This window comes from Thioalkalivibrio versutus (genome assembly GCF_001999325.1).
GTDB lineage: Bacteria > Pseudomonadota > Gammaproteobacteria > Ectothiorhodospirales > Ectothiorhodospiraceae > Thioalkalivibrio > Thioalkalivibrio versutus.
In genome coordinates, this window is sequence record NZ_MVAR01000018.1 from 113749 (window position 1) to 168593 (window position 54845).

Annotated in this window: 49 protein-coding genes and 1 pseudogene; 31 read left to right on the plus strand and 19 right to left on the minus strand. The window is 67.6% G+C overall.

Annotated features, from left to right (window positions below; translation table 11 throughout):
• The first annotated feature begins 76 nt into the window (after positions 1-76).
• Positions 77-307 carry a DUF6967 family protein gene (locus B0684_RS07095; RefSeq protein ID WP_018143938.1) on the plus strand — a complete coding sequence of 77 codons (231 nt, stop codon included), beginning with the start codon at positions 77-79 and terminating at the stop codon, positions 305-307.
• A gap of 245 nt (positions 308-552) precedes the next feature.
• Here the strand turns inward: B0684_RS07095 and rpmG are convergent, their stop codons facing one another.
• The 3 genes from rpmG to B0684_RS07110 form a co-directional block, all read right to left on the minus strand.
• Positions 553-723 (minus strand): 50S ribosomal protein L33, encoded by a 171-nt coding sequence (rpmG, locus tag B0684_RS07100; RefSeq protein ID WP_017941410.1) that lies wholly within the window; start codon positions 721-723, stop codon positions 553-555.
• Between the two features lie 12 nt (positions 724-735).
• Complete coding sequence (rpmB, locus tag B0684_RS07105) at positions 736-972, minus strand: 50S ribosomal protein L28 (RefSeq protein WP_018143937.1); 237 nt, start codon at positions 970-972, stop codon at positions 736-738.
• 169 nt (positions 973-1141) lie between these two features.
• Entirely contained in the window at positions 1142-2887 is a 1746-nt protein-coding gene (locus B0684_RS07110; protein ID WP_018176060.1) for a putative bifunctional diguanylate cyclase/phosphodiesterase, read from the minus strand.
• A gap of 187 nt (positions 2888-3074) precedes the next feature.
• Between B0684_RS07110 and B0684_RS07115 the strand changes: the two genes are divergently transcribed.
• From B0684_RS07115 to B0684_RS07190, 16 genes and pseudogenes are all read left to right on the plus strand, one after another.
• Positions 3075-4007 carry a LysR family transcriptional regulator gene (locus tag B0684_RS07115; protein ID WP_018143935.1) on the plus strand — a complete coding sequence of 311 codons (933 nt, stop codon included), beginning with the start codon at positions 3075-3077 and terminating at the stop codon, positions 4005-4007.
• A gap of 6 nt (positions 4008-4013) precedes the next feature.
• A complete protein-coding gene (locus tag B0684_RS07120; RefSeq protein ID WP_018143934.1) occupies positions 4014-4760 on the plus strand; it encodes a type 1 glutamine amidotransferase in 747 nt (248 codons plus the stop codon).
• Positions 4757-5245 (plus strand): hypothetical protein, encoded by a 489-nt coding sequence (locus tag B0684_RS07125; RefSeq protein WP_018168467.1) that lies wholly within the window; start codon positions 4757-4759, stop codon positions 5243-5245. Before B0684_RS07120 ends, B0684_RS07125 begins: the two co-directional genes overlap by 4 nt.
• Positions 5242-6351 (plus strand): AI-2E family transporter, encoded by a 1110-nt coding sequence (locus B0684_RS07130; protein ID WP_018649755.1) that lies wholly within the window; start codon positions 5242-5244, stop codon positions 6349-6351. The genes B0684_RS07125 and B0684_RS07130 overlap by 4 nt, the downstream gene beginning before the upstream one ends.
• 77 nt (positions 6352-6428) lie before the next feature.
• Complete coding sequence (locus B0684_RS07135) at positions 6429-7970, plus strand: Rne/Rng family ribonuclease (RefSeq protein WP_018143931.1); 1542 nt, start codon at positions 6429-6431, stop codon at positions 7968-7970.
• A gap of 144 nt (positions 7971-8114) precedes the next feature.
• Positions 8115-12026: a YhdP family protein gene (locus tag B0684_RS07140; protein WP_077276999.1), complete on the plus strand. Its 3912-nt coding sequence runs from the start codon at positions 8115-8117 to the stop codon at positions 12024-12026.
• 64 nt (positions 12027-12090) lie between these two features.
• Positions 12091-12921, plus strand: coding sequence for a carbon-nitrogen hydrolase family protein (locus tag B0684_RS07145; RefSeq protein ID WP_018649757.1), 831 nt, complete (start codon positions 12091-12093; stop codon positions 12919-12921).
• Between the two features lie 154 nt (positions 12922-13075).
• Entirely contained in the window at positions 13076-14518 is a 1443-nt protein-coding gene (tldD, locus tag B0684_RS07150) for a metalloprotease TldD (RefSeq protein WP_026305890.1), read from the plus strand.
• Between the two features lie 35 nt (positions 14519-14553).
• The gene (locus B0684_RS07155) at positions 14554-14817 is read left to right on the plus strand and encodes a hypothetical protein (protein ID WP_018143927.1); all 264 of its coding nucleotides are present in this window, start codon (positions 14554-14556) and stop codon (positions 14815-14817) included.
• Positions 14818-14895: 78 nt separating this feature from the next.
• Complete coding sequence (gene pmbA, locus B0684_RS07160) at positions 14896-16284, plus strand: metalloprotease PmbA (protein ID WP_018176054.1); 1389 nt, start codon at positions 14896-14898, stop codon at positions 16282-16284.
• A gap of 449 nt (positions 16285-16733) precedes the next feature.
• A complete protein-coding gene (locus tag B0684_RS07165) occupies positions 16734-18632 on the plus strand; it encodes a M48 family metalloprotease (protein WP_018649758.1) in 1899 nt (632 codons plus the stop codon).
• A 406-nt stretch (positions 18633-19038) separates the two neighbouring features.
• Positions 19039-19242 carry a cold-shock protein gene (locus tag B0684_RS07170; RefSeq protein ID WP_018143924.1) on the plus strand — a complete coding sequence of 68 codons (204 nt, stop codon included), beginning with the start codon at positions 19039-19041 and terminating at the stop codon, positions 19240-19242.
• Between the two features lie 223 nt (positions 19243-19465).
• Positions 19466-19930 carry a rhodanese-like domain-containing protein gene (locus B0684_RS07175; protein ID WP_077277000.1) on the plus strand — a complete coding sequence of 155 codons (465 nt, stop codon included), beginning with the start codon at positions 19466-19468 and terminating at the stop codon, positions 19928-19930.
• Between the two features lie 67 nt (positions 19931-19997).
• On the plus strand, positions 19998-22358 hold the full coding sequence (locus B0684_RS07180; RefSeq protein WP_077277003.1) for a putative bifunctional diguanylate cyclase/phosphodiesterase: 2361 nt from the start codon (positions 19998-20000) through the stop codon (positions 22356-22358).
• Between the two features lie 50 nt (positions 22359-22408).
• Positions 22409-22866, plus strand: a pseudogene (locus B0684_RS07185) (DsrE family protein).
• A 298-nt stretch (positions 22867-23164) separates the two neighbouring features.
• Complete coding sequence (locus B0684_RS07190) at positions 23165-24154, plus strand: GGDEF domain-containing protein (RefSeq protein WP_051080697.1); 990 nt, start codon at positions 23165-23167, stop codon at positions 24152-24154.
• A gap of 30 nt (positions 24155-24184) precedes the next feature.
• On the opposite strand, the gene B0684_RS07195 is transcribed toward B0684_RS07190, so the two are convergent.
• The 4 genes from B0684_RS07195 to purM are packed head-to-tail and all read right to left on the minus strand — an operon-like array spanning position 24185 to position 28089.
• Positions 24185-25591, minus strand: coding sequence for a dihydrolipoyl dehydrogenase family protein (locus B0684_RS07195; protein ID WP_018649761.1), 1407 nt, complete (start codon positions 25589-25591; stop codon positions 24185-24187).
• 5 nt (positions 25592-25596) lie between these two features.
• Positions 25597-26346: a DUF3108 domain-containing protein gene (locus B0684_RS07200; RefSeq protein ID WP_018649762.1), complete on the minus strand. Its 750-nt coding sequence runs from the start codon at positions 26344-26346 to the stop codon at positions 25597-25599.
• Between the two features lie 7 nt (positions 26347-26353).
• The gene (gene purN / locus B0684_RS07205; protein WP_018649763.1) at positions 26354-27082 is read right to left on the minus strand and encodes a phosphoribosylglycinamide formyltransferase; all 729 of its coding nucleotides are present in this window, start codon (positions 27080-27082) and stop codon (positions 26354-26356) included.
• On the minus strand, positions 27079-28089 hold the full coding sequence (purM, locus tag B0684_RS07210) for a phosphoribosylformylglycinamidine cyclo-ligase (protein WP_077277001.1): 1011 nt from the start codon (positions 28087-28089) through the stop codon (positions 27079-27081). Before purM ends, purN begins: the two co-directional genes overlap by 4 nt.
• Positions 28090-28274: 185 nt before the next feature.
• Between purM and B0684_RS07215 the strand changes: the two genes are divergently transcribed.
• The 4 genes from B0684_RS07215 to hda are packed head-to-tail and all read left to right on the plus strand — an operon-like array spanning position 28275 to position 31782.
• Positions 28275-29306, plus strand: a complete 1032-nt coding sequence (locus B0684_RS07215; protein ID WP_026313018.1) for a DUF2066 domain-containing protein — start codon at positions 28275-28277, stop codon at positions 29304-29306.
• A gap of 36 nt (positions 29307-29342) precedes the next feature.
• Positions 29343-29933, plus strand: a complete 591-nt coding sequence (locus B0684_RS07220) for a CDP-alcohol phosphatidyltransferase family protein (protein ID WP_018168483.1) — start codon at positions 29343-29345, stop codon at positions 29931-29933.
• Positions 29930-31048, plus strand: a complete 1119-nt coding sequence (locus B0684_RS07225; RefSeq protein WP_018168484.1) for an AI-2E family transporter — start codon at positions 29930-29932, stop codon at positions 31046-31048. Before B0684_RS07220 ends, B0684_RS07225 begins: the two co-directional genes overlap by 4 nt.
• A complete protein-coding gene (gene hda / locus B0684_RS07230; RefSeq protein ID WP_018168485.1) occupies positions 31045-31782 on the plus strand; it encodes a DnaA regulatory inactivator Hda in 738 nt (245 codons plus the stop codon). Before B0684_RS07225 ends, hda begins: the two co-directional genes overlap by 4 nt.
• 343 nt (positions 31783-32125) lie before the next feature.
• On the opposite strand, the gene B0684_RS07240 is transcribed toward hda, so the two are convergent.
• Genes B0684_RS07240 through arsC form a run of 3 tightly spaced genes read right to left on the minus strand, consistent with a single transcriptional unit; the run spans position 32126 to position 33443 of the window.
• Positions 32126-32482 carry a DUF2069 domain-containing protein gene (locus tag B0684_RS07240; protein WP_018143910.1) on the minus strand — a complete coding sequence of 119 codons (357 nt, stop codon included), beginning with the start codon at positions 32480-32482 and terminating at the stop codon, positions 32126-32128.
• A complete protein-coding gene (gene wrbA / locus B0684_RS07245) occupies positions 32479-33090 on the minus strand; it encodes an NAD(P)H:quinone oxidoreductase (protein WP_018649767.1) in 612 nt (203 codons plus the stop codon). The genes B0684_RS07240 and wrbA overlap by 4 nt, the downstream gene beginning before the upstream one ends.
• Positions 33087-33443 (minus strand): arsenate reductase (glutaredoxin), encoded by a 357-nt coding sequence (arsC, locus tag B0684_RS07250; RefSeq protein ID WP_018649768.1) that lies wholly within the window; start codon positions 33441-33443, stop codon positions 33087-33089. Before arsC ends, wrbA begins: the two co-directional genes overlap by 4 nt.
• A 23-nt stretch (positions 33444-33466) precedes the next feature.
• Here arsC and B0684_RS07255 point away from each other — a divergent pair, with 23 nt between their 5' ends.
• Positions 33467-33757: an acylphosphatase gene (locus tag B0684_RS07255; RefSeq protein ID WP_018649769.1), complete on the plus strand. Its 291-nt coding sequence runs from the start codon at positions 33467-33469 to the stop codon at positions 33755-33757.
• 12 nt (positions 33758-33769) lie between these two features.
• Here B0684_RS07255 and B0684_RS07260 read toward each other — a convergent pair whose 3' ends face one another.
• From B0684_RS07260 to B0684_RS07285, 6 genes are all read right to left on the minus strand, one after another.
• Positions 33770-34384 carry a hypothetical protein gene (locus tag B0684_RS07260; RefSeq protein WP_026313019.1) on the minus strand — a complete coding sequence of 205 codons (615 nt, stop codon included), beginning with the start codon at positions 34382-34384 and terminating at the stop codon, positions 33770-33772.
• Between the two features lie 68 nt (positions 34385-34452).
• Positions 34453-36315 carry an SLC13 family permease gene (locus B0684_RS07265; RefSeq protein ID WP_018649771.1) on the minus strand — a complete coding sequence of 621 codons (1863 nt, stop codon included), beginning with the start codon at positions 36313-36315 and terminating at the stop codon, positions 34453-34455.
• 79 nt (positions 36316-36394) lie between these two features.
• The gene (locus tag B0684_RS07270; protein ID WP_018649772.1) at positions 36395-36694 is read right to left on the minus strand and encodes a HigA family addiction module antitoxin; all 300 of its coding nucleotides are present in this window, start codon (positions 36692-36694) and stop codon (positions 36395-36397) included.
• Positions 36695-36714: 20 nt separating this feature from the next.
• Positions 36715-36999 (minus strand): type II toxin-antitoxin system RelE/ParE family toxin, encoded by a 285-nt coding sequence (locus tag B0684_RS07275; protein WP_018649773.1) that lies wholly within the window; start codon positions 36997-36999, stop codon positions 36715-36717.
• A 59-nt stretch (positions 37000-37058) separates the two neighbouring features.
• A complete protein-coding gene (locus B0684_RS07280; RefSeq protein WP_018649774.1) occupies positions 37059-38771 on the minus strand; it encodes a proline--tRNA ligase in 1713 nt (570 codons plus the stop codon).
• Positions 38772-38805: 34 nt separating this feature from the next.
• Positions 38806-39147, minus strand: a complete 342-nt coding sequence (locus B0684_RS07285; RefSeq protein WP_018649775.1) for a phenylpyruvate tautomerase MIF-related protein — start codon at positions 39145-39147, stop codon at positions 38806-38808.
• Positions 39148-39433: 286 nt separating this feature from the next.
• Between B0684_RS07285 and B0684_RS07290 the strand changes: the two genes are divergently transcribed.
• The 5 genes from B0684_RS07290 (at position 39434) to B0684_RS07310 (ending at position 48172) form a co-directional block, all read left to right on the plus strand.
• Positions 39434-40459 carry an efflux RND transporter periplasmic adaptor subunit gene (locus B0684_RS07290; RefSeq protein ID WP_018168493.1) on the plus strand — a complete coding sequence of 342 codons (1026 nt, stop codon included), beginning with the start codon at positions 39434-39436 and terminating at the stop codon, positions 40457-40459.
• On the plus strand, positions 40456-43761 hold the full coding sequence (locus B0684_RS07295; RefSeq protein WP_018168494.1) for an efflux RND transporter permease subunit: 3306 nt from the start codon (positions 40456-40458) through the stop codon (positions 43759-43761). Before B0684_RS07290 ends, B0684_RS07295 begins: the two co-directional genes overlap by 4 nt.
• A gap of 123 nt (positions 43762-43884) precedes the next feature.
• Positions 43885-44103 (plus strand): hypothetical protein, encoded by a 219-nt coding sequence (locus tag B0684_RS07300; protein WP_018143900.1) that lies wholly within the window; start codon positions 43885-43887, stop codon positions 44101-44103.
• Positions 44104-44145: 42 nt separating this feature from the next.
• On the plus strand, positions 44146-44352 hold the full coding sequence (locus tag B0684_RS07305; protein ID WP_018143899.1) for a hypothetical protein: 207 nt from the start codon (positions 44146-44148) through the stop codon (positions 44350-44352).
• 28 nt (positions 44353-44380) lie between these two features.
• Entirely contained in the window at positions 44381-48172 is a 3792-nt protein-coding gene (locus tag B0684_RS07310; protein WP_018649776.1) for a PAS domain-containing protein, read from the plus strand.
• A gap of 46 nt (positions 48173-48218) precedes the next feature.
• Here the strand turns inward: B0684_RS07310 and B0684_RS07315 are convergent, their stop codons facing one another.
• Genes B0684_RS07315 through B0684_RS07325 form a run of 3 tightly spaced genes read right to left on the minus strand, consistent with a single transcriptional unit; the run spans position 48219 to position 50857 of the window.
• Positions 48219-49595: a nucleoside recognition domain-containing protein gene (locus B0684_RS07315; RefSeq protein WP_018168496.1), complete on the minus strand. Its 1377-nt coding sequence runs from the start codon at positions 49593-49595 to the stop codon at positions 48219-48221.
• A 19-nt stretch (positions 49596-49614) separates the two neighbouring features.
• Positions 49615-50469 carry an SDR family NAD(P)-dependent oxidoreductase gene (locus B0684_RS07320; RefSeq protein WP_018649777.1) on the minus strand — a complete coding sequence of 285 codons (855 nt, stop codon included), beginning with the start codon at positions 50467-50469 and terminating at the stop codon, positions 49615-49617.
• Positions 50470-50479: 10 nt separating this feature from the next.
• Complete coding sequence (locus B0684_RS07325; protein ID WP_018143893.1) at positions 50480-50857, minus strand: DsrE family protein; 378 nt, start codon at positions 50855-50857, stop codon at positions 50480-50482.
• 425 nt (positions 50858-51282) lie between these two features.
• On the opposite strand from B0684_RS07325, the gene B0684_RS07335 reads away from it, so the two are divergent.
• The 4 genes from B0684_RS07335 to B0684_RS07350 all read left to right on the plus strand — a co-directional run bounded on the left by B0684_RS07335 (position 51283) and on the right by B0684_RS07350 (position 54776).
• Positions 51283-51585 (plus strand): FmdB family zinc ribbon protein, encoded by a 303-nt coding sequence (locus tag B0684_RS07335; protein ID WP_018649779.1) that lies wholly within the window; start codon positions 51283-51285, stop codon positions 51583-51585.
• A gap of 3 nt (positions 51586-51588) precedes the next feature.
• Positions 51589-52239 (plus strand): DUF502 domain-containing protein, encoded by a 651-nt coding sequence (locus B0684_RS07340; RefSeq protein WP_018168499.1) that lies wholly within the window; start codon positions 51589-51591, stop codon positions 52237-52239.
• A gap of 101 nt (positions 52240-52340) precedes the next feature.
• Positions 52341-54125, plus strand: coding sequence for an aspartate--tRNA ligase (gene aspS / locus B0684_RS07345; RefSeq protein ID WP_018649780.1), 1785 nt, complete (start codon positions 52341-52343; stop codon positions 54123-54125).
• 21 nt (positions 54126-54146) lie between these two features.
• The gene (locus tag B0684_RS07350) at positions 54147-54776 is read left to right on the plus strand and encodes an esterase/lipase family protein (RefSeq protein ID WP_018143889.1); all 630 of its coding nucleotides are present in this window, start codon (positions 54147-54149) and stop codon (positions 54774-54776) included.
• Positions 54777-54845 lie beyond the last annotated feature (69 nt).

Below are 54845 nucleotides of genomic sequence, written 5' to 3' on the forward strand. Positions count from 1 at the left end.
GTGTTTCCCTTGGTCAAAAACGGATGGGCGGCCACGACTGCGTGCGGCAGGCCGGCTCGGGAGGGACATAAGCACCATGGATTCGATTGATGCGCCATTTGGAGAAGTCGTGGAGTTGCGCCAGATCCTGCACGACTCGGGGGTCCCGCTGCTGCGGGTTATTATCCGCGATGGCGGGCGTTATACCAAGATCGAACTGGACCCGGCGACGGCTCACCGCTGGGGCCGCGTGATGACGCGCTGGGCAGAAACCGCCGCCGAGGGGGCCGCGACGCCAGGGGATGGCGGGCAGCCGGATCCGGTCTGAGCCCGCGTCAACGGGGGATATGGCTGGATGCAGACGCGCTCGAGATGATCTCGAGCGCCGACCGGGCGCGTTGAGCGAGGCGTGGCCGAGCCCCATGAGCCGAGTGGCAAGTGGGAAACGGTGCGTTAACGCGAATGCGTTTTCCGGTACGGACCGCGCGCGCCAACACAAAAAAGGCCCGGAACCGCGTTGGCGGGCCGGGCCTTTTTTCGCCTGTTGTCAGGCAATCGAGCCGATGGGCGCGATTACTTGATCTTGGCTTCTTTGTACATCACGTGTTTGCGGACGACGGGATCAAACTTCTTGATCTCCATCTTCTCGGGCATGTTCCGCTTGTTCTTGGACGTGGTGTAGAAGTGCCCGGTGCCGGCGGAGGACACCAGGCGGATCTTGTCGCGTGCGGACTTGGCAGCCATCGTGAAGCCTCCTTAGACCTTTTCACCGCGGGCACGGCAGTCCGCCAGGACCGCGTCGATGCCGCGCTTGTCGATAATTCGCATGCCCTTGCAGCTAAGGCGCAGGCGTACGAAGCGGTTCTCGCTCTCCACCCAGAAACGGTGGAAATGCAGATTGGGCAGGAAGCGCCGCCGCGTCTTGCGGTGAGCGTGAGAAACGTTGTTACCGGTCGCCGGGCGTTTGCCGGTCACCTGACATACTCGGGCCATCGGGGGACTCCGGAATTTGGGTCTACCAGAAAGACGGCGGACTATAGCGTAGCCCCGGGGCGGGTGCAAGGGAGGCGCTGATCAATTCGGGAACATTCGCGGCGGCTTTGGAGCAGGACGCCGCGTCCCGAAAGGCCAATCGGTTCGAGTGTGAACGTGAACGATCCGGTTAGCGGTTGTTTGCTCGCTTGAGGGCCGCTCGCTCATCGGTCTCCGGGCACAGGCCGGGAACGAGGCCTCGGTCGTGGGCCCAGGCGATAATCTCCTCCAGCGGCATCGGGCGGGCGATGCCGTAGCCCTGAGCCGCGTTGCATCCGTAGTCGCGCAGCCGCGCCAGGGTGGCCGCGTCCTCGGCCCCCTCGGCGACCACCTTGAGGCCCAGATCCCGGGCCAGGCTGATGCTGGCGCGGGTAATCTGCTCGTCGACCGGGTGCTCCAGCATTTGCCGTACAAAGGCCTGATCGATCTTGAGAGTCGTCACCGGCATACGTTTGAGGTATGCCAGCGACGAATAGCCGGTGCCGAAGTCGTCGATGGCGAGTTCCAGTCCGGACTCGGTCAGGCGACGCAGGGCCCGGATCACCTCGTCCGGGTCCGCCATCAGGGCGGTCTCGGTGAACTCGAGTTCCAGGGCGCAGGGTGGAAGCCCCGAGACGCGAACCTTCTCCAGCAGGCGATCGGCAAATCCGGGGTCGAGGAAGTTGCGCGCCGAGATGTTCACGCTGACCGGCATGTCCAGGCCTTCGACGCGCAGGCGGGCGATGTCGGCCAGTGCGAGATCAAGGACCCGGTCGGTGAGGCTGTGGATCAGTCCGGTGCGCTCGGCCGGCGGGATGAACTGGTCGGGAGCGATGCGGCCGCGAACCGGGTGTTTCCAGCGTAGCAGGGCCTCCAGGCCCATCACCTGATCGCTCGCGAGATTGACCTTCGGCTGGTAGTGCAGGCTTAGCTGGCCGTCGTCCAGTGCGCTTTGCAACTCGCCCAGGAGTTCCACGGTGTACAGGCTGTGCTCGTTGCTGCGGCGGTTGTAGCTGCGATAGCGGCGCCCCGAGTGACTGGCCTCGTGCATCGCCATCCAGGCCTTGGTCAGCAGTCGGGAGGGTTCATCCTGTTCGTGAAAGGGGAAGGAGGAGACGCCCGCGTGGGCCCCGAGGTAGACCGGGATCTCGAAGACCTCGAAAGGTGTTTGCAGGCATTCGATTGCGGCGCGTGTGACGGCGAGTGTCTCTTTGCGGCTGCGGTGGGGCAGGATCAGGGCGAAGTGATCGTCGTGGATGTGGAACACGGACGCCCCGGCGGGCTCGGCCACTGCCTGCAGGCGCTCGGCAATGGACCGCAGCAGGGGGCGCTCGGCGGCGAAGCCCAGGGCGCCAATGCTGTCCGGGTAGTTGTCCATCTGCAGGCTGATGACGAACACGCGGGTGGCCGCGGCGTGCGGGGCGTCGGCCTGGGTCATCAGTTGCCGGGCATACTGCTCGAGCGACTCGCGATTGGGCAGGCCGGTCACGGGGTTGTTGTAGGCCTGTTCCAGAAGCCGTTCCGAGTGGCGGCGCAGGGTGTCGAACAGCCAGCCGGAGAATCCCCCGAGGACGATGTAGATGCCGGTGCGCGTGAGCCAGTTCAATGCGGGTTGAGCCGCCCCGGTGGCGGTATCCAGGGGCATGAACGGACCCAGGAGCAACCCCGCCAGCAGCCCGAAGGCCAGCCCGCCCCACAGCCCGAACAGGGCGGCCCCCAGCAGCACCGGGATGAGGATGAAGTTGAGGTAGGCAGTGGAGGTGCCGCCGGTCTCGTATACGATCAGCGCGACCAGCGCCATCAGGAGCGGGACGGCAGCGGCCCCGGCGAGTCGCCAGCCTCCGGGGATCCCCTGTGAGCGGGCATGTGACCAGGTGGAAAACGGGGTCGGCGCCATTCCGGTTCCTTCGGTTTGTGCCATTCGGGTGCCGCCACGGTTATCGACGTAGTGGGCCGGTTTGCGTGCAGGGTCGGGAATCGCCGCGTCGCGAGAAGTGGTCGCTGTTGCCGGTCGCGGGGGCTTGGTAGCATTCCTCGACCAGGGTTTCCCTGATTGTCTGGAACCTTCTACTTGGCGGAGCGGCATGGCCGATCGGCGTTTGCAGGTCTTTCTTACGGTGGCACGGTTGCTGTCCTTCACCCGCGCCGCCGAGGTGCTGCATATGACGCAGCCCGCGGTCACCTTTCAGGTGCGCCAGTTGGAGGAACAGCTGGATACCCGACTGTTCGACCGCAACCACAATCGAGTCACCCTGACTGATGCCGGACGGCTGGTACAACGATATGCCGAACGCATCTTTGACACCTATGGCGAGATGGAGGCCGCGCTACGCGAGTTGAAGGGCGCGGACGGCGGGGCGTTGGTGATCGGCGCCAGTACCACGGTGGCGGAATACATGCTGCCGGCGCTGCTGGGTGCATTCCGCCGCGAGCATCCGGATATCGGCATTCGCCTGCGGGTGGGCAATACCGAGAATGTCGTGGTGATGGTCGAGGAGGGCAGTGTCGATCTCGGCATCGTCGAGGCCCCGGTGACCCACCGTAGCTTGCAGGTCCAGCCCTGTCTGGTGGACCAGCTGCGGCTGATCGTGCCGCCGGAACACGAGCTGGCCCGGCGCGACACGGTGACCGTCGCCGACTTCATCGAACGCCCATTCATATGCCGCGAGGAGGGTTCCGGGACCCGCGAGGTCATCATGGAGTACCTTGGGCGCGCCGGATACGACCGCAGCAGTCTGCGCGGCTGCATGGAACTGGGCAGCCCGGAGGCGATCAAGGGCGCGGTGGTGGCCGGCATGGGGGTCTCGGTGCTGTCCGAGGCGGTGGTGGCGAAGGAGCTGGCCCTTGGCGAGCTGGTGGCGTTGCCGCTGTCGCCGCCGCTGGAACGGCCGATCTCGCTGGTGCACGCGCGGCAGAAGTTCCGCGTACCCACGCTGGAGGTGCTGATGCAGTTCCTGCGCGGGTACTGCACCGGTCAGCGTCCGCTCGCCCCCGCATCAGAACTCAAACAGGATTGACGTGACATGAAGAACTACTGCGTGGTGCAGCATACCTATTCCGAGTTTCTCGGCCTGATCGAGTCGCAGCTGGAGAAGCGCGACATCGGCTTCTCCTACTACCGACCGTTCGTGGGTCAGGACCTGCCGGGCTCCGCGGCCCAGTTCGACGGGCTGTGGCTGCTGGGCGGCGCCTGGCCGACGGCGGATCACGAGGAGAATCCGCAGGTCCCGGACGAGCTGTCGCTGATCGATATCTTCCGCCGCTCGAAGCGTCCGGTGGTGGGCGTCGGTATGGGCGGGCTGCTGGTGGCCGAGCAGGCCGGTGGCACGGCGCACGAGGACCCGATGTACCGCGCCCGTTTCGTGACCGCGCACAAGACCGCGGCCGGGGAAGGCGACGCACTGGCCGAGGCACTGGATGGCCGGCGGGTGCTGCAGCTGGTCAACGGCCGCGTCGACCTGCCGGAGGACGTGCAGCCGATCCTGGTGGACGACGACGGCGACTGGCTGGCGATCCGGCCGGACGAGCTGACCTATGGCATGCTGTTCCGACCCGAGGTGAAGCCCGGGATGCTCGAGGACATCATCATGGAGGCGCGGCACAATCCGCCGCCGAACATGGGCGAGCTCCTGGGCGAGGCGCGCATGGAATGGGGCGAGATGCAGAAGGTGACCGAGGACGTGCTGGTGGCCCTGGTAAAGACGCTGGGGCTGATGCAGGAACGCCGCAAGATGCCGGTGTTCAGCCTGAAGATCGAGGACGAGGGATGATCCCACCCCTGGGCATGGGCAACGAGGGGGGCCTGTCCGGGGGCGATCTCGGGTCGGTGCGCGGCGGTGCGCGCAAGAAGGGCCGGGAGGACCCGGCCAAGGCGATCGCCGAGATCGCCGCGCGGCTGTCGACCGAGGATCAGGCCAGCCTGCTGAAATTTGCCCGTTTTCTGGAGCAGGAGTCGCCGGCCCCCGCGCCGGAACCGGTTCCCGAGCCGGAGCCGATCCCGCGTCCGGAGAGCGAGTCCGTCATCAAGGCGATGCGCCGGCTTTCCGCGACCTATCCCATGCTGGATCGCTCCAAGCTGCTGAACGAGACCTCGGCCCTGATGGGCCAGCACGTGATGCAGGGGCGCCCGGCGGTGGAGGTGATCGACGAGCTGGAGGTGGTCTTTCGGACTCACTACGAGAAGGCCGTCGTCCAGGATCCGACCCGACAGACGGATGCCGACCATGACGAGGCGCCGGGAGGGGCCTCGCAATGATCGATATCCTGCGCCAGTGGTACCAGCGTCATTTCACCGACCCGCAGGTGGTGATCCTGGCGTTTCTGCTGCTCGCGGGATTCCTGATCATCGTTTTTGCCGGGCGCATCCTGGCGCCGCTGCTGGCCTCGCTGATCATTGCCTACCTGCTGGAGGGGGCGGTGCGCAAGCTGGTCTTTTTGCACATCCCGCGCATCCTCGCGGTCACCATTGTGCTGCTGGCCTTCCTGGCGCTGACGGTGGCGGCGCTGTTCAGCGTGGTGCCGCTGATGTCGGCCCAGGTGACCCAGCTGGTGCGCGAGCTGCCGGGGATGATCTCCGAGGGCCAGAACCTGCTGCTGCAGTTGCCCGAGCGTTACCCGCAACTGATCAGTGACGATCAGGTGTTCGAGCTGATGGGGGCCATTCGCGCCGAGGCGACCCTGCTGGGGCAACGTGTGGTGTCGTTCTCGCTGTCCTCGGCACGGCACCTGGTGGACGTGGTGATCTACCTGATCGTGGTCCCGCTGATGGTGTTCTTCATGTTGAAGGACCGCGATCTGATCCTGAACTGGATCCGCGGCTTTATGCCCCAGGACACCCACCTGGCCAGCGAGGTCTGGACCGAGGTGAACCTGAAGATCGCCAGCTACGTGCGCGGCAAATTCATCGAGATCGTGATCGTCTGGGCGGTCACCTTCCTTACCTTCAACTGGTTCGGGCTGGAATACGCCGTGCTGTTGTCGTTCATGGTGGGCATCTCGGTGATCATTCCGTACATCGGCGCGGCCGTGGTGACCATCCCGGTGGCGGCGGTCGCATACTTCCAGTTCGGCCTGAGCTCCGAGTTCGCCTGGGTACTGATTGCCTACGGGGTGATCCAGTTTATCGACGGCAACGTGCTGGTGCCGCTGCTGTTTTCGGAGGTCGTCAACCTGCACCCGGTGGCGATCATCGCCGCGGTGTTCGTGTTCGGCGGCATCTGGGGGCTTTGGGGGGTATTCTTTGCCATCCCGCTGGCGACGCTGGTACATGCGGTGATCAAGTCCTGGCCGCGCGCCCAGCGGCTGCCGCCGGAGTCCTCTGGAGAGCCGGCGGCCGCCGCGGCCGAAGCCGCCACCAAGTAGCCCGACATCCCTGATCGCCGGCCCGCCCGTGTGCGGGTTCGGCGGTCTGCCCGTGACATCAAGAACAAGAAGAACGCATGACCGGAACCGAGATCCTGATGAACGTGACGCCCCAGGAGAGCCGAGTGGCCCTGGTGGAAAATGGCGTCCTGACCGAGCTGCACCTGGAGCGCGCCCGCCGCCGCGGGATCGTGGGGAACATCTACAAGGGCCGGGTGGTGCGGGTACTGCCGGGCATGGATGCAGCCTTCGTCGATATCGGGCTGGAGCGCACGGCCTTTCTGCATGCCTCCGACGTGGCCCCGGTGGAGCGCGAGGAGCTCAATGGCAACGGCCCGTCTGCCAGCGACGCCCCTGCGGCGCCCGTGGCCGGCGGCAATGGCACCGGCACGCCGGCCCCGGTGGTGCGCGAGGGTATCCGCGAGCTGCTGCGCGAGGGGCAGGAGGTCCTGGTGCAGGCAGTCAAGGACCCACTGGGCTCCAAGGGCGCGCGGCTTACCACCTATATCACCCTGCCGTCGCGCAATCTGGTGCTGATGCCGAACCAGTCCAATGTCGGTGTGAGTACGCGCATCGAGGACGAGGGCGTGCGCGCACGGCTGCGTGCATCCATTGAGCAGTTGCGTGACGAGTTGGCGCCGCAGCACGGCTTTATCGTGCGCACGGCCGCGGAGCTGGCCGACCACGAGGCCATGTATAACGACACGGCGTTCCTGAAGAAGGTCTGGGATACCCTGCAGGAGCAGGCTGTCGGGGCCCCGCCGGGGACCGAGGTCTACGCCGACCTGCCGCTGGTGGAGCGCATCCTGCGCGACATGGTGGGGGGCGATATCGAGCGTATCCGCATCGATTCGCGCGAGACCTATCAGAAGGTCTGCGGCTTCGTCGAGCGCTACCTGCCGGAGCTGATCGGCCGGATCGAACACTATCCGGGCGAGCGCCCGATCTTCGACCTGTTCAACGTCGAGGAGGAGATCCACCGTGCCCTGGAGCGCAAGGTGGAACTGAAATCCGGTGGCTACCTGATCTTCGACCAGACCGAGGCGATGACCACGGTGGACATCAACACCGGCGGTTTCGTCGGCCATCGCAAGCTCGAAGAGACCATCTTCAAGACCAATCTGGAGGCCGCGCAGGCGATCGGTCGCCAGCTGCGCCTGCGCAATCTCGGCGGGATCATCATTATCGATTTCATCGACATGCAGGACGACGAGCACAAGCGCCAGGTGATCCGCGCGCTGGAAAAGGCCCTGGAACGCGATCATGTGAAGACCCAGACCTGCGACGTGTCGCCGCTGGGCCTGGTGGAGATGACCCGCAAGCGCACCCGCGAGAGCCTGGAGCACCAGATGTGCGAGCCCTGCCAGGTGTGCAGCGGGCGTGGCTATCTGAAGTCGGCCGAGACGGTGTGCTACGAGCTGTTCCGCGAGATCCTGCGCGAGGTGCGCCAGTACGACGCGCGCGAGCTGCGCGTGCTGGCCTCGCAGAACGTGATCGACCTGCTGCTGGACGAGGAATCCGCCAGCCTGGCCGAGCTGCAGAGCTTTGTCGGCATCCCGATCCGCTTCCAGGTGGAGACGCTGTACACCCAGGAACAGTTCGACGTGGTCTTCGTCTGATCTACAAGTAGTATGTAGACAGGCACCCGGTCCCCGTCTCCGTCAGGGAGGAAGAGGCGCGAAGATGAATCGCCAGTGCGGACCCAGCACGGATACGGGTCCCGGTCGGCCGGGCGGGTCGGATTGCGCCTCCCCGGTGGAGAAATGAGACGCCGGTCACAAATCCTGAGGGTGGCGCTGGGCGCCTTCCTGGCGCTGGTCATCGTGATCGTGCTGCTGCGCCTGGCGCTTCCGCACTGGGATGGTCTGCACGCCTGGGTCGAGACCACCGCCAGCGAGCAGCTCGAGCGCGAGGTCACGGCCGCAGGGATCGAGCTCGGCTGGACCGGCTGGTCGCCGGCGCTGGTGGCGCGCGATGTCCGCGTGGCGATGCCGGATGGTGAGCCGGTCGCCATCGACCACCTCGGGGTCGCGCTGAGCGTTGGGGCCAGTCTGCGTAGTCGCCATCCATCCTTCGCAGTGCGTGTTCGGGGCGTCGAGCTGCGCTTGGTACGCCACGCCGACGGACGCTTTTCCCTGCACGGTCGCGAGCTTGGCATGGGCGAGGGCCGCTTGTTCACGCTCCCCGTGGAGCAGTGGCCGGATGTCGAGGCCGAGGCCATCCGGTTGGTCTGGGACGATCGCAGCGCCGGCCTGGAGTCCGATGCGTGGCTGGACCGGGCCGCCCTGCGCACGGCGCATGACGGGTCGCTGCGGATGCACCTCGAAGGGGTGCTGGATGGCGAGGCCGCGGGCGGGCACTTCGAATTGGGGCTGAAGGCCCCCGCAGCGGATTTGCGTGATGCGCGCTTCTTCCTGCGGGCCGATGCGGTCGACCTGACCGCCTGGCAGCCGTGGCTGGCCTACCTCGGCTGGCCCGCGCCCGAGGGCACGGCCGCGCTGCGTCTGTGGGGCGCGCTCGACGAGGGGCGCATGGCCTGGCTGCGTGGGGAGCACGAAACCACCCTCAATCTGGCCGGGGAACCGGTCGGCCCGGCCATCGGACATCGTTTCGACTGGCGGGTGCAGGAGGATCGCCACCGCTCGTCCTGGAGCGGGACCCAGCCCGGGTCCGGCGATCTGCGCCTTGCCTACCGCCTGGAGGGCAAGCCGGAGGGGCTGGTGGTGGACGCGGTGGAAATGGCCGCGCGCGATCTCGAAGTGGAACCTTACGCGCCGCTGCTCACGCTGCTTCAGGATGCGGCGCCCGAGTTGGCGGAGCGGATCGCGGACCTGCATCCGCGCGGCACCCTGGACTTCGCCCGGCTGGAGGCCCGCCGCGCGGATGGCCGTCTGCAGCCTGTCTGGGCGGAGGCCGATGTGCACGACCTTGGCTGGCGCGCGGGGGATCACGGGCTTGGGGTGCAGGGTGCCTCGGGGTATATGCAATGGCGCCGTGGCGGTGTGGAATTGCTGCTGGACAGCCGCGACCTGCAGATCGACCTGCCGCGTGTGCTGGCCGATCCGGTGCCGCTGGATACGGTGCGTGGACGGCTGCGTGCCGAGCGCGATGATGCCGGACACTGGCGCCTGGCGGGCGAGGGCCTGAATGCCGCCAATGCCCATGCCGCGGTTCGCGGCCGCCTGCGGGTACTGCTGGATGGTCACGCGGCCGGACCCCGGGTCGATATTGCGATGGACATTCTGCGTGCCGACGGTGATCACACCGCGCGCTACCTGCCGCTTTACCACCTGCCGGACAACACCTACCAGTGGCTGGTGGACAGCATCGTTACGGGCACGTCCTCCGGCGGCGGCATGGCCTATCGCGGGCGCGGGAAAGACTTCCCGTTCGCCGGCGACGAGGGTGTGTTTGATCTCTGGGCGGATGTCGAGGCGGGCATCCTCGACTATCAGGAGGGCTGGCCGCGGGCCGAGGACCTCAGTGGCCGGCTCCTGTTCCACAACGCGAGCTTCCGCGCCGAGGGTGCGCGCGGGCGCATTCTGGACACCGAGGTGCGCGACACCCGGATCGGGATCGAGGACATGGAGCATGCGGTCCTCGAACTGGAAGGCACGGCAGAGGGCGATGCGGCGGATCTTCTGGCCTACCTGCGCCAGGCCGAGTTGCTGGAGGAGGCGGCCGAACTCCGTGACCAGGCGCGGCTGGACGGGCCGACCCGGCTGGGTCTGTCCCTGAACCTCCCGCTGCAGGCGGGCCGAATGGCCGCGACCCGCGTCGCCGGTGAGCTGGACCTGCGGGGTATCCGCGCCGAGGTCTCGGGCTGGCCGACCATTCTCGAGGCCGTGGAGGGACGGGTCCAGTTCGATACCGGGGATCGCGTGACGGCCGATGGGGTCACCGCGCGGGTCCACGGCGAGACGGTGACGCTGGGGGCGGACTGGCCGCTGGATGGCGAGACGGCGCGGTTGACGGCGCGCGGTCCGCAACCCCTGGCCCCGTGGCTGGAGGATTTCCCGGAGCTTGCGCCCTATCTCGACGGGGCGGCGCACTGGGATGCCCAGCTGCGCTTGGGGCCGGCGGTGGACGGGGTTCGTCTGGAGTTGCGCTCGGACCTGGTCGGGGTCGCGATCGACTGGCCGGAGCCGATCGGCAAGTCCGCGGCGGCGGCCCGCGAGCTGGAGCTGGTGCTGCCGCTCGGGCATGACGGCGCCGGTATCGGCCACCTGACGCTGGGGCAGGTCCTGCGCGCACACCTGCGCCTGTCACCGGCGGCCGCGCCGGAGGACCCGGCCGCACGGGGTGCCGAGCCGCGTACGGCCGCGCGCGGGATCGGGTTGCAGGCCATGGCGCTGGAGATCGGTGCGCCCCGCGCCAGTGCCCTGGCCTTGCCGGGGGCGGGGGTCTCGGTGCGGGCGCGTCTGCCGGAGTTGACGGTCGACCCTTGGCTCAAGGCCCTGAGCGAGGCCCCCTGGGGTGGTGATGTGGATCTGGGCGCGGCCAGCGAGGGCGCCGGGGAAGCCGCGGGAGCGGTCGCGTTGACCCGCCTGGAACTGGATATCCGCGACCGCATCCGCTGGGGCGAGCAGGACCTGCCCGGTGCGCGCTTCCTTGGCCGACGCGGGGATGCGGGCTGGGATCTGGAGGCCACTTCCGACTGGCTGGCGGGCGAGGCCCGCTGGCGCCCGATGGGAGCGGGCGGGCGCGACCGCTGGGAGGCGCATGTGCGCCACCTGGTCCTGGAGGAGCTTGAGTGGGGCGGAGAAGCGGACCCCGATCCCGGGGTGAACCCTGTCGCAGTCGGGGGCTTCGAAGACCCGCGCGTATGGCCGGCCGTGGACTTGACCCTCGACAGCCTGGCGCTGGGGGATTACCGTTTCGCGGACATCGAGCTGGGGCTGGAGCCGCAGCCGAACGGACTGGTCGTCCGGGACCTGGAGCTGCGGACCCCGGAAGGTGACCTGCACGCAGACGCCGTCGGGGCCTGGCGGGTGACCACCGGTGGTCTGCCGGAGACACGCCTGGACGTGAGCCTCTCCGGCGGTGATTGGGGCCGGGCGCTCGAGTCGGCGGGGTTGTCGCGTGCGATGGTCGGGGGGAGCGGTGACGGTTCGCTGTCGCTGACCTGGCCGGGGCCGCTGTATGCCCCGCGCCTCGCGCAGCTGGCGGGCTCCATGGAACTCTCCCTGGAGGACGGGCGTCTGGCGGATGTCGAGCCGGGCGCCGGCCGCCTGCTCGGCCTGGTGAGCCTGGACGTGTTGCCGCGGCGGCTGCGGCTGGATTTCCGCGACGTGTTCACCGAAGGCCTGACCTTCAGCGAACTGACCGCGGAGGCGACACTGCGCGATGGTGATCTCTACGTGCCGGCTCTGCGCATGGAGGGTCCCTCGGCGCGCGTGCGCCTGAGTGGCCGCACCGGGCTGGTGGCGCGCGACTACGATCACGAGATCGTGGTCGTGCCCAGCCTGCGTACCGCGCTGCCGATTGTCGGGGCGCTGGTGGGCGGACCGGTGACCGGGGTCGTGGTGCTGCTTGCGGAACGCGTGCTGGGGATTGGGGATCAGATAGAAGAGGCGGCCCGTGTCGAATATTCGGTGACGGGCCCCTGGGACGACCCGCAGGTGCGCGTGCTGGTGCAACCGGCCGCAGGTGCCGAAGGGACTGATAACGACTAACGCCGGCAGGGATCGGCGTTACGGGCGCCATAACCGGCCCCGGTAACCAGATGATCGGAGCGACATGACTCAGGTAGCGGCCATCCAGATGGCCTCCGGACCCCAGCCCCAGGCGAACCTTCTGGAGGCGAAACGACTGCTGCAGGAGGCCGCCGACAAGGGCGCCCGCCTGGCCGTCCTGCCGGAGAACTTTGCCTTCATGGGCATGCAGGAGACGGACATCCTCGGGATCGCGGAGGTCGCCGATGGCGCGGGCCCGCTGCAGGCCTTTCTCGCGGAGCAGGCCCGGCGCCTGGGGTTGTGGATTGTTGGCGGGACCATCCCGCTGCAGACCCCGGACTCCGAGCGGGTGCGTTCGGCTTGCCTGGTGTTCGACGACCGCGGGCAGCAGGTGGCGCGCTACGACAAGATCCACCTGTTCGACGTGTGCCTGCCGGACAGCACCGAGGCCTATACCGAGTCCAAGGTCTTCGATCGGGGCGATCAGGTGGTGGTCGTCGATACGCCGGTCGGCCGCATGGGCCTGGCGATTTGCTACGATCTGCGCTTCCCCGAACTGTTCCGGGCCCTGCTGGACAAGAATGCGGAATGGGTCGCCCTGCCGGCGGCCTTCACCGCGCAGACTGGGCAGGCGCACTGGGACGTGTTGCTGCGGGCGCGCGCAATCGAGAACCAGTACTACATGCTCTCGGCGGCCCAGGGCGGCTTCCACGTGAACGGCCGCGAAACCTACGGCCATAGCGCGCTGGTGGACCCCTGGGGTCGGGTGGTCGGTCAGTTGCAGCGCAACCCCGGGGTACTGCTGGCGAATCTGGACCCGACCCAGGCCGCGCGCATCCGGAGCAGCTTCCCGGCAGTGGACCACCGCCGCCTGCCGTGCCCCAAAACCACCTGACCCCGCACCCTGGCCTGGGTCAGGGTGGCGATATACCCGCAACGGCCGCGCGCTTGAAAGCGAACGGCGTGCCCCAAGCTCCATACTGAAGGCCGACAGCTGCTCCCCCATGATGGACACGGAACAGCGGATTTACGGAACCCGAGAGGACTTCATGATCGACCGCCTTGCGCAACAGACCCTGCTCGACCCCGCCGGCCTTGGCGAAAGCGAGCTGAGCGCCCTTCTGGGCACCACCTTCGGTCACGGTATCGATGGCGGTGACTGCTACTTCCAGTTCTCCAGCCAGGAGGGCTGGTCGCTGGAGGACGGCATCGTGAAATCCGCCAGCTTCAACATCGAACGCGGCGTTGGCATCCGTGTGGTGCGCGGCGAGCAGACCGGGTTCGCCTACTCCGACGACATCGCGATGCCGGCCATGCTGGAGGCCGCGAAGACCGCGCGCAGCATTGCCAGTGCCGGGCAGAGCGGGCGCATTGCGGTTGCCTCGCGCGCGTCCTCGCGGCCGGCGCTGTACGCCCCCGACAATCCGCTCGATTCGCTGGGCGAGCAGGCCAAGATCGACCTCCTGAAGGAGGTGGATGCCGTCGCCCGCGCCGAGGATTCCCGCGTGACCCAGGTGATGTGTTCGCTGGCCGGGGTGCACGAGGTGGTGCTGGTACTGAATGCCCGCGGCGAGATGACTACTGACGTGCGCCCGCTGGTGCGCCTGAACGTCCAGGTGATCGTCGAGCAGGGCGGGCGCCGCGAATCCGGCACCTCCGGAGGCGGCGGTCGTCACGGCTACCAGTACTTCCGCGAGGATGGCCGCGCCGCCGGTTATGCCCGCGAGGCGGTGCGCCAGGCCCTGGTGAATCTCGATGCGCGCGACGCGCCGGCCGGCAGCATGAAGGTGGTGCTCGGGCCCGGTTGGCCGGGCATCCTGTTGCACGAGGCGATCGGCCATGGGTTGGAGGGCGACTTCAACCGCAAGGGGACCTCGGCCTTCTCCGGACGCATCGGCGAGCAGGTGGCGGCCAAGGGCATCACCATCGTCGACGACGGCACCCTGGAGGGCCGCCGCGGCTCGTTGAACGTGGACGACGAAGGCAATCCGACTCAGCAGACCGTGCTGATCGAGGATGGCGTGCTGCGCGGCTACATGCAGGACGAGATGAATGCCCGCCTGATGGGTACGCAGTCCACCGGCAATGGCCGCCGCGAGTCCTACGCCCGGCTGCCGATGCCGCGCATGACCAATACCTACATGCTCGGTGGCGACGCCGATCCGGAAGAGATCCTGGCCTCGGTGGACGACGGCCTGTATGCGGTCAACTTCGGTGGCGGGCAGGTGGATATCACCTCCGGCAAGTTCGTGTTCTCCGCCTCGGAGGCCTACCGGGTGGAGAAGGGCAAGGTGACGTACCCGGTCAAGGGTGCGACCCTGATCGGCAATGGCCCGGATGTCCTGACCCGGGTGTCGATGATCGGGAACGACATGAAGCTCGATTCCGGCGTCGGCACCTGCGGCAAGGAGGGCCAGGGCGTGCCGGTCGGCGTGGGACAGCCCACGCTGCGTATTGACGGCATGACCGTGGGCGGTACCCAGGCAGCCTGAGGGCTGCGGGGCCCGATGCAACCAAGGAGGCACAGATGAATCTCGATTTTCTCGAACAGGAACGTTCCCTGCCGGAAGGGCATGGCCACGACAAGATCGTCCAGTGGCATGTCTTTCGCGCGCGCGACAAGGCCGAGCAGTTCGCCCACCACGTGGAGCTGAGCGAAGGGCAGGACCTGGTGGGCGGCTGGACGCGTGACAGCGTCGGCATGCTCTACTGGGTCGGTGTGCACGTCGACGACCTGGAGCGCTGGGGTAACGCCGGCGCGGTCCACAAGCACGGCGCCCGGGTCGACTAGTCATCCCTTCCCCGGGCCATCCGGCCCGGGGTGTCCTTGTATCGCCCCCAGATCAGTCATCGAGTAGCGGAACCCTGCATGAGTACATCTCCCGAACGCGCCATCCCGGAACCCGTGTCCCAGGAAGACGGGGTCCAGGCCCTTTCTCATTCGCCGGACTCCCTGCAGACGAGAGTTCAGCGCACGCTGGAGGCCGCGCGCGCGCGCGGTGCCTCGGACGTCCAGGCCGTGGTCAGTCACAGCGTCGGGCTGGAGTTGGGGGTGCGCAAGGGCGAGATCGAAACCCTGGAGCACGAGCGTGACCAGAGTCTTTCGCTGATCGTCTATTTCGGCCAGTCCAAGGGGGCCGCCTCTACCACCGATTTCAGTGACCAGGCCCTGATCGACACCGTCGAGGCGGCCTGCCGCATCGCCCGCTACACCGAGCCGGACCCGTACGCCGGGATGCCCGATCCCGCGTTCAAGGCGAGCGAGTGGGACGACCTTGACCTGGATCACCCCTGGGGCTGCAGCGCCGCCGAGGCGACCGAGCTGGCCCGTACCATCGAGGCCGCCGGCTTCGCGGCGGATGAACGGATCGAGAACTCCGAGGGTGCCAGCGTCAGCACGCGGCGGGCCATTGCGTTTCTCGGCGACAGCCAGGGGTTCATGGGCGGCTATCGCAGCACCCGGCATTCCCTGTCCTGCGCGCTGGTCGCGCGCGACGCAGCAGGCATGCAGCGCGACTACGCCTATTCCGTCGCACGCCACGCGGGGGACCTGACCGCCGCCGAGCAGGTCGGGCGCGAGGCCGCCGAGCGCACCGTGCGCCGGCTAGGCGGGCGCAAGCTGTCGACCCGCAACTGCCCGGTGCTGTTTGCCCCGGAGATGGCGCGCACCCTGATCGGCAGTTTCACCCGTGCGATCGCCGGCCCGTCCCAGTACCGCGAGAGCTCGTTCCTGCTGAATGCCATCGGCGAGAACGTGTTCCCCGGGTGGATGCAGATCGAGGAACGCCCGCAGACCCCGCGCGCGCTGGGTAGCGCCCCGTTCGACGGGGAGGGCGTGCGCACCCGCAATCGCCCGTTGATTGCCGACGGCGTGCTGCAGAGCTATACCCTCGACAGCTACGCCGCGCGACGTCTGGGCCTCGAGGCCACTGGCAACGCCGGGGGTGCACGCAACGTGACCGTGGCCCCGGGCGACAAGGACTTCGCCGCCCTGCTGGCCGAGATGGGGACCGGTTTCCTGGTCACCGAGCTGATCGGCCAGGGGGTGAACCCGGTGACCGGCGACTATTCCCGCGGGGCCGCCGGCTTCTGGGTGGAAAACGGCGAGCTGCAGTATCCGGTGGAGGAGATCACCATCGCCGGTAACCTGAAGGACATGTTCCAGCGGATGGCGGCCGTGGGCACCGATGTCGACCGCCGCGGCAACATCCACACCGGTTCCATCCTGGTTGAATCCATGATGGTGGCCGGCGACTGAACGGCTCTTTCCGGTCTGTCTGTGCGGGCATGACCGGCCGTTTCCCCGCATCACCCACCCTGCTACTCTCGCCTAGGGAGACGCTGATTTAATCGCGCGCTCGCGTTGGTGCCCCCTGTTTTCCGAGACAAGGCGCGTCGTGCAGCGGGTAGTGGTTCTACCCGCAAGCGGCGCAACGCAGGATCGGCGAACAGGGGGCACCAACCCGACAAGTGATTGAAAGAGCGGGCTCGGCCGCTTTTGCGCGCGAACAGCGTTGCGGTTCCTTTGTGCAGAGTGACTGCACGGCAGTCACCGCGCCTTGTTCGCACGCAAAAGCGACTCGAGCGCGAGCGCGCGATTAAACGAGCGCGCGATTACATCAGCGTCTCCCTAGGGCTGCATGGCCCCGTGACGCGCGACCGTCCGCCCTCCGCAATACGGTCGTATCCCGGTGGCGAGGAGCGGCCATGAACTTCTTCGAGCAGCAAGAGCAGGCACAGCGCAGGACGCGCTGGCTACTGGCCCTGTTCGGCCTGGCCGTGCTGGTGATCGTCGGGGCCCTGGGCCTGATTGTCTGGGCCATGGGGGGCGGCACCGAGGCCATCGCCTGGACCATGGGGATCACCGCGGGCCTGATCGTCCTTGCGAGTCTGTACCGGGGCTGGCGGCTGCGCGCCGGCGGCGGTGGGCTGATCGCGCAGGAGATGGGCGGCATCCGGGTGGATGGCAATCCGGCGGATCCGCAGCGGCGGCAGCTGCGCAACGTGGTCGAGGAGATGGCAATTGCTTCCGGGGTGCCGGTGCCCGATATCTACGTGCTGGAGCAGGACCTCGGTATTAACGCCTTCGCCGCCGGCTTTGCGTCGAACGATGCGGTGATCGCCGTGACCCGCGGTGCGCTGGACAGCCTGGAGCGCGCCGAGCTGAAGGGTGTGGTCGCGCACGAGTTCGGACATATCCTCAATGGAGACATGCGCCTCAACATGCGCCTGATCGGCATCCTCTACGGGATCGAGATTCTGGCGCTGTTGGGGCAGGGCGGGCTGGCGCGACGCCGGCGTCGACACAAGGGCGATATGGCCGATACCGGGGTGGGCGTGCTCAGCGTCACCCTGATCGCGGTGGGCTATGCCGGGCTGGCCCTGGCGCGCTGGATCCGGGCCGGCATCTCGCGTCAGCGCGAATACCTCGCGGATGCCCATGCCGTGCAGTTCACCCGCGAGCCGGACGGCCTGGCCGGTGCGCTGAAGAAGGTCGCGGCCCGCTATGCCGGGCTGAATGGCAATACCGAGGAGATCACTCACATGCTGTTTGCCAGCGACGCGATCGGCCAGATCTTCGAGACCCATCCACCCCTGCTGGATCGCATCCGCACCTTGCAGCCGCATTTCGAGCCCCGGGATCTGCAGCGCCTGCGCGACCAGCTCAATGCCCGGGTGCGGCAGCGGGCGCACGAGCGCGCGGTGGACGGCATGCAGCGCGAACGCGAGGGGCGCGTGCCGGGCGCCGAGGCCGTGGGGGATGCCCTCGGCGGCCACCCGGCACTGACCCATATTCTCGGTGCCGGCATGTTGCTTGCTGCGATTCCGGGGCCGCTGGCCTGGGCCGCGCGCTCGGATGCGCGGGCGATCGAGGTGGTCTTGTATCTCCTGTTGCATGCGGACCCGGATGTGCGCGAGCGACAGCTGATGATGATTGCCGAGGCGTTGGGGGAGGCGCGCGGAGAGGCCGTACGTCGTCTGCAGACAGCGGAACCTGCGCTGCGCGAGGACCTGCGCCTGCCGCTTCTGGAGCTGGGCTTCCCGATGCTGCGGCGGCTTTCAGCCGAGGAGCGCGCGCGCCTGCAGGGGCTGGTGGAGCGGCTGATTCATGCCGATGGCCGGGTGGCGGTATTCGAGTATGCCCTTGGGCGCATGCTGAGCTGCCAGTTGCGGGATGTGCAGGATCCTGCCGCGGCGTCCCGCCCCAGGACTGCCACGCTGGACGCCCACAGGCAGAGCGCGCATTACCTGCTGGCGGTGCTGGCCCACCATGGCCATCCGGACGACCCGGCGGCGGCGCGGGCCGCGCTGACCGCCGGGATTGGCAGCCTGGACGGGGCGCTGCCGCTGGCGGTGGAGATCCCCGAGGCCCTGACCGGGGCGGCCGGTGCGCGCGCATGGGCGAATGTGCTGGACCGCGTCCTGGAACAGCTGGATGCCCTGCGCATGCGCGACAAGGACCCGCTGATTCGGGCGATGGTGACCACCGTCAGCCATGGCGGGCAGGTGGTGCCGGCCGAGGTCGAGCTGCTGCGAGTGATGGCGGCGTCGCTGCACGTCCCGTTGCCGCTGGCAACGGAGGGGTTGTTTGATGGTTTGGGGTAGCGGGCGGCGTGCGCATGAGGGTGCGGCCGATGCCCCTCAAGGCGTGTCGGTTCCGGTCGGTAACGCCTTGAAACCGCTTCCATGTGGGAAATAAGCACCTGAATCCAAATTAAATTCCCATTCAAGCGACGGATAACAAACGATTTTCCGGGCGTACATCAAGAAAATCCGAAAAAACACTTTCAATTGAGAGCGGTTTGGGAGGACAATAGCTGCGAGGTAACGGTAACAGGCTCCATGCAGCACCAGGCGACACCCCGAAAGGGGCGTTAAGATTCGCAGTTCCGGTCCCAGTTAGTTTGGGGCCGCGTAGAATCACGATCAAGTTCCATCGTCGTTCGGTTGCCCTCCAGTCTCTCCTCCCCTCGAAAACCCAATCTATTATGAACAAGCAGAGGTAACCGAAATGGCTACAGGTACAGTGAAGTGGTTTAGCGACGAAAAAGGCTTTGGCTTTATTACCCCGTCTGATGGCTCCAAGGACGTCTTCGTCCATCACAGCGCCATCCAGGGTAGCGGCTTCAAGTCGCTGGCAGAAGGCCAGAGCGTCTCGTTTGACGTCGAGCAGGGCCAGAAGGGCCCGGCCGCCGCGAACGTCGAAGCTCAGTAAGACAACCCCGGCGCGCAAGCGCCAGGTTGAGAGAGCCCCGCCTAGTGCGGGGCTTTTTTTGTGCACGATTCTGGCTGCAATTCGGGGCGGGCGTTGCCGGATGGACTTGGCGAGGCAGAACCACGATAGAACGTGTCCAGGGAAGACTTTTTTGTGTGGCGCAACCCGAGCGACGTGCTACGGTTCCCGCATGATCGCTGGATATCGTCAAACCCGCGCCCGGGTGCGCCGCGCCGGGCGAGCATTGCCTCGCTGGATAGCGGTGTTCGGGGTGCTGGTGGCGCTGGTCGTTGGGAATGTGGCTGCGGCCCAGGGCCCCTATCGCGCGCCTGCAGCGATCCCGGGTACCCAGACCATCGAGGCATCCGAGGCCTGGGCGCTGTTCCGCGAGGGCGTCCCTTTCGTGGACACGCGGTTGCGCGCGGACTTCGAGGCGGGGCGTGTGCCAGAGGCCCGCAACCTGACCATCATGCGCGACCTCGATGACGAGCGGAATCGTTTCACCCGGGAGAGCCTGCTGGAGTTCATCGGCGAGCTGGACGCCCCGGTGGTGATGTACTGCAACGAACGGGACTGCTGGCGCACCGAGGCGGCCACGCGCCGCGCCCTCGGATGGGGCTTCACCAATCTCTACTACTTTCCCGGCGGCTTTCCCGAGTGGATCCGCTCCGGCTATCCCTTCGAATAGCGGCGTGGGCGCCGCAGACGCGCATTCCGGCAAGGGCATACGGCTCCAGACGGTCCTGACCGCAGTCATGTTCGCCGGGCTCCTCGTGCTTGCCGGGACCCTTGCGATGGGCACGCACCTTGCGGTCGGTCAGGCGGAGCAGCGCCTCGACCGGCTCGGCGTGGAGGGCCAGTCGGCCGCCTGGCGCCAGACCCTGGCGAACGAGTGGCAGCGCATGCGCGCCGAGGCGACCGCGGTGACACGCAACGAGGCGCTGATTGGCGCCATGCGTGCTGACGCGGGCATCAGCACCTACGCGGACCCGCTGTACAACCGCCTGCGCGCCGGCGGGATCGCGGACCGGGTCGTGGTCCTCGATGCGCAGGGCACGGTGCGTTATGACTCCGACGGCAACCGTGGCGAGCGCGTGCCGCTGGCGGAGGCGGCGCTGGCGGACGGGCGCTTCCACGAGGGGCTGCATCATGTGCCCGGCGAGCGAATCTATGCCGGTCTGGCCATCCCGGTCTATCGTGGCGGGAATCCCATCGGCAGTGTCGTGCAACTGCGCGATCTGTCGACCTCGGCGCTCGAGTCCATGGCGGAGGCGATCGGCGGTCGTGCCGCGCTGCTGGACGGTCGCGGGCCACTGGCCCTCACCGCGCCATTCTCGATGTCCCTTTCGCTGAGTGGGCGACTGCAGGAGCAGGCGGCCGCCGGGCGCGTGGATCTGGATGGTCGGCATTCGCAGGTGGTCTATTTGCCCCTAACGCCATACGCGGCCGAGCGTCCGACCGCCAACGTGGTCCTGTCGCGTGACCTGACCGAATCGGTCGCCACCCAGAACCTCATCAATGCGCTGACCTATGCGGCCGCCTTCCTGGTGCTCGTGCTGATCGCGGGCGGGTTGTACCTCTGGCTGGGGCGCACCCTGCGGCCGATGCAGCAGGCCATGAAGACCCTCGACCGGATCGGCCATGGAGAATTCCACGCCGATCTGCGCGCTGACTCCCGGGTGACCGAGATCGCCCGCTTGCAGCAGGTGACGCAGACCATGGCGCAGCGCCTCGGCCGCATCCTGGAGGTCGAAGAGGAGAACGCCCGCCTGGCGTTTCGCGATGCGCTGACCGACCTGCCCAACCGGCGACTCTTGCTGGAGCATCTGGAACACGCCATCCACACGGTCAACCGGACTCGCCGGCATGCCGCATTGCTGCTGATCGACCTGGACAACTTCAAGACCCTGAACGACACCTGCGGCCATTCCGCCGGGGATCGCCTGCTGCAGGCCCTGGCCCAGCGCTTCACCGCGCGACTGCGCGACCAGGACATCGTGGCGCGCCTGGGCGGCGACGAGTTCGTTGCCCTGCTGGAGGAGCTGAGCCCCGATCGTTCACAGGCGGGGGTCGACGCCCAGCGCATCGCCGGCGAGCTGCTGAAGGCGATGCGCGAGCCGGTCCGGATCGATGACATCGAGCATGTGATGTCCGGCAGCATCGGGATCACCCTGTTCCCGCGTGGCTACGATACGCCGGAGGAGTTGCTCAAGCAGGCCGATTTCGCCATGTACCAGGCCAAGCACCAGGGCCGTAACGCGGTGCGCTTCTACGACCCGGCGATGCAGCGGACCCTGCTGCGCGAGGCGGAGCTAGAACGCAAACTGCGCCAGGCGCTGGGGCGCGAGGAACTGGTGATCCACCTGCAACCCCAGGTGGACCCGGAGGGACGCATCCTGGGTGCCGAGGCATTGATGCGCTGGCCGCAGCCGGACGGAACCTGGATCTCCCCGGGCGAGTTCATCCCGGTGGCGGAGCACACCGGGCAGATCCTCGAGATAGGCCGCCTGGCGCTGCTCCAGGCCTGCCAGACATTGCGTGCCTGGCAGGGCCGGCCAGGTCTGGAGGATCTGCCGATCTCGGTCAACCTGTCGCCGCATCACTTGCGCCAGGCGCGCCTGATGGACGAGGTAACGGGCATCCTGGAGGAGACCGGGGCCGCTGCCCAGCGGCTGCACATCGAGGTGACCGAGAGCGTGATGGCGGATGCCTCGCCGCAGCTGACTGCCAATCTGGAGGCCCTGCGCGCGCGAGGGGTGGCGCTGGCGCTGGACGACTTCGGGACCGGGTATTCCTCGCTTGGCTATCTCAAGCGTCTCCCGCTGGATGTGCTCAAGATCGACCGCTCCTTCGTCCAGGACATCGAGCACGACGCGGACGACGCCAATATCGTCGCGACGATCGCGGCCATCGCCCACAACATGGGCCTGAGCCTGATTGCCGAAGGTGTGGAGAACGAGGCCCAGCGTGATTTCCTGGTCCGTCATGGCTGCCAGCGCTTTCAGGGCTACCTGTATCACCACGCCATGCCGGTCGCCGATTTCGAGGCCCTGGTGGCCGATGGGCCCGGTGGGGCGAACCAGGCGGACCGCGAACCGAGAGGACAGACGGAATGACAGCAAACACCCAGCGCCGGTGGCGGGCACTCCTGCTCGCCGGATGGATGATGGGGTTCGCGACCGGGCCCGTCGTCATGGCTCAGGCAGGGGAGACTCCAGCCCCCTGGGGCGCGGCTGCACCGGTGGAACAGGGCTACCAGGGTCTGCGGGCCGTGTACGACGTGACCGCCGGGACACCCGAGGGCCTGCAGAACGTGCTCGACCACGCGGCCTACCTGAGCCGGATGGTCGAGGACGACCCCTTCGACAGCCACATCGTCCTGGTGGTCCATGGCGGAGCGCTGGAGCTGTTCGCGCGCGAGCATTTCCCCGCGCACGAACAGCTGATGACGCGTGCCCGCGGGCTGACCCTGAATGGCGTGATCGAATATCGCATCTGCCAGGCCGGCGCGGCTCGTCGCGGCTACGCCCCGGGGGACTTCCACGGCTTCGCGAGCGTCGTCCCGATGGCCGATGCCGAAATCGTCCGTCTGCAACAGCAGGAGGGCTAGGGTACATGCGTTAGGGCGACGCTGGCCCTTGTCCACGCTCGCGTCGGCGCTCCATGTGTGGCGCAGGGTGGACGCGGTTCTACCGGCCCGTTGCCACCCATGGTACGTAACTCCGGGTCGAGGAACGCGGGGCATCAACGCCGCAAGTCATTGAATGCCAGGCTTCGGCCAATGTTCCCACTGACGGCGTTGCGGTTCGCGACGAAAGCTCGGCTACACTGAGCTCACCACGCCTTGTCAGCACGACAGATCGATTCGAGGGCGACCGCGTATGTGGGGCCGCGTGTCCCCGGCGTACCAGAAGGGTATTCGATGACGGACGATAGAACGGCGAGGGAAGGATTTCTGCACGAATTGGCGCAGACCAGCGTGCTCGCGGAGATCTGGCAGCACTTCCCGGAGAACATGTTCCTGATTCGGGTCGAAGGCCCGGATTTCGTGGTCGAGGCATCCAACGCGAAGATGGAACAGCTGTTCGCGCAGGATTGTACCGGCCGGCGCTTGCACGACATCCTGCCGTGGCCGGTCGCGGAGCAGGTGGTCGCACATTACCGCGACTGCCTGCGCCAGGATGCGCCCCTGCGCTACGAGGAACATGCGGCCTTTCGCGACGGCGATGGAGTCGAAAAGGAAGGGCACTGGCTCACCCTGCTGTTGCCCGTGCATGACACGCAGGGCGCGATCACGCACTTGTTCGGAATTTCCCAGGATGTCACCGAGTTGCGCCTGGCGCGTGAGGATCTGGAGCGCTACAGCCACAACCTGGAGGCCGTGGTCGAGGAGCGCACGCAGGCCCTGAACCAGGCCAACCGCGAGTTCGAGGAGGCCAATCGGCGGCTGGAAAAGCTCGCGTCCTGCGACCCCCTCACCGGGGTTGGCAATCGCCGGCACTTTCAGGCACGGGCCGAGAGCGAGATGGAGCGCGCCCGCCGCCACGGCAGCCCCCTTTCGCTGTTGATGTTCGATCTCGACGGCTTCAAGCGGATCAACGACGAAGTGGGACACGCGGCCGGCGACGCCATGCTGAAGCGGGTCACCGCGACCGCGCAGGCAACCCTGCGCGACGCGGACCTCCTCGGACGCTATGGCGGGGACGAATTCGTCGTCCTGCTTCCGCATACCCCGTTGGCGGATGCCCGACGGATGGCCGAGCGCCTGCAGGCGCGGGTGCAGGAACGGGCGGACATCTCCATCAGTGTCGGCGCGGCCGGCTTTCTCGCCGACGACACCCATCTCGAGCACCTCGTCCACCGCGCGGATACCGAGCTCCTGGCCGCCAAACGTACCCGGGCTGAACGCTAGCCCAGGACTTCCGGGTGGCTTAAGGCCGGGTCAGAGACCGAAGATCTCGGACTTGAGGTTCCACTTGGATGCGAGGGTCTCGGTGGCGTTGAGGAACTCCTCGGCGCGGGTCGGGTGGTTCCATTGGCCCTTGGCGATCCAGGCCAGCGCGGTGTCGCGGTTCGGGGCCAGCGACAGGATGTGGATCAGCTCGCCGGCTTCGGCGCCGATCACCTCGCCGCCCAGCAGGGCCCCGGTATCCATGTCGCCGATCAGGCGCACGAAGCCCTCGGGCTCGTCCTGGCCCAGGGCGCGCGGGGAGGTCTCGAAGGCGGCGAAGCCGACCGCGGGTTCCAGTTCATCGTCCTCGGCGTCGTCCTCGTCCATGCCCAGACGCGCCATCTCGACGGCCGAGTAGATCGCGATCGGGACGAAGCGCTCGTCCTGTTCGCGGGTGTTGCCGTTCTGGATGTTCTCGACCGCGATGGTCGCGTCGGCCAGGGCGTGGTTGGCGGTCTGCCACTCGCTGGCGACATCGCCGATGACGTAGATGTTGTCGACGTCGGTCTGCAGGGTGGGGCGGCGCTGGACGAAGCCGCGGCGGTCGGTCTTCACCCCGATCGCATCCAGGTTCAGGCCTTCGGTGTGCGGGGTGCGTCCGGTGCCGAGCAGGACCCAGTCGACCTCGAAGGTGTTGCCTTCGCTGTCGGTGATGGTGACGCCGTCGTCGGACATCTCGACCTTCTCGTAGCCCTTGACGCGGGTGGGCTCGACGCCGTCCTCGGCCAGGCATTCCTTCAGCGTGCCCAGGGCCTGGGGGCTGAATTTCTGGCCGGACAGCGGCTTCGAGCGGCTCAGCCAGGTGACGTCCTTGCCGAGGTGGTGAAAGATCCAGGCGAACTCGGTGGCGACCACGCCGGAGCCGATGATGGCGACGCGCTGACCGGCCGGCGGCTTGTCGTCGAACAGCATGTCGGTGGTGAGGACGCGGCCGGGCGCCGCCTCGAAGGGCGCGGGCACGCTGGCGGTGGCACCGGTGGCGATGATGGTGTGCCGGGCCTGCACGGTCTCGGTGCCATCGTCGGTCACGACCTCCAGGGTCTCGGCGTCGCGGAAGCTCGCGGCTCCGTGGCGGTACTGGATCTTCAGGTGCTTCATGTAGCCGAGGTAGGAGTTGCGCACCTCGGTCACCACGTCCTTTTGATGGTCCCAGGCCTTGCCCATGTCGGCGCTGAGGCGGCCGCTGATGCCACGTGCCTCGAAGTGGCGCTGGGCGGCAACCGTGCGTGCGGTGTGGTACCAGTCCTTCTTGGGCACGCAGCCGCGGTTGAGGCAGCAGCCGCCCCAGTCGGCCTTTTCGATGATGACGACGTTCAGTCCGCGCAGGGCGCCCAGGACGGCGGCACGATAGCCCCCGGGGCCACTGCCGATGATGGCCAGGTCAAAGGTTTCGCTCATGGTGGTTACTCGTCGGTCAGATCAATGATCGGGTCGTGCCATTCCAGCTGCGTGAGGTTCAGCTCGAACACGCGGCCGTCGGCCTCGTAGTCGAAGCGCACCGGCACATGGCGCAGCTCGCGGGCGAACCAGGCGGACAGGGCGACATCGCTGTCGTCCGTGCGGCGATCGATGCGGATGGTCTCGACCCGGCCGATCGGGGAGTCCATGGTCTCGCGCCCGGCGTATTCGAAGCGGTATTCGCGCAGGCGGTCGCGTTCCAGGGCCTGGATGGTTTCGCGGTCGCCTTCGCTGGACAGCTCGCCACTCTCCAGGCGTTGCATCATCAGGTACAGCGAGCCCAGGAAGTCCAGGGTCTGCGGCGGCACCTTGAGATCGAAGCGTTCGCCGTTGATGGTGCCGATCGCGCGGTTGGTCTCCCAGTCGAAGCGGGTCTCGACCTTGCGCTCGCGGCGCGGGGTGATCTGCTGGCTGCGCGATTGCACCAGCTGCAAATCGCCGTTTCGGTTGTTCATCAGGGCCTCGCGGCTCAGCTCGAAACGCCCGAGGATGCGCAGAAAGCCGGAGACATGGGCGTCCATCGCCATGCGGGTCTGCACGTCTTCGTGATTGAGGGTGATGCGCGCCTTGAGCGTGTTGCCCATGGCGTTCGCCTCGTAACTGGCGGTGTACGGCGGGATCGGGCTCAGGTCGCGCTCCGCAGCCGCGGGGGCGGCCAGCAGTGCCAGCAGCAGGGCGATTGCGAGTCGGAACATGGGGGTTCTAGCCGACCGGGTGCGGTGGGCGGCTCCGGGCGTCAGGGCCTGAAACATCGTGGGTGTCCTCGTCGAGTTGCAGCGGCGCCTCAAGCGGCGAGCCGTCGGCCTGCAGGATCCGCCCGGACCACTGAATTTCACCTGAACACACCCGGCGCACGGCCTCGGGGTACAGCCGGTGCTCGGCCCGTTGCACGCGGGCGGCCAGGGTGTCGGGCGTGTCGTTGGGGTCGACCGGCACGCGGGCCTGCATGATGACCGGGCCGCCGTCCAGCTCCGGGGTGACAAAGTGAACGCTGGCGCCGTGTTCGGGCTCGCCATCGGCCAGGGCGCGGGCATGGGTATCCAGACCACGGTACTTCGGCAACAGCGACGGGTGAATGTTCAGCATCCGACCGGTGAAGCGGTCCACAAAACCGGGGGTCAGGATGCGCATGAAGCCGGCCAGGATGACCAGGTCGGGGGCATAGTCCTCGATGGCGGTGGCCAGGTCGGCGTCAAAGGCCTCGCGCGAGGGGTAGTCGCGGTGGTTCAGTACCCGGTGCGGGATGTGATGCTGTTCGGCAAAGCCCAGCCCGGCGGCATCCGGGCGGTTGCTGATGACGCCGACGACCTGCGCCGGGATGCGGTCCTGCTCGCAGGCCTCGATCAGTGCGCCGAGGTTGCTGCCACGCCCGGAGATCAGCACCACCAGGCGCTTCGGGGTCGCGGCCGATTGCCCGGCGGGGACGCTCATGCGGCGGCGTAGGAGACGCTTGGCTGGTAGTCCTCGCGTTCCTGGATCACGCCGATCGGCCAGCTGCGGATGCCGGCGCGGGCCAGCTGCGAGCTGGCGGCCTCGACCCGGTCCTCGGGGAGGATCACGGTCATGCCGATGCCGCAATTGAAGGTGCGCAGCATCTCCTCGTCGGCGATGTCGCCGGCCTGCTGCAGCCACTGGAACACCGGCGGGCGCGCCCAGCTGTCCGGGTCGATGCGCGCCCCCAGGGTATCCGGCAGCACGCGCGGAATATTCTCGGTCAGACCACCGCCGGTGATATGCGCCATCGCGTGCACCGGGAACTGCTGCAGCAGCTCCAGCAGCGGGCGTACGTAGATCCGGGTGGGGGCCATCAGCGCCTCGCCGAGGGAGACCCCGTCGGCGCCCGGCAACGGGGCGTCCAGGCCGGCGCCGGAGTGTTCCAGCACGCGGCGGATCAGGGAATAGCCGTTGGAGTGGGGCCCGCTGGCCTCCAGGCCCAGGACCACATCGCCCGCGGTGACCCGGCTGCCGTCGATCAGGGCGGCCTTCTCGGCGATCCCGACCGCGAAGCCGGCCACGTCGTAGTCCTCGCCCTGGTACATCCCGGGCATCTCGGCCGTCTCGCCGCCGACGTCGGCGGCGATGTCCACGTCCAGGTGGCCGGTGGCGTAGTAGTCGAGGAAAAACAGCGGCTCGGCGCCCTGGACCACGATGTCGTTCACGCACATCGCGACCAGGTCGATGCCGATGCTGTCGTGACGACCGGTCTCCTGGGCCAGGCGCAGCTTGGTGCCGACGCCGTCGGTGCCGGAGACCAGAACCGGCTGCTTGTAGCGATCCATCGGCAGCTCGAACAGGGCGCCGAAGCCCCCCAGTCCGGCCATGACGCCGGGACGCCGGGTGCGCGCCGCGTGCGGCTTGATGCGTTCGACCAGTTCGGCACCGGCCTCGATGTCGACACCGGCCTCGCGGTAGGTCAGGCCTGAACGGGATTCGGACATGGGTTCCCCGATGTTTGATGACCGCGCGCTGCGGCGGTCTCGCAGAACCCGGCATGGTAGCGAGCCGGGTGCGGGCGTGCAAAGAAGACGGTCCGGCCCGGGCCGCATTTGGCCGCTTTCCTCAGGGACTTCGGCGCGGTGGCCTGTGGTATTTTGTGGCGCTTGTCGAACAATTGAACGCAACCATGTCACCGCACCCCCGAACGCATTCGCGCCTGGCTATGCTGCTGGGTCTTTTCCTCCTCGTGCTGACCCCGGCGGCCGCAGCCGGTGGCCCGGTGGTGGTGACGGTCACGGCCGAGGACGAGTCCACGGCCCTGGAGCAGGGCCTGGAACAGGCGCTGGTGCGTCTGGCCGGGCTGCGCTCGGAGCCGGTACTGGAACTGGTCGAGGCGTTGCTGGACGCCCGTGACGACGCGGGCTGGATCGCGGCCCTGGAACGCCGGCAGCAGGTCGAGGACGATTCCTACCGCCTGGAGTTCGACCGCTTCCGTCTGCGCACCGCGCTGCGCGATGCCGGGGTGCCATCCGTGCTCGGGGAGCGTCCGGGGCTGCTGGTGTGGGCCGTCCACGAGCGGGGCGGGCAGCGCGAACTGCTCGGGGATGCCGTGGACGGTCCGGGCATTCTCTCCGCGCTGGGGGATCTGGCCGCGGCGCGCGACATGCCGCTTTTGTTCCCCCTGGGCGACCTTCAGGACCGCCGCGCGGCCCAGCCGTCCGACATTGTCGGCGGCGTGACCGAGCCGCTGGTGGAGGCGGCGCGTCGCTACGACGCCGATGGCGTCGTGCTGCTGCATGTGCGCGAGACCACGAGCGGGGCGGAGGCGCGGGCGATTGCCGTGCACGATGGCCGCGAATATCGCAGCGCGGCGAGCGGGGAGGATCCCGGTACTGCGGCGCACGACGCGGTGGCGCGAGGGCTGGATCAGGTGGCCGAACGCCTGGCGCGGGTGGCGGCCGAGCCGGAATGGCTGCGTCTGGGCTTTGCCGGGGTTCAGGGCTATGGGGCCTTCGAGCGCCTGCGCGCCGAGCTGACGCGGTTGCAGGCGGTGGAGACCGCGCGCCTGGATTCCCTGGCCGGCGATAGCGTGGTGCTGCAGGTCCGTACTGGACTCGAGCAGGACGATCTGATCGATCTGCTGCGTGGCTCCGGCTTCGCGCGGGCCGAGACGCCCGAGGACGCCGCCGGTGCCGATGCCTGGCTGGACCGGCGCTAATCCGCGCCGGTCTCGGTTCGCGCCCACTTTCATCGAATGTTCCCTCGCCACCAGATCCCCAACGCCGTCACCATTGGCCGGATCGCGCTGATTCCGCCGATCGTGTGGTTGCTGGCGCTGGAGTACTACGTGGTGGCGGTGGTGCTGCTGACGATCGCCGGGCTGAGTGATGCCCTGGATGGCTGGCTGGTGCGGCGCTACGGCTGGCACACGCGGCTCGGGGCCTGGCTGGACCCGGCGGCGGACAAGCTGCTGATGCTGGGGGTCTACGTCGCGGTGACGCTGTCCGGGCTACTGCCGTTGTGGCTGCTGGTGCTGGTGGTCGGGCGGGATGTCTGGCTGACCGTGGGCTCCGCGTTGTATCGGGTGTTCGTGGGCCCGCTGGCCATCCGGCCGCTGCTGATCAGCAAGGTGAACACCTTTTTGCAGATCACGCTGGTACTGGTCGCCATCGTGAAGGTCGGTCTGCTGGCGCTGGATCCGATCTGGGTGCAACTGCTGGTGATCGTCGTGGCCTTCACCACCGTGGCCAGCGGGCTGGCCTATACCGTGCAATGGGGGTTTTATGCCTGGCGTCACCTGCACGGACACACGAATCCGGCAGGGACCTCGGGGAGGACGCCATGAATCCGGATACCCGCGACCATGTCTGGCCGCTTTCGGCCGCCCCTCTGGCTGCCCTGGTTGGGCTGCTGGTCCTTGGCGGAGCGCTGTACCTGCTGGCGCCCATCCTCACGCCCTTCGTCGCAGCCCTGCTGATCGGCTACCTGTTCAACCCGCTGGTGACCCGGCTGGTTGCGCGCACGGGGCGCTCGCGCACCCTGGCGACCGTGGTGATCTTCCTGCTGGTGATGCTGGGGTTGGCGGCGCTGATCCTGATCCTGATCCCGCTGGCGATCGCCCAGTTCGAGCGGCTTACGCTGGCGATGCCGCAAATCCTCGGCTGGTTCGACGATCAGGTGCGCCCGCGGCTGGAGGATCTGGCCGGGGATTCCCTGCCGCCGCTGGATGCCAGCGCGCTGCAGGGGCTGGTGGCCGACCACTGGCGCGAGGCCGGCGGGCTGGCCGGGGGCGTGCTGCAATGGATCGGCAGCTCGACCGGCGCGCTGGTGCTGGGGGTGCTTAACGTGGTGCTGATCCCGGTGGTGAGCTTCTATCTGCTGCGCGACTGGCCGCGGCTGCTGGACGGCCTGCGGGATCTACTGCCGCAGGCCTGGCGCCCGGCGGTGCTGACCTTCGCCGCGGAGTCGGACGAGACCCTGGGGGCCTTCCTGCGCGGGCAGTTGCTGGTGATGCTGGCGCTTGGCCTGTTCTACGCCGTCACCTTGACCGTGGTGGGCGTGGAGATGGGGCTGGCGATCGGCCTGATCGCGGGGCTGGTGAGCTTCATTCCCTACGTCGGCGTGATCGTTGGCGTGTTGCTGGCCACCGCCGCGGCGCTGGTGCAGGGCGACGGCTGGAGCCTGCTGCTGATCGTGCTGGTGATCTTCGCCATTGCCCAGGTGCTGGAGTCCATGGTCCTGACGCCCTGGCTGGTGGGGGACCGTACCGGGCTGCACCCGGTCGCGGTGATCTTTGCCGTACTGGCGGGCGGCCAGCTGTTCGGGTTCTTCGGCGTGCTGCTGGCGTTGCCGGTGGCGGCGGTCCTGGCCGTGGGTGTGCGCCATACCCTGGCGCACTACCGGCGGCTGAATGCGGGGGATGCGCCCGCGGATGCGGATACAGGGGGCGGAGGCTCATGACGACGGGGCGGCAGGGCGGCAATGCTGCGCCGCAGCGCCAGCTCCCGCTGGATTTGCGCCTGCGCGACGCCTCGCGCTTTGCCAGCTTCTATCCGGGCGGCAACCGCCTCGCGCGGGACGCGGTGGAGGCCCTCTCGATCGGGACCGGGATAACCGAGCCACAGATCCTGTTGCACGGCCCGGCGGGCCTGGGCAAGACCCATCTGCTGCAGGCCGCCTGCCATCAGGGCCACGAACGCGGCGAACCCGTGGCCTATCTGCCGCTGGCCGAACTGGTGACCGCGCCGCCGCTGGCGGTGCTGGATGGGCTGGAGCGGGCCCGCCTGGTTGCGCTGGACGATCTCGACGCGGTGGTCGGGCAGGGCGATTGGGACGAGGCCCTGTTCGGGCTGCTGAATCGACTTCGCGATGGCGGCTGCCGGGTGCTGCTGGCGGCCGCGCACGCGCCGGACGGGCTGGGCAGTCGCCTGCCGGATCTGACCTCGCGCCTCGCCTGGGGGCCGGTGTTCCGCATACAGGCGCCGGAGGAGGAGGATCTCAAACGCATCCTCGCCCAGCGCGCGGTGCTGCGCGGGCTGGAGCTGCCGGAGGCGGTGGCCGAATACCTGCTGCGCCACTACCGCCGCGACCTGGTGGCGCTACTGGAGCTGCTGGACCGCCTGGACCTGGCCGCCCTGGCCGAGCAGCGGCGCCTGACCATCCCCTTCGTCCGCGACCAGCTCGCGCGTTTCTGATCGTCACCCCGAAGCGCACGCAGAAGGGCAAGGGCGATTCACAGGCAGAAGGGAAGGGCAGAAGAACGGAATTATTGCTTGGAGTCGATCGCCCGGAACGCCATCGCGGTGTGCAGTGCCCCGCCCATGTCCGTCATCCCGGACACCGCGCAGCGGTGATCCGGGATCTGGTTGTCCTGCGCCGGAGATCCCGGCTCTGCGCTGCGCTCCGGCCGCCGGGATGACCGGCAACGGAGGCGGCAGCCCTGAAGGTCCTTGCGCCCGCGGCGCCCCATCCAGAACCGCCTTATTTCCTGTGAGACGCCCTTGCCCTTCTGCGTGCGCTTCGTGGTGGATGGAAAAGTCAGGAAGCCATCTGACGGGCGCGGCGGGCGTCCAGCTTGACGTAGAGCAGGCAGCCGGCGAACCAGGCGAGGCTGGCGGTGGTCATCAGCACGCCGTAGAGTCGGGCGTCCGCCGCGGCGGCCAGCGTGATACCGAGGGTGATGTAGGCCAGCGCCAGCAGGCTGGACCAGGCGTGGGTGTAGCGGCGTCCGTGCAGCATGCCGCGCAGCGGGAACATCAGCGGCAGGACCAGCACGACCAGCGCCACGGCGATCGGCACGATCTCCGGCGGGTCGATCCAGGTCGTCCAGATCAGGATCACGCCCAGCAGGCCGAAGTAGGCGATCAGCGCCAGCGCGCGGGCCGCGAGGATCATGCGTCGTCTCCGGCCTGGAGCCGCAGGGCAATGCGGCCGACGCGTTCGCCCAGCGCGCCGGCAATGCGCTGCTCGTCGCGCGTGACCGGGTGTTCGCCCTGCCCCCCCGCGACGTGGCTGGCGCCATAGGGCGAGCCGCCGCTCGTGGTGGTGCTCAGTTCCGGCACGGTGTAGGGCAAGCCCACCCACAGCATCCCCTGGTGGATCAGCGGCATGGCCATCGTCAGCAGGGTGGTCTCCTGCCCGCCATGCTGGGTAGCCGTGCTGGTGAACAGCCCGAACGGCCGATCCACCAGCCCGCCGCTCGCCCAGAGACCGCTGGTGCCATCAAGGAAGTGTTTCAGCGGCGCGGCCATGTTGCCGAAGCGAGTGGGCGACCCCATCACCAGCCCGGCGCATTCTTCGAGGTCGCGGGTCTCCGCGTAGGGCGGGCCGTCGGCGGGGACCGCCGGGGCGTCGCCGGTGATGTTGGTGCTCACCGGCGGTACGGTGCGCACGCGGGCGACCGCACCGGCGCGCTCCACGCCACTGGCCACGTGGCGGGCCAGTTCTGCCGTCGCCCCATAACGGCTGTAGTACAGCACGAGGATCTCGGGGGCGGCGCTCACGACAGGATCTCCAGGACCTGTTCCGGCGGGCGCCCGATACGGGCGACGTCGCCGTGGACGAGGATGGGGCGCTCGATCAGTTTCGGGTGCTGGACCATGGTCTGGATCAGCGCCTCGTCGTCCATCTCGGCATCCTTCAGGCCCAGCTCGCGGTACTCCGCCTCGCCGGTGCGCAGAAGGTCGCGTGGCGCAATGCCGAGCTTGTCCACGATCGCGCGCAGGGTGGCCGCGTCCGGCGGGGTCTTCAGGTATTCGACGATCTGCGGTTCCACGCCCTGTTCGCGCAGCAGCGCCAGGGTCGCACGCGACTTGCTGCAGCGCGGGTTGTGGTACAGCGTAGGGGCATCGGACATGAATCCACTCCGGAGGACGACAAATGACGGAGACCAATGATAACCATGCCCGCCGCTGGCGTGTGAGCGGCCAGGTACAGGGCGTGTTCTTCCGCGCGTCCACCCGCGACGAGGCGCAACGCCTGCACCTGACCGGTTATGCCCGCAACGAACCGGACGGCAGCGTCGAGGTGCTGGCCGTGGGTCCGCGCAAGGCACTGGACGCGCTGGAGGAGTGGCTGGCGGACGGCCCGCGTATGGCGCGGGTCGACGCGGTTGAGGCCGAGGAGTTGCCGCCGCCCGACCCGGCGCCGGGAGACTTCTCCACCGGTTGACCCGATGGCGCGTCAGTAGCGCCGCAGCGGGCGGCCCGGTGGCGGAATGACCTGGACGAAGGCACGCACGTCGCGCAGCCGGTGTGGCCCGTCCGAACGAATGCGGGACTCGGCCCCCTGCATCCAGTCGCCGTCCCAGGCGACGCGTGCGGCCCCGGTGCGGGAATGGCGCGGCAGGTCGATCAGCAAGAGGCCGTCTTCATAGGCGACGTCGAGCTCGCTGCGATAGCGCTCGGCGTGGACCTCGATGCTGCGGGTCTCGCCATTGGCAAGGGTAAAGCTTGTCGGCTCCAGCGCCTGTTCGCGACCGCCGATGCTCAGGGTCCCGCCGCGCAGGCTGACGCGGATCAGGTCCCCCGGCAGTCCCGCATCGCCGCTGCGGATCGCGGCGACCTGCGCCGCCCGTTCGGCCGCCAGCGCCGCCTCTTGCTCGGCCTCCGCCTGCAGGCGCGCCTCGCGCGCCTTCTGCACCGACTCCCAGGCGCGGATGGCCTCGACACGCTCGGCCTCGCCCATCGTGCCCCACTGTTCCTCGCTTACCCCGTAGATCCGCGGGCTGCAGGCGGCCAGAAGCAGCACCATGGATGCGGCTGCCAAGGGGAGCATTCGATGAAGGGTTTCGGCCATATCGGGTTCCGGTGCAGGGGCGCTGCCGCCAGTCTCTCCGTCCAGGCTGTATCGGGGCTGAACCGGGCTCAGAAGATCAGGTTGATCACGAGCAGCGAGACGACCATGAAGAGCACGGTCATCAGGGAGCCGGCGCGCAGGTAGTCGGCCACGCGGTAGCCGCCGGGGTCCATGATCAGGGCGTTGACCTGGTGGGTGGGCAGGATGAACGAGTTGGAGGCGGCGATCGCGACGATCAGTGCAAAGACCCGCGGATCGGCGTCGATGCCCATGCCCTGGGCGACGCTCGCGAAGCTGACCGCCAGCGGCACCAGCAGCACGGTGGCGCCGACATTCGACATCACCAGCGTGAAGAAGGTGGTCAACAGGAAGACCGCGACCTGCAATACCCAGACCGGCATCCCCTCCAGCTGCTGCATGCCGTTGGTCGCGATCCACTCCCCGGCGCCGGAGTTCTCCACCGCAAGCCCCAGCGGGATCAGCGAGGCCAGCAGAAACACCGTCTTCCAGCTGATGCCGCGATAGGCCTCGTCCATGCTGATGACGCCGCTGAAAATCATCCCCAGTGCGCCGCCCAGCAGGGCCAGCGCCAGCGGCAGGTCGGTGAACAGCACGAGCCCCAGCCCCAGCGCGAGCGACCCGAGCGCAGCCAGCGGCCGGTGGGTCTTCGAGGCCTCCTGCTTGCGCCGCGGATAGCGGCTGGTCACCACCACGAAGTCGCGGTTGTCCTCCAGCGCCTGCAGGTGTTCCCATGGGGTATGCACCACCAGCGTGTCACCGGCCTTCAGCGGGGTGTCCGGGACCTCTTCTATGATCAGGTCGTCGCCGCGCTGGATGCGCAGGACCGAGATGCCGTAGGTGCGGCGCATGCCCTTGTCGCGCACGGTCTGTCCGATCAGCTCCGAGCCGGGCGGCACGATGACCTCGGCGATCCCGCCATGGCGGGCCGACAGCACGCGCGCAAACACATCCAGCTCGTCCTTGAGGACGGTCCCGGTACTGTCGCAGGTCTTCTCGATGGTGGTGACCGGTCCGAGGATGGCCAGGTGCGCCCCGCGCTTCAGTTCCACGTCGCGGTTGGGCTCGATGCGGGTCTCGTCATCGCTGGTCACGCCGACGACGTGTACGCCAAAGGCCGCTTCGAAATCGCCCACCGTGCGTCCGGCCAGCGAGCTGTCCTCGCCCAGGCGCGCCTCGCGCACGCCGAAGTCCATGCCATAGACCTCGCGGAACCAGGCGGAGGTGGTTTGCACCCGGCTCTCGTCCGGGTCTTCCGTCTGCGGATCGCGGGCGGGCAGAACCCATTTCCCGAGCACCGCGAAGTACAGGATCAGGGTGGCCAGCAGAGCCAGCCCGATGGGCGTCACGTCGAAGAGGCCAAAGCCCTCGACATCCCCGGGCAGCAGGTCGTTGAGCAGGATCAACGGGCTGGAGGCGACCAGCGTGAGTGTGCCCCCGACGATCGCGGCAAAACCCATCGGCATCAGCAGGCGCGAGCGCGGGATGCGGGCGGCGGCACCAATGCGGTTGATCACCGGCATGAACAGCGCGGCTGCGCCGATGTTCTGCATGAAGCTGGTCACGATGCCCACGGCGCCCGAGGTGGTCGCCATCACCCGGCGTTCCGTCTTCCCGCCAAACCGCAGGATCAGGTCCGCCAGGCGGTTCATCACTCCGGAGCGGTCCAGCCCCGTGCCGATGATCATCACCGCGATGATCGCGATGACCGCGTTCGAGGCAAAGCCGGAGAAGAGCGCCTCGCCCTCGACGATCGGCGCGACCCCCGGCACCAGCGCGACCATCCCCAGCAGGAACAGCACACTCAGCGCCGCGAGGTCGATCCGGATCACCTCGGTCACGAACAGCAGGATCGTCAGCCCCAGCAGGCCGAACACGATCCCCATCTCCAGCGTGAAGCTTATGTTTTCCACTGCAGTTAGCGACCGCCGCGCACGACGCGGTTCCTGTTCAATGTTTCATGGGAGTGCATGGCGCGGCCGCTACCTTCGCTCAGGCGACGTGCGGGCGAACTTCCTGGTCGAGCCGATTGCCCAGCGCCTGTTGAGCGCACGCCAGCTCGTAGTGGTCCTGAAGATTCATCCAGAACTCGGGCGAGGTGCCGAAGTATCGGCCCAGACGAAGGGCTGTGTCGGCGGTGATGGCGCGCTTGCCGCGAACGATCTCGTTGATCCGGCGGGGTGGGACGCTGATATCCAGCGCCAGGCGGTATTGGCTGATCCCTGTCTCTTCCAGGAATTCGGCCAAGTGGTCCCCTGGATGGATCGGGTTATGCGAATTTTCATGATTCATGGTCGCCTCCAGCGTCCCGCCTATCGGTGATAGTCCACGATCTCGACGTTGTATGCATGACCGTCGTGCCATTCAAAACAGATCCGCCATTGCGCGTTGATGCGGATGCTGTACTGGCCCCCCCGGTTTCCCTTGAGCCGTTCCAGGTGGTGCGACGGCGGAACCTTCAGGTCGTCCAGTTGGGTGGCGGCATGGATGCGGGCCAGCCGCATCCGCGCGCGGCGTACGATATCGGCCGGTATTCGGCGACATGACTCGCCCTGCGCCACGCGTTCGGCTTCCTTGCCACGGTAGCTCCTGATCATGCATTGACATTAACGCGGTGCGTTAATAGTCCGCAAGGCCCACGTATTTTTGGCCGACCCTAGCCCCGCAGGCGTTCGCGCAGGGCGTCGATCAGGTTGTCGAGTGGCAGGTGTTCGGCCTCGGGGTCGCGGCGGTCCTGGTATTCGAGTTCGCCGGCGTCCAGGCCGCGCTCGCCGATGACGATGCGGTGCGGGATGCCGATCAGCTCCATGTCGGCGAACATCACGCCAGGGCGCTGTCCGCGGTCGTCCAGCAGGACCTCGAAGCCGGCCGCCTGCAGGTCGTCGTGGAGCTTCTCTGCTGCCTCGCGCACGCGCTGGGATTTCTTCGCGCCGATTGGGCACAACGCGATATCGAAGGGCGCGATGGCGGTGGGCCAGCAGATGCCGCGCTCGTCGGAGTTCTGCTCGATGGCCGCCGCCACGACGCGCGAGACGCCGATGCCATAGCAGCCCATGGTCACGACCTGTTCGCGGCCGTCCTCGTCCAGTACCCGGGCGCCCAGGGCCTGGGAATACTTGTCGCCGAGCTGGAAGATGTGGCCGACCTCGATGCCGCGACGGATCTCGATGGGACCAGAGCCGTCGGGGGCCGGTTCGCCCTCGGTGATGTTGCGCAGGTCGGCGGTTTCCGGCTGCGGCAGGTCACGGCCCCAGTTCACGCCGGTCAGGTGATGGCCGTCCTCGTTGGCGCCGACCACGAAGTCGGCCATGCCCAGCATCGCCTGGTCGGCCAGCACCGGGATCGGGCTGCCCACCGGGCCCAGCGAGCCGGGGTCGGCGCCGAACGCGGTGCGGATCTCGGCCGCCTCGGCCATGCGCAGCGGCTCCGCGATCCACGGGTGCTTCTCGGCCTTGACCGCATTCAGCTCGTGGTCGCCGCGCAACACGATGGCGACCAGGTCGGCGTCGATCTCGTCGGAGGCGGCGACCACCAGGGTCTTTACCGTCTGCTCGGTCGGGATGTTCAGGAACCCCGCCAGTTCGTCAATGGTGTGCACGTCGGGCGTGGCGATCTTCGCCATCTCCGCGCCGGGTGCCGGGGCCGGGTCTGGCTTCGGGCAGGGGGCCAGTTCGACGTTGGCGGCGAAGCCGGCCGGGGAGAAGGCGATGGCGTCCTCGCCGGAGCTGGCGAGGACGTGGAATTCGTGCGAGGCATTGCCGCCGATGGCGCCGGTGTCGGCCTCCACCGCGCGGAAGTCTAGCCCGCAGCGTTCGAAGATGCGGGTGTAGGCGGCGTGCATCTGGCGGTAGGTCTCGGCCAGCGAGGCGTTGTCGATATGGAACGAGTAGGCGTCCTTCATCAGGAATTCCCGCGCGCGCATGATCCCGAAGCGCGGGCGGCGTTCGTCGCGGAACTTGGTCTGGATCTGGTAGTAGTTGATCGGCAGCTGGCGGTAGCTGCGGACCTCGCGGCGTACCAGGTCGGTGATGACCTCCTCGTGGGTCGGGCCGAAGCAGAAGTCGCGGTCGTGGCGGTCCTTCAGGCGCAGCAGCTCGGCGCCGTAGAAGTCCCAGCGGCCGGATTCCTGCCACAGCTCGGCAGGCTGCACCGCCGGCATCAGTACCTCCAGCGCGCCGGCGCGGTTCATCTCCTCGCGCACGATGCCCTCGACCCGGCGCAGCACGCGCAGCCCCAGTGGCAGCCAGGTGTACAGCCCGGAGGCCAGCCGGCGGATGTAGCCGGCACGCAGCATCAGCTGATGGGAGATGATCTCGGCGTCGGCCGGGGTTTCCTTCAGGGTGTTCAGCGGGAATTGCGAGACGCGCATCGGGGGCAGTCCGTGGTTGATGGCTGGAAAGGGTTCAGAACGTGGTGCCGTTGGTGCCCCAGAAGTGGCGCGGGGCGTCGGCGAATTCGATGTACACGCGGGCGGGTTCGATACCCAGCTCTGCCTGCAGGGCGTCGCACAGCTTGCGCGACAGCTCGCGGGTCAGGCCCTCGGGCAGGCCGATGCTCTTGAGCTCGCAGTAGGCGAGCGCATCGGTACTGCCGCCAAAGCACATGGCCGGATTATGCGTGCAGGCCACCATCACGTAGCCCTCGGGCTTGCCTAGCCAGTCGGCGACCTGCGCGGACAGGCGCTGGCTGAGGCCGGTGGCATCGTCCGGCAGGGCGGTATTGGTCTCGACTCGCAGCAGCGGCATGGCGTCCTCCAGATCTTGTGTGGTTCCCGGATCGGTCGCCATGATACGGGGAGCGCGGGTGCGCTGCAGCGTCCCGGCGAGTCGCCGGGGTGGGTGAAACCCTTGTCAGGGTGGCTATACTCGCTGCGAGGGAGCGGACCGGTCGCGGGAGGATGCGCCCGGATTGCGTTCAGCATCAGGAAATAATAAATTAGAAAAAGCTAATATATGGAGCCGGGACGAGTGCGAGACGGCCCATCCCCGGCGACCTCACCAAGCAAGGAAAGACCCCATGACACGAATCCGGATGCGCCACACCCTGTGGGCCCTGCTGCTGTTGCCGTTTGCGGCCCAGGCGGAGCTGCCGTTCGACACGGCCACCGCGGAACGCCAGACGATTGCCCAGGAACGCATCCTGGATGGCCGCGTCGAGGCGGTGCAGCGGTCCACGATCTCCGCCCAGACGTCCGGGCGCGTCCGCGAGATCTACGTGGACGTGGATGACTTCGTCGAGGTCGACGAGCTCCTGGTTCGGGTCAGCGATACCGAGCAGCAGGCCCGTGTGAGCCAGGCGGAGGGGGATCTGGCCGACGCCCGCGCCCGCTTCAACGAGGCGCGTTCGGAGTTCGCCCGGATTGAGGATGTGTTCGAGCGGGGGGTGGTCTCGCGCTCCGAGTTCGACCGCGCCGAGGCCGCGCTAGGGTCGGCGCGTGCCCGCCTGCGCTCGGCCGAGGGTCGGGTCGAGGAGGCCCGCGAGCAGCTCGGCTACACCGAGGTGTATGCGCCGTATTCCGGGATCGTCACCGAGCGTCATGTCGAGGTCGGCGAGTCGGTCAGCCCGGGCTCACCGCTGTTGTCCGGGATCAGCCTGGATCAACTGCGCGTTGCCGTGGATGTGCCGCAGCGCTTGATCCACAACGTGCGCGAGCGGCGCAGTGCCGAGGTCCTGCTGAACGGGGACCGGGTGGCGGCCGAGAGTCTGACCATCTTCCCCTATGCCGATCCGGCCAGCTCCACCTTCCGGATTCGCGTGAACCTGCCGGAGCAGCAGGATCTGGGCCTGTTCCCCGGCATGTTCGTGAAGACCGCCTTCGTGGTGGAGGACGTTGAACGCCTGCTGGTGCCGGTGGAGGCCGTGGTCTATCGCAGCGAGGTTATCGCCGTGTACGTCGTCGATGAGGACGATCGGGTCGCGTTCCGCCAGGTGCGGGTCGGGCGCCAGCATGACGGCATGATCGAGATCCTCGGCGGTCTGGACGACGATGAACGCGTGGCGCTGGATCCGGTGCATGCGCAGATCTATCTGAAGGAACATCAGCAGGTGAACCGATGAGCGATGCCGGCACGGAGGGGGCGTCCGAGCGCATGGGGATCTCCGGGCGCATTGCCAAGGCCTTCCTGACCACCCAGATCACGCCGCTGCTGGCCCTGATCGGTCTGCTGCTGGGGTTGTTCGCGATCCTGGTCACGCCGCGCGAGGAAGAGCCGCAGATCAACGTGACCATGGCCGATGTGTTCATCCCGTTCCCGGGGGCGAGCGCGCAGGAGGTGGCCCAGCTGGTGGCCACGCCGGCCGAACAGGTGCTCTCGGAGATCGAGGGCATCGACGACATCTATTCCGTCTCGCGCCCGAACATGGCGCAGATCACCATCCAGTTCGAGGTCGGCGAGGATCGCACCGCGGCCCTGGTGCGCCTGTACAACCAGGTGTTCTCCAACCAGGACTGGCTGCCGCCGGGTCTGGGGGTCGGCGAGCCGATCATCAAGCCGATGGGGATCGACGACGTGCCGATCGTCAACGTGACCCTGTGGACCGAGGACCCCGAGCGCGGCGGACATGACCTGCTGCGCGTGGCGCACGGCATCGAGGCCGAGCTCAAGCGCGTACCGGGCACCCGCGACATCTATACCGTCGGTGGGCCCGATCACGTGGTGCATGTGCGCTTCAAGCCGGAGACCCTGGCGGCCCACAACCTGTCGGTGGACGACCTGCGCGACAGCCTGCAGGCCTCCAACTTCTCGCGTGACGCCGGGCAGCTGTACCACGACGACGAGGAAATCCTGATCCAGGCGGGTGACTTCATCACCGAGCCCGAGGCGTTCGCCAGCCTGGTGGTCGGGATGCACGAGGATCGCCCGGTCTACCTGTCGGATGTTGCCGAGGTGGTACAGGGTCCGGCCTATGCCACGGAGCATGTGCGCTTTGCCCATGGCGCCGCCGCGGGGGACCGCGCGCGCCTGGGGGATAGCCATCCGGCGGTCACGGTGGCGATCGCCAAGCAGCCGGGCACCAATGCCCCGGATATTGCCGATGCCCTGGTCGAACGCCTGGAGCAGTTGCGCGGGACCTACATCCCGGACGGCATCGAGACGACCATTACCCGCAATTACGGGCAGACCGCGGACGACAAGGCCAACACGCTGATCCAGAAGCTGATCCTGGCGACCGCCTCGGTGGTTATTCTGGTGTGGATCGCGCTTGGCTGGCGCGAGGCGTTTATCGTTGGCGTGGCGGTGGTGATCACCCTGGCGATCACGCTGTTCGCCTCCTGGGCCTACGGCTTCACCCTCAACCGCGTGTCGCTGTTCGCGCTGATCTTCTCCATCGGGATCCTGGTGGATGACGCCATCGTCGTGGTCGAGAACATCCACCGGCACATGGCCAAGGGCGGCAAGAAGTTCATCGAGGCGATTCCGCTCGCGGTGGACGAGGTGGGCGGACCGACGATCCTCGCGACCTTTGCGGTGATCGCCGCGCTGCTGCCGATGGCCTTCGTGACCGGGCTGATGGGCCCGTACATGAGTCCGATCCCGATCAACGCCTCGATGGGGATGATCATCTCGCTGGCGGTGGCCTACGTGGTCACGCCCTGGCTGACCTACAAGGTCCTGCGTCGGCAGGCCGAGAAGCACGAGCACGCGGCGCCCGCCAGCGGCGGCCACAGCGCGGAGAACGAGAGCGCCTCGGCCGGGCTGATGAAGATCTTCAACACCCTGCTGCTGCCCTTCCTTGGTACTGGCGGACGCAAGAAGACTGCTCGCCTCGCGCTGTGGTTGGGCACCCTGGTGCTGATCCTGGCCTCGGTGTCGCTGGCGTACTTCCAGCTGGTGGTCATGAAGATGCTGCCGTTCGACGACAAGTCGGAGTTCCAGGTGGTGCTGGATATGCCGGAAGGTACCAGTCTGGAGCGCACCTCCCGCGTGCTGGCGGAGATGGGCGACTACCTGAAGACGGTCCCCGAGGTGCACAACGTGCAGACCTACGCGGGCACCGCGGCGCCGATCAACTTCAACGGCCTGGTGCGTCAGTACTACCTGCGCGAGGGTTCGCACGTCGGCGACATTCAGGTGAACCTGGTCGGCTCGTACGAGCGCGATCGCAAGAGCCACGCGGTGGCCCTGGGCGTGCGCGAGGCGATCAACGCGATCGCCGATCGGCATGGCGCGGCGGTCAAGGTGGTCGAGGTTCCACCGGGTCCGCCGGTGATGTCGCCGATCGTCGCCGAGATCTACGGCCCGGACTATGACGGCCAGATCGAGATCGCCCGGCAGGTGCGCGAGCGCTTCGAGAACACCGGCGACATCACCGACATCGATGATTCGGTCGAGTATCCGGGGCAGAAGAAGATCCTGCAGGTCGACCGCGAACGGGCCGCGCGCCTGGGTGTGTCACAGCAGGCGGTGGTGCAGGCGATCTCGACCTCGCTGTCGGGCGAGGACGTGACGTATCTCTACGGCTCCAACGTGAAATATGCGGTCCCCGTGCGGCTGGAGTTCGATCAGGCCGAGAAGGGCAGTCTGGACCCGGTGCTCGGGCTCAAGGTGCGCTCGCGCGACGGCACGCTGGTGCCGCTGTCCGAGGTGGTCAACGTGGTCGACTCGAGCCTCGAGCACTCCATCCACCACAAGAACCTGCTGCCGGTGGTCTACGTGATGGGTGATCTGGCCGGTGGGCTGGATAGCCCGCTGTACGGCATGTTCGACATGTTCTTCGGCCTGCGCGACCAGCCCATGGCCTACGACGAGCCGCTGGAGCAGCTGTTCATCAGTCAGCCGGACAATCCCTACAACTTCTCGCTGAAGTGGGACGGCGAGTGGCAGGTGACCTACGAGACCTTCCGCGACATGGGGATCGCCTACTCGGTGGGGCTGCTCCTGATCTACCTGCTGGTGGTGGCGCAGTTCCGCTCGTACATGGTGCCGTTGATCATCATGGCGCCGATCCCGCTGACCGTGATCGGGGTGATGCCGGGGCATGCCTTCATGGATGCCTTCTTCATGGACGCCAAGTTCACCGCAACCTCGATGATCGGGATGATCGCGCTGGCCGGGATCATCGTGCGCAACTCCATCCTGCTGGTGGACTTCATCAACGAGGAGATTCGCCGCGGCGTGGATGTGATCGAGGCGGTGGTGCACGCCGGCGCGGTGCGCGCCAAGCCAATCGTGCTGACCGGCCTGGCGGCGATGGTTGGGGCCGGGTTTATTCTCGACGACCCGATCTTCTCCGGCCTGGCGATCTCGCTGATCTTCGGCGTGTTCGTCTCCACGCTGCTGACGCTGGTGATCATCCCGGTGCTGTACTACCTGTATGTGCGCACCCGGGTCGACCTGATCCGCGCCCAAGCGGTGTAGGCCATACCGGTCATTGCGCGGAGCCCTCGGCTCCTCGCAATGACGTGGCCGGAGTCCGGCGTTTTCGCAGCCGGTGTGCGAGCGGCTACAATCGACCCCATTCAACCGAACAGGAGTCGCTCGATGGATGTCGAGATGGGAGAGAACGGGCTGAATGTCCTCGGAATCAGCCGTGAGCAGTGCGCCACCCTGGTCGAGGTGCTGAAAGCCAGCGAGGACCAGCGCTTCATGGAGGACCCCGAACTGCGCAAGCTGTTCAAGCTGCTGGCCGTACTGCAGAGCGATCTGTGGGACGACATGACCGCCGGGGAATTCGACTTTACCCCCTACAAGAAACAGTAGCGTTCACTGGCGTCGCTCCAGGCGCCTGTACCGGAGCCGTCCATGCCCGACAATGATTCCCGCCGGCCGTCCAATTTCGTGATCGGCAATATCTTCCTTGGTGCTGCCGCCATCATGCTGTTTTTCTTCGTGACGCTCTGGGAGGTCCTCGGGGTGTTCGCGCTGCTCATGTGGATGGGTCTGGCCGCCATCGGGGTCTACTTCATCGTGAAGGACAAGGACATCAATCCGGGCGGTCCCCCGAACTGATCCGTTGCATTCGTTACAACCGACGGCCGTGAAGCCGGCCCCGGCATCGCCGGGGCTGGCACGGTTGCGGGGCGAGTTTCTCGAATCCCTGGCCCAGCGGGTCGCGGAACTGGAGCGGCTGTCCCGGGCCCTCGACGGTTCGGCGCAGGATGGCGACCGGCTGACCACGCTGTACCGCGAGGCCCAGGCCTTGGCGCAGGCCGCCCAGATCTTCGATGTTGGGTTGATCCGCGGCGTGGCCGACTCGTTGCGGGCGGCCGTGGCCGGTATCCGCCGTGCCCCCGCCGGGCCGGATCGCGACCTGATCCACGCCGGGGTCCGGCGCCTGGCCACCAGCCTCGAGGCCTACCGGCAACGCGCGCGCCCCGTGGCGCAGGCCCGCGTGCAGCCGCTGGGCGGCTGCACGGCGCGATCGCGGGTACGGCTGATCGACGACGGTGGCGGGGTCGGTCACGAAATCGCCCGCATGCTGGACGAACAGGGCTTTCGCGTGACCCGTGGCGCGGCCGATTTCTCCGGTTCCGATGCCGCCCCCGACGATGACCCCTTTTCCGCGGTCGTCCTGTGCGCCGATGCCGTGGCCGCGGATGGCGGCGGGCTGCCCGGTTTGGGGGTCGCGCTCGGCAGCGGTCTTCCCGTGCTGGCCGTTGTGCACAGCTGGAGCCCCGGCGCGCGTCTGGAATGCGTGCGCCAAGGGGTGGCGCGCTGCCTCGACCACCCGCTGGCCACCGACACCCTGATCGAGCAGCTGATGCAGATTGGCGGCTTGATCGTGGACTCCGACTATCGCGTCCTTCTGGTCACGAATGATGCGACAGACGGCGGCCTCGAGCCGTATCTGACGGGCGTTGGTCTGGGCGTGGCCACCGCGTCGGACCCGGAGGCGCTCCGGCGGCAGCTGGAGGAAACCCGAGTGGACGTGGTGGTCCTCGATCTGCAGAGGTTGGCAGAGCCGGTGGAATCCTTTGTCGCGCTGCTGCGAACCCGGGATACCGGGGGTGTGGTCCCGTTGCTGCTGTTGACCGAGGATCCGGGTCGGGTCAACCACCTGATGACCCTGCACCCGGGGGTCGCCGGAGTGTTCCTGAAGCCGGTGGAACCGGCCCGTGTTGCGGCGGCGATCACCGCGCGGGCGCGTCAGATGCGCCAGATTGACGGGGTCAGCCAGTCCTATCGCGATGCGCTGTACGAGCGCGAGCGCGAGCACGTGGCGGTCAACGAGCACGCCTTGGTCAGCATCGCCGATGTCGCCGGCAACATCATCTACGCCAACGAGCGGTTCTCGCGGGTGAGCGGCTACGCCGTGTCCGAGCTGATGGGGCGCAACCACCGCATTCTCAAGTCCGGGCAGCATCCGCCGGAGTTCTACGCGGACTTGTGGGAGACCATTGCCGCCGGCCAAATCTGGCGGGGCGAGGTGTGCAACCGGGCGCGCAGTGGATCGCTGTACTGGGTGGAGACCACCATCGTCCCGTATCTCGGAAGCAACGGTCGTCCCTACCAGTACGTGTCGATTCGCACCGAGATCACCCACGTGAAGCATCAGGAGCACCGCCTGCGCTCCAGCCAGATCTTCGCCAACATGGGGACCTGGGAGTGGGCGCCGAACCGCGAGGCGCTGGGCCGGTCGGAGCGCATCCCGCCGCTTCTGGGCTATCCCGAGGGCGGGCTGGAGCCGACGGTCTCCAATTTCTTGGACGCCGTGCATCCCGATGATCGCGCCCGGGTACGCACCGCCATCGCCAGCAGTCTACGCCGCGGTTCCTACCTCGAGCTGGAACACCGGGTGATCTGGCCGGACGGGTCGGAACACTGGCTGCTGGAACGCGGCGACGTGGTGCGTGGCCAGGATGGCGAGATCCTGTACATGCTGGGCGTGATGCAGGACATCACCAAGCGCAAGAATTCCGAGCTGGCGCTGTCCGACCTGTCCACCCGCCTGCTGGAGTCGCAACGGCTCGCGCGTATCGGCAACTGGGAGATGGATGCGCTTGATGGGCGGATCACCTGGTCCCGGGTGCTCCGCGAGATCTTCGAGCTGGATGCCGAAGACGCGCCGCTCGAACGTGACGACTACCTGAACCTGGTTCACCCGGAGGACCGCCATCAGGTCGAGAGCTTCCTGGCTGGCGTTGGCGAGAGTCGGCACCACGAGATCAACCACCGGGTGGAGCTGCCCGGTGGACGCATCCGCTTTGTCCACATGATCGCGAGCGGGCGCTTCGATAGCGACGGCCGATTGACGCACGTCGGCGGAAGCTTGCAGGACATCACCGAGCTGCATCAGGCGCAGGAACACCTGGCGTTGTTCCAGCGCATCTTCGAAGCCTCCGAACAGGGGATCGAGGTGGTGGATCGCGAAGGCCGCTTCGTCTACGTCAATCTGGCTGCTCTGGAGATGCTGGGCTACCGTTCGGATGAGTTGCTGGGCCGGGATTTCCACGAGCTGGGGATCATCCCGGCGGAGAACAAAAAGGAGGAGCAGGAGATCGACCAGGTGCTGGCCGAGGGCGGGGCCTGGACGGGCAAGCTGCCCCAGCGCTGTGCCAACGGGGCCGTGTTCATTACGGCCAGCACGATCGGCGTGGTGCGCGATGCCCGCGGGGAGCCGCAATTCGGCTTCAACATCTTCAGTGATTTTACCGACGAATTGCGCCGTCGCTCGGAGCTCCATCGGGCCCGCGAGACGGCCGAGGCGGCCAACCGCGCCAAATCCGACTTCCTTTCCAACATGAGCCACGAACTGCGCACGCCGATGAATGCCGTTCTCGGCTTTGCCCAGTTGCTGGAGAGCGATCCGGCGCTGGATGAACACCAGCGTGGCCACCTGGAGGAGATCACGCGCGCGGGCCGGCACCTGCTGGACCTGATCAACGAGATCCTGGATCTTGCCCGAATCGAGGCCGGTCGCATGCGGGTCGAGCCGGAACCGGTGGCGCCGGGGCCCGTGCTGGAGGAGTGTCTGTCCCTGCTGGAGCCCATGGCACGCGAGTGTCGCGTGGAGCTTGAGCCGGACGCCCTGCCGACCGTGATGTTGCAGGCCGATCCGCGGCGGCTAAAGCAGGTGCTCCTGAACCTGCTCTCCAATGCGATCAAGTACAACCGGCCCGGCGAAAGCGTGCGTGTGAGTGGCGAGGTGGGGGAGGCCGATGTGCGGATCGCTGTACGTGACAGCGGGCCGGGCCTGACCGAGGAACAGTGCCGGCGGTTGTTCCAGCCGTTCGAACGGCTGGCGGCGGAGGAGCAAGGGATCGAGGGCAGCGGTGTCGGGCTTGCGGTTACCCGCAATCTGGTCGACCTGATGGGAGGCGAGATCGGGGTCGACAGCGTGCCGGGGGAGGGCAGTACCTTCTGGTTCCGTCTGCCCCGGGCCCGTGACCGGATGCCGTCCGGCACCGGGGACGATGCGGCACTGCCCGGCGGCTCCGGCGCGCCGGGCGACTGCCGCGTGCTCTGCATTGAGGACCACGATGCCAACCAGCGTCTGATGCGCGAGATGCTCAAACAGCAGGGCGCGGCCGACTGCCGCATGGCGGAATCCGCCGCCGAGGGACTCGACATGGCCCTGCGGGATCCGCCCGAGCTGATCCTGCTGGACCTGAACCTGCCGGTGATGGATGGGTTTCAGGTGCTGCGCGCGTTGCGGGCCGAGCCGGAGCTGGCCTCGATCCCGGTGATTGCGGTGACCGCCGATGCCACGGATGCCACGCGCCAGCGGGCCGAACAGGCCGGTTTCAACGACCTGTTGACCAAGCCGATCGGTGCGAGTGACCTCCTGCGGGCGCTGGATCACTGCCGCGCGAGTCGCCCGGACGGCTGACCCCGCGAGGGAGTGCGTCGCGCACGCCGTCGTCGCGCACGTCGTCCTACAGGAAGAGGAAGCCGACGATTGCCACCGCCGCGATCACCGCGACGGCATCCGCCGTCAGCGCGGCGGCCAGGGTGTGGCGCACGCGCTTGATGCCGATGGCGCCAAAGTACACGGCGAGCACGTAGAAGGTGGTCTCGGTCGAGCCCTGCAGGGTCGAGACCAGGATGCCGACATGCGTGTCCGGCCCGGTGGCCGGATCCTGCATGATGCCGGCCATGATGCCGTAGGCGCCGGAGCCGGACAGCGGGCGCAGCAGCGCCATCGGCAGCGCCTCGGCCGGCAGGCCGAACGGCGTGGTCAATGGCCCGACCAGCCCGACAAACATCCCCAGTGCCCCGCTCTCGCGCAGCATGCCCACCGCGACCAGGATCGCGACCAGGTAGGGGATGATGCGCAGCGCGACATTGAAACCCTCCTTCGCCCCCTCCACGAACACCTCGTAGACCGGTACGCCGCGAATGACGCCGTAGGACAGGAAGCCGACCACCAGCCCGGGGATGATCCACGGGGCGATGGCCTGACCGTAGAGGATGGTCAGCGGGATGATTGCGAGCACTCCGGCCAGCACGGTCAGCGAGACCCACGCGGGATAGCCCTCGGTGGGGACCTCGATGTTCATCGGTTGCTGGTTGGCCGTGTCCGCTGTCGGGTCGGCGTCCTGGGTCGGCTCGGCGGTCGCCTCCCGGCCGGCCTCGCGCATGGTGTCGTCCAGCTCGCTCGCGCCATCCGCGGACGTCTGGTCCGGATCAATGCTGCGAGTCGCCGGGGGTGGCAGGAAGTAGCGCTGCAGGATCAGCGCGCTGGCGATGCCGGCGATGGTCGCGAACAGGGTCGCGAACAGCGTGGTCGGCAGGATCGCGGCCGGGGCCTCGGAACCCAGCGAGGCGCGCAGGGCGATCACGCCGGTGGGCAGCAGCGTGATGCTGGAGGTGTTGATCGCCAGGAACAGCGCCATCGCGTTGGTCGCGGTGCCCGGGTGCGGGTTCAGCTTCTCCAGCTCCTGCATCGCGCGGATGCCGAACGGCGTGGCGGCGTTGCCCAGGCCCAGGATGTTCGCGGAGAAGTTCAGGATCATCGCGCCCATCGCCGGGTGTTCGGGCGGCACCGACGGGAACAGGCGCACCATCAGTGGGCGCAGCAGCCGCGCCAGTACGGTGAGCAGGCCACCGGCCTCGGCGATCTTCATCAGGCCCAGGAACAGGGCCATCACCCCGACCAGCCCCAGCGCCAGCTCCACCGCGGAACCGGCGGCCTCGATCGCGCCCTCGGACAGGGCCTGCATCGGTTGTTCGTCGGGATCGGTGGAGCGGATCTCGCGGATCGCGGCCGTCGCCACGGCGATCACGATCAGCGCGAGAAAGATCAGGTTCATGCGGTGCAGTGTGCCACGGTCAGCGGTTCTCCCCGCGTGATACACCGCGCAGCACGGCATCCATCGCGCGGGCCGGTAGCAGCCACTTGAGGAAGGCGAACAGCCGCGTGGGGAAGGTCACGTGATAGCGCACCCGCGGGCGGCGGGCCTCCAGGGCGTGCACGACACAGCGCGCGACGGCCTCGGGCCCCAGCGTGAACGGTGCATCGGCCTCGGCGTTCGCCATGCGGGCCTCGGCGGCGCGGTAGGTCTCCTGCCAGGGGCCGTGTTCGCGCTGGACGTGGTAGCGAAAGGCCTTCAGCGCGTTGGCGCGGAACGCGCTGCGGATCGGCCCCGGCTCGATCAGGGCGACATGGATGCTGGTGCCGTGCAGTTCCTGGCGCAGAGTGTCGCTCATGCCCTCGATCGCGAACTTGGAGGTCACGTAGGCCCCGCGCAGGCGCAGGGCGACCAGGCCCAGGACCGAGCTGTTCTGGATGATGCGGCCCTCGCCGGCGCGGCGCATGGCGGGCAGGACGGCGTTGGTCAGTTCCAGCCAGCCGAGGACGTTGGTCTCCAGCTGCGCGCGCAGCGTGGCGCGGTTCAGATCCTCCACGGCGCCGGGCTGGCCGTAGGCACCGTTGTTGAACAGGGCATACAGATGGCCGTCGGTCCGGTGCAGGATCTCGGTGACCGCGCTGTGGATGCTGGCGGAGTCGTCCAGGTCCAGCTGCAAGGCCTCGAAGCCGTCCTTCTTCAGCCGGGCGACATCCTCGCCGCGCCGGGCGGTGGCGAACACGCGGTAGCCGCGATCACGCAGCACGCGCGCGGTACAGGCCCCGATGCCGCTGGAGCAGCCGGTAATCAGGACCGCACGGGAAGCAGTGTCACTCACGGCGGCGCGCTCAGTAGGTCAGGGTGGCGACGCCGTCCTCGACGACCTCGCCGATGAAGGCGCCGCCGCCGCGCATCCCGTCCAGTTCCGGCACGGCGTTGTCCAGCGTCAGGCCGTTCTCGCTCATCGCTCCTGCGCAGGCGTAGAAGGCACAGCCGGCCTCGTGGGCGTCCTGCATGAAGCTGTAGACGGATTTCTCCCTGGCCTCGCCGGGGTAGATGGTCTCCGCCACGCCCTGACGCAGCAGGCGTGTGGTGCCGGCGGCGAAGTAGATCTCCACCTCGAGATCCATCGCGGCGGCGACGGTGGCCTGGAAGAAGGGCGCCCCCAGCGTGCCAGGGCGGTCCAGGTCCAGGTTCAGCAGCATGATCACGATCTTTTCGGCCATGACAGGTCCTTGCGCGGTCGTATCGTCGAGTTGGGGGTGAATGATCCGCGCTGCGGCCGCCCGGCGCAAACCCCAGTGCGGATTGGCCGGGCAGCATCAAGATACGCCCCCGGTGGCGGCGGATATCGGCTGCATGGCCCTGAACGGCTCCCGCCTTGTCGTCATCCCGGACACCGCGTAGCGGTGATCCGGGATCTCCCCGGTCGGGAAGGGGCTGACGCTGGAGATCCCGGCTCTACGCTGCGCTTTCGCCGGGATGACGTTGAGGGGGGGGCAGGAGAGCGGGCGGCCCATGCTTGTCGGAGATATACCGTTCTGGATTATGAAAACGGATTGTCGGCAGCGAAGGCCTTTCATTCCCCGAAAACGGCCGCATAATACGCCTCAACCCGTGTTTTCGCGGATGCATTCCGAGGATTCCAGTCATGCCCATTTACGAATACCAGTGCAAGGATTGCGGCGAGGTCTCCGAGATCCTGCAGAAGATCTCCGATCCGCCGGCCACCATTTGCCCGGAGTGTGGTGCCGAGGCCCTGACCAAGCAGGTGTCAGCGGCCGGCTTCCGTCTGGCCGGCGGCGGCTGGTACGAGACCGACTTCAAGAAGGACGGCAAGCGCAACCTGAAAGAGGGCAGCAGCTCGGCCGCCAGCTCCAGCGGCAGTAGCTCAACGAAGTCGGACGCCTCCGGAAAGTCCGAATCTTCCGGTACCGCCGCGACCGGCACCTGATCAATGCTGGTCTCCCTGCGCCGCTATCTGATTGCAGGGCTGCTGGTCTGGCTGCCGCTGATCGTCACCGGCTTCATTATCAAGCTGCTGGTCGACCTGCTGGATTTCACCATCCTCCTTCTGCCGCCGCCCTGGCGGCCGGAGGCGATTCTCGGCTTCTCCATCCCGGGTGCCGGCATCGTGCTGGCGGTGGTGGTGGTGTTCGTGACCGGGGTGGTGGTGGCCAATATCGTTGGGCGCAAGCTGGTGTCGGTGGGCGAATCGATCGTCCGCCGCATCCCGCTGGTCAGTTCGATCTACGGTGCCGTCAAACAGGTCACCGAGACCGTGCTGTCCGACGGCGGGCAGGCGTTTCGCAAGGTGATGTTGATCGAGTATCCGCGCCGCGGCCTGTGGTCCGTGGGGTTCATGACTGGAGTCGCCGTCGGCGAGGTGCAGGACCGCACCGAGCGTGACGTCATCACCGTTTTCGTCCCGACCACGCCCAATCCCACCTCTGGCTTCGTGATCATGGTCCCGCGCGAGGAAGCCATCGAACTGGACATGACGGTGGAGGATGGTCTCAAGTTCGTGATGTCCATGGGGGTCGTGACACCGATGAGAAGCCCTGAAGAAGCGCCGGCGCCGGTTGCGCAGGGGCAGGGCAAATCGTAAGATTTCCGGCCTTTTCGCGGGTGCGAACGCCATGTTCGTCCCGTTTTCCCGACTCACCGTGCAGGCCCCTGGCGGGCGTGCCCTTCGGCTGGAACAGCGCAATGCGAACTCATCTGTGTGGACGTGTCACCGAGAACGAACTCGACTCGGAGGTGACCCTTTGCGGCTGGGTGAACCGCCGACGGGACCACGGGGGGGTGATCTTCGTTGACCTGCGCGACCATGCGGGCCTGGTCCAGGTGGTGTTTGACCCTGACCGCGAGGAGGTCTTCGCGCGCGCCGAGCAGCTGCGTACCGAGTACGTGATCCGTATGACCGGCCGCGTGCGTCGGCGCCCCGAGGGCACCGAGAATCCCGACCTGCCCACCGGCGCCGTGGAGATCCTCGGGCTCGAGCTGGAGGTCCTGAACGCCGCCAAGACCCCGCCATTCCCGCTGGACGACGAAGACGTCGGCGAGGACACCCGCCTGCGCTACCGCTACATGGATCTGCGCCGCCCGTTGATGCAGCAGCGCCTGCGCCTGCGTGCGCAGGTCTCCGCGGCCATGCGCCGCTTCCTCGAGGACCGCGAGTTCCTCGACCTCGAGACCCCGATGCTGACCAAGGCCACGCCGGAAGGCGCGCGTGACTACCTGGTGCCCAGCCGCACGCATCCGGGCAGCTTCTTTGCCCTGCCGCAGTCGCCGCAGCTGTTCAAGCAGTTGCTGATGATGTCCGGCATGGATCGTTACTACCAGATCACCCGCTGCTTCCGTGACGAGGACCTGCGCGCCGATCGCCAGCCGGAGTTCACCCAGCTGGACATGGAGATGGCGTTCGTCGACGAGGCGGACGTGATGGAGGTGACCGAGGGCCTGATTCGCCACCTGTTCCGCGAGGTCCAGGGCGTGGAGCTGCCGGATCCGTTCCCGCGCATGGCCTATGCCGAGGCGATGGCCCGCTTTGGCTCCGACAAGCCGGATCTGCGCATCCCGCTGGAGTTCACCGAGCTGACCGAGGTGATGCAGGCGGTGGAGTTCAAGGTCTTCAACGGCCCGGCGAACGATCCCGAGGGTCGTGTGGCCGCCCTGCGCATCCCGGGCGGTGCCAAGCTCACGCGCAAGGAGATCGACGTCTACACCGAGTACGTCGGTCGCTACGGCGCGAAGGGCCTGGCCTACATCAAGGTCAACGACCCGGCCGATCTCGCGGGCGGCTTGCAGTCGCCGATCCTCAAGTTCCTGCCGGAGGACGTGACCCGGCAGATCCTGGAGAAGACCGCGGCCGCCGCCGGCGACCTGATCTTCTTCGGCGCGGACAAGGCCTCGGTGGTCAACGAGGCGATCGGCGCCCTGCGCGTGAAGATCGGCCACGACCTGGAGCTGGTCGAGGCAGGCTGGCAGCCGCTGTGGGTGGTCGACTTCCCGATGTTCGAGTACGACGATCAGGACAAGCGCCTGTACGCCCTGCATCACCCGTTCACTGCCCCGGCGGTGGACAGTCCGGAGGCGCTGCGCGCCAACCCGCGCGAGGCGCTGTCCCGCGCCTACGACATGGTGCTCAACGGCACCGAGGTCGGCGGTGGCTCGATCCGTATCCATAACCCCGAGATGCAGCAGGCCGCGTTCGAGGCCCTGGGCATCGGTGAGGAAGAGGCGCGCGAGAAGTTCGGCTTCCTGCTGGATGCCCTGAACTTCGGTGCCCCGCCGCACGGCGGCCTGGCCTTTGGCCTCGACCGCCTGGTGATGCTGATGAGCGGCGCCCACTCGATCCGCGACGTGATGGCCTTCCCCAAGACCCAGACCGCCGCCTGCCTGCTGACCGACGCCCCGGCCCCGGTCGGCGAGAAGCAGCTGCGCGAGCTGGGTATCCGTCTGCGTCCCAGCGCCACGCAACAGGCCGAGTAACCGCTTGTCCGGCCGAACGCCATGACCGGCATGCGCAGTAGTGTGGTCATGGTCCATGGCTGGCACATGCCGGGCCTGGAGATGGCCCTGCTGGGCCGCCGTCTGCGCGCGGCCGGCCACGAGGTTCACGGGTTCCGCTATGCCTCGCGCCGGCAAACGCCGGAGCAGGCCGCGCGCGCCCTGGCTGCGTTTCTCGAGGATGTCCCCGGCGACCTCGTGCACCTGGTTGCCCATAGCCTGGGCGGCGTGATCGTGCGCCACCTGTTCGAGGTCGCGCCCGTGCAGCGCCCTGGGCGTATCGTGATGCTGGGTTCGCCGCTGCAGGGCAGTCGTGTGGCCGCGCGCCTCGCGCAGAACCGACTTGGCCGCTGGTGGCTGGGCGCCGCCCTGGACCGTGGCCTGCTCGGCGGCAGTCCCGTCCTGCGCGGTCGCGACGTCGGCATGATCGCCGGCAGTAAGCCGTTCGGGCCGGGGCCCTGGGTCGCGCCGCTACCGGATCCGCACGATGGCACGGTCGCGGTGGACGAGACTCGCGGCCCGGAGGTCTCGCGCCACCTCACCATGCCGGTCTCCCACTTCGGCATGCTGGTCAACCGTCTCCTGGTCCAGGAGACCCTCCATTTCCTGGAAACGGGCGAGTTCCTCCCATAACCCCAGCCGGCCCGACCCCACCGCCGCCCCCGTCATTGCGAGGAGCGCAGCGACGAAGCAATCTTTGAA

Coding starts and splice junctions, on each gene's coding strand:
- B0684_RS07095 (WP_018143938.1), top strand. CDS start 77: ATGGATTCGATTGATGCGCCATTTGGAGAAGTCGTGGAGTTGCGCCAG.
- rpmG (WP_017941410.1), bottom strand. CDS start 723: ATGGCTGCCAAGTCCGCACGCGACAAGATCCGCCTGGTGTCCTCCGCC.
- rpmB (WP_018143937.1), bottom strand. CDS start 972: ATGGCCCGAGTATGTCAGGTGACCGGCAAACGCCCGGCGACCGGTAAC.
- B0684_RS07110 (WP_018176060.1), bottom strand. CDS start 2,887: ATGGCGCCGACCCCGTTTTCCACCTGGTCACATGCCCGCTCACAGGGG.
- B0684_RS07115 (WP_018143935.1), top strand. CDS start 3,075: ATGGCCGATCGGCGTTTGCAGGTCTTTCTTACGGTGGCACGGTTGCTG.
- B0684_RS07120 (WP_018143934.1), top strand. CDS start 4,014: ATGAAGAACTACTGCGTGGTGCAGCATACCTATTCCGAGTTTCTCGGC.
- B0684_RS07125 (WP_018168467.1), top strand. CDS start 4,757: ATGATCCCACCCCTGGGCATGGGCAACGAGGGGGGCCTGTCCGGGGGC.
- B0684_RS07130 (WP_018649755.1), top strand. CDS start 5,242: ATGATCGATATCCTGCGCCAGTGGTACCAGCGTCATTTCACCGACCCG.
- B0684_RS07135 (WP_018143931.1), top strand. CDS start 6,429: ATGACCGGAACCGAGATCCTGATGAACGTGACGCCCCAGGAGAGCCGA.
- B0684_RS07140 (WP_077276999.1), top strand. CDS start 8,115: ATGAGACGCCGGTCACAAATCCTGAGGGTGGCGCTGGGCGCCTTCCTG.
- B0684_RS07145 (WP_018649757.1), top strand. CDS start 12,091: ATGACTCAGGTAGCGGCCATCCAGATGGCCTCCGGACCCCAGCCCCAG.
- tldD (WP_026305890.1), top strand. CDS start 13,076: ATGATCGACCGCCTTGCGCAACAGACCCTGCTCGACCCCGCCGGCCTT.
- B0684_RS07155 (WP_018143927.1), top strand. CDS start 14,554: ATGAATCTCGATTTTCTCGAACAGGAACGTTCCCTGCCGGAAGGGCAT.
- pmbA (WP_018176054.1), top strand. CDS start 14,896: ATGAGTACATCTCCCGAACGCGCCATCCCGGAACCCGTGTCCCAGGAA.
- B0684_RS07165 (WP_018649758.1), top strand. CDS start 16,734: ATGAACTTCTTCGAGCAGCAAGAGCAGGCACAGCGCAGGACGCGCTGG.
- B0684_RS07170 (WP_018143924.1), top strand. CDS start 19,039: ATGGCTACAGGTACAGTGAAGTGGTTTAGCGACGAAAAAGGCTTTGGC.
- B0684_RS07180 (WP_077277003.1), top strand. CDS start 19,998: ATGTTCGCCGGGCTCCTCGTGCTTGCCGGGACCCTTGCGATGGGCACG.
- B0684_RS07190 (WP_051080697.1), top strand. CDS start 23,165: ATGACGGACGATAGAACGGCGAGGGAAGGATTTCTGCACGAATTGGCG.
- B0684_RS07195 (WP_018649761.1), bottom strand. CDS start 25,591: ATGAGCGAAACCTTTGACCTGGCCATCATCGGCAGTGGCCCCGGGGGC.
- B0684_RS07200 (WP_018649762.1), bottom strand. CDS start 26,346: ATGTTCCGACTCGCAATCGCCCTGCTGCTGGCACTGCTGGCCGCCCCC.
- purN (WP_018649763.1), bottom strand. CDS start 27,082: ATGAGCGTCCCCGCCGGGCAATCGGCCGCGACCCCGAAGCGCCTGGTG.
- purM (WP_077277001.1), bottom strand. CDS start 28,089: ATGTCCGAATCCCGTTCAGGCCTGACCTACCGCGAGGCCGGTGTCGAC.
- B0684_RS07215 (WP_026313018.1), top strand. CDS start 28,275: ATGTCACCGCACCCCCGAACGCATTCGCGCCTGGCTATGCTGCTGGGT.
- B0684_RS07220 (WP_018168483.1), top strand. CDS start 29,343: ATGTTCCCTCGCCACCAGATCCCCAACGCCGTCACCATTGGCCGGATC.
- B0684_RS07225 (WP_018168484.1), top strand. CDS start 29,930: ATGAATCCGGATACCCGCGACCATGTCTGGCCGCTTTCGGCCGCCCCT.
- hda (WP_018168485.1), top strand. CDS start 31,045: ATGACGACGGGGCGGCAGGGCGGCAATGCTGCGCCGCAGCGCCAGCTC.
- B0684_RS07240 (WP_018143910.1), bottom strand. CDS start 32,482: ATGATCCTCGCGGCCCGCGCGCTGGCGCTGATCGCCTACTTCGGCCTG.
- arsC (WP_018649768.1), bottom strand. CDS start 33,443: ATGTCCGATGCCCCTACGCTGTACCACAACCCGCGCTGCAGCAAGTCG.
- B0684_RS07255 (WP_018649769.1), top strand. CDS start 33,467: ATGACGGAGACCAATGATAACCATGCCCGCCGCTGGCGTGTGAGCGGC.
- B0684_RS07260 (WP_026313019.1), bottom strand. CDS start 34,384: ATGGCCGAAACCCTTCATCGAATGCTCCCCTTGGCAGCCGCATCCATG.
- B0684_RS07270 (WP_018649772.1), bottom strand. CDS start 36,694: ATGAATCATGAAAATTCGCATAACCCGATCCATCCAGGGGACCACTTG.
- B0684_RS07275 (WP_018649773.1), bottom strand. CDS start 36,999: ATGATCAGGAGCTACCGTGGCAAGGAAGCCGAACGCGTGGCGCAGGGC.
- B0684_RS07280 (WP_018649774.1), bottom strand. CDS start 38,771: ATGCGCGTCTCGCAATTCCCGCTGAACACCCTGAAGGAAACCCCGGCC.
- B0684_RS07285 (WP_018649775.1), bottom strand. CDS start 39,147: ATGCCGCTGCTGCGAGTCGAGACCAATACCGCCCTGCCGGACGATGCC.
- B0684_RS07290 (WP_018168493.1), top strand. CDS start 39,434: ATGCGCCACACCCTGTGGGCCCTGCTGCTGTTGCCGTTTGCGGCCCAG.
- B0684_RS07295 (WP_018168494.1), top strand. CDS start 40,456: ATGAGCGATGCCGGCACGGAGGGGGCGTCCGAGCGCATGGGGATCTCC.
- B0684_RS07300 (WP_018143900.1), top strand. CDS start 43,885: ATGGATGTCGAGATGGGAGAGAACGGGCTGAATGTCCTCGGAATCAGC.
- B0684_RS07305 (WP_018143899.1), top strand. CDS start 44,146: ATGCCCGACAATGATTCCCGCCGGCCGTCCAATTTCGTGATCGGCAAT.
- B0684_RS07315 (WP_018168496.1), bottom strand. CDS start 49,595: ATGAACCTGATCTTTCTCGCGCTGATCGTGATCGCCGTGGCGACGGCC.
- B0684_RS07325 (WP_018143893.1), bottom strand. CDS start 50,857: ATGGCCGAAAAGATCGTGATCATGCTGCTGAACCTGGACCTGGACCGC.
- B0684_RS07335 (WP_018649779.1), top strand. CDS start 51,283: ATGCCCATTTACGAATACCAGTGCAAGGATTGCGGCGAGGTCTCCGAG.
- B0684_RS07340 (WP_018168499.1), top strand. CDS start 51,589: ATGCTGGTCTCCCTGCGCCGCTATCTGATTGCAGGGCTGCTGGTCTGG.
- aspS (WP_018649780.1), top strand. CDS start 52,341: ATGCGAACTCATCTGTGTGGACGTGTCACCGAGAACGAACTCGACTCG.
- B0684_RS07350 (WP_018143889.1), top strand. CDS start 54,147: ATGACCGGCATGCGCAGTAGTGTGGTCATGGTCCATGGCTGGCACATG.